Annotated in this window: 59 protein-coding genes and 1 pseudogene (2 of these 60 running past the window's edge); 35 read left to right on the top strand and 25 right to left on the bottom strand. The window is 72.3% G+C overall.

All coding sequences use genetic code 11. From position 1 onward, the window contains the following. Positions 1-764, bottom strand: partial view of a KamA family radical SAM protein gene (locus ACIBF8_RS19135; protein WP_396784492.1) — the 5' portion only. It extends 643 nt beyond the left edge of the window; 764 of the gene's 1,407 nt are visible here — the first part of the coding sequence; it begins with the start codon at positions 762-764; the stop codon falls past the left edge of the window. A 152-nt stretch (positions 765-916) separates the two neighbouring features. Here ACIBF8_RS19135 and ACIBF8_RS19130 point away from each other — a divergent pair, with 152 nt between their 5' ends. From ACIBF8_RS19130 to ACIBF8_RS19090, 9 genes are all read left to right on the top strand, one after another. After that, the gene (locus tag ACIBF8_RS19130) at positions 917-1,966 is read left to right on the top strand and encodes a zinc-binding alcohol dehydrogenase (RefSeq protein WP_396784887.1); all 1,050 of its coding nucleotides are present in this window, start codon (positions 917-919) and stop codon (positions 1,964-1,966) included. A gap of 4 nt (positions 1,967-1,970) precedes the next feature. After that, positions 1,971-3,536 (top strand): amidohydrolase, encoded by a 1,566-nt coding sequence (locus ACIBF8_RS19125; protein WP_396784491.1) that lies wholly within the window; start codon positions 1,971-1,973, stop codon positions 3,534-3,536. Next, complete coding sequence (locus ACIBF8_RS19120) at positions 3,533-5,092, top strand: lysine 5,6-aminomutase subunit alpha (protein ID WP_396784490.1); 1,560 nt, start codon at positions 3,533-3,535, stop codon at positions 5,090-5,092. Before ACIBF8_RS19125 ends, ACIBF8_RS19120 begins: the two co-directional genes overlap by 4 nt. Next, positions 5,089-5,850 carry an OAM dimerization domain-containing protein gene (locus ACIBF8_RS19115; protein ID WP_396784488.1) on the top strand — a complete coding sequence of 254 codons (762 nt, stop codon included), beginning with the start codon at positions 5,089-5,091 and terminating at the stop codon, positions 5,848-5,850. The genes ACIBF8_RS19120 and ACIBF8_RS19115 overlap by 4 nt, the downstream gene beginning before the upstream one ends. Continuing rightward, a complete protein-coding gene (locus tag ACIBF8_RS19110; RefSeq protein WP_396784486.1) occupies positions 5,847-6,254 on the top strand; it encodes a hotdog domain-containing protein in 408 nt (135 codons plus the stop codon). The genes ACIBF8_RS19115 and ACIBF8_RS19110 overlap by 4 nt, the downstream gene beginning before the upstream one ends. Positions 6,255-6,355: 101 nt before the next feature. Further along, the gene (locus ACIBF8_RS19105) at positions 6,356-7,693 is read left to right on the top strand and encodes a glutamate mutase L (protein ID WP_396784485.1); all 1,338 of its coding nucleotides are present in this window, start codon (positions 6,356-6,358) and stop codon (positions 7,691-7,693) included. A gap of 478 nt (positions 7,694-8,171) precedes the next feature. Continuing rightward, positions 8,172-9,851: an apolipoprotein N-acyltransferase gene (gene lnt / locus ACIBF8_RS19100; protein WP_396784484.1), complete on the top strand. Its 1,680-nt coding sequence runs from the start codon at positions 8,172-8,174 to the stop codon at positions 9,849-9,851. Positions 9,852-9,885: 34 nt separating this feature from the next. Beyond that, positions 9,886-10,695 (top strand): polyprenol monophosphomannose synthase, encoded by an 810-nt coding sequence (locus ACIBF8_RS19095; RefSeq protein WP_396784483.1) that lies wholly within the window; start codon positions 9,886-9,888, stop codon positions 10,693-10,695. A 68-nt stretch (positions 10,696-10,763) separates the two neighbouring features. After that, positions 10,764-11,282: an FxsA family protein gene (locus tag ACIBF8_RS19090; RefSeq protein WP_396784482.1), complete on the top strand. Its 519-nt coding sequence runs from the start codon at positions 10,764-10,766 to the stop codon at positions 11,280-11,282. 81 nt (positions 11,283-11,363) lie between these two features. Here the strand turns inward: ACIBF8_RS19090 and ACIBF8_RS19085 are convergent, their stop codons facing one another. Next, positions 11,364-11,705 carry an RNA polymerase-binding protein RbpA gene (locus ACIBF8_RS19085; RefSeq protein ID WP_030327608.1) on the bottom strand — a complete coding sequence of 114 codons (342 nt, stop codon included), beginning with the start codon at positions 11,703-11,705 and terminating at the stop codon, positions 11,364-11,366. 231 nt (positions 11,706-11,936) lie between these two features. Beyond that, positions 11,937-13,091, bottom strand: a complete 1,155-nt coding sequence (locus ACIBF8_RS19080) for a hypothetical protein (protein WP_396784481.1) — start codon at positions 13,089-13,091, stop codon at positions 11,937-11,939. Positions 13,092-13,158: 67 nt separating this feature from the next. Here ACIBF8_RS19080 and ACIBF8_RS19075 point away from each other — a divergent pair, with 67 nt between their 5' ends. Further along, a complete protein-coding gene (locus ACIBF8_RS19075) occupies positions 13,159-13,323 on the top strand; it encodes a hypothetical protein (RefSeq protein ID WP_396784480.1) in 165 nt (54 codons plus the stop codon). Positions 13,324-13,331: 8 nt separating this feature from the next. On the opposite strand, the gene ACIBF8_RS19070 is transcribed toward ACIBF8_RS19075, so the two are convergent. Then, positions 13,332-13,982, bottom strand: coding sequence for a LysE family translocator (locus ACIBF8_RS19070; RefSeq protein WP_396784478.1), 651 nt, complete (start codon positions 13,980-13,982; stop codon positions 13,332-13,334). A 229-nt stretch (positions 13,983-14,211) separates the two neighbouring features. Here ACIBF8_RS19070 and ACIBF8_RS19065 point away from each other — a divergent pair, with 229 nt between their 5' ends. Next, on the top strand, positions 14,212-14,700 hold the full coding sequence (locus tag ACIBF8_RS19065) for a DnaJ family domain-containing protein (RefSeq protein ID WP_396784477.1): 489 nt from the start codon (positions 14,212-14,214) through the stop codon (positions 14,698-14,700). Between the two features lie 63 nt (positions 14,701-14,763). After that, positions 14,764-15,309, top strand: a complete 546-nt coding sequence (locus ACIBF8_RS19060) for a GNAT family N-acetyltransferase (RefSeq protein WP_396784476.1) — start codon at positions 14,764-14,766, stop codon at positions 15,307-15,309. Positions 15,310-15,860: 551 nt separating this feature from the next. Here ACIBF8_RS19060 and ACIBF8_RS19055 read toward each other — a convergent pair. After that, positions 15,861-16,337 carry a hypothetical protein gene (locus ACIBF8_RS19055; RefSeq protein ID WP_396784475.1) on the bottom strand — a complete coding sequence of 159 codons (477 nt, stop codon included), beginning with the start codon at positions 16,335-16,337 and terminating at the stop codon, positions 15,861-15,863. A gap of 65 nt (positions 16,338-16,402) precedes the next feature. Then, positions 16,403-17,266: an NmrA family NAD(P)-binding protein gene (locus ACIBF8_RS19050; protein WP_396784473.1), complete on the bottom strand. Its 864-nt coding sequence runs from the start codon at positions 17,264-17,266 to the stop codon at positions 16,403-16,405. A gap of 86 nt (positions 17,267-17,352) precedes the next feature. On the opposite strand from ACIBF8_RS19050, the gene ACIBF8_RS19045 reads away from it, so the two are divergent. From ACIBF8_RS19045 to ACIBF8_RS19030, 4 genes and pseudogenes are all read left to right on the top strand, one after another. After that, on the top strand, positions 17,353-18,066 hold the full coding sequence (locus tag ACIBF8_RS19045; protein WP_396784471.1) for a TetR/AcrR family transcriptional regulator: 714 nt from the start codon (positions 17,353-17,355) through the stop codon (positions 18,064-18,066). A gap of 141 nt (positions 18,067-18,207) precedes the next feature. Beyond that, positions 18,208-18,564 (top strand): YciI family protein, encoded by a 357-nt coding sequence (locus ACIBF8_RS19040; RefSeq protein WP_396784470.1) that lies wholly within the window; start codon positions 18,208-18,210, stop codon positions 18,562-18,564. Continuing rightward, on the top strand, positions 18,561-19,838 hold the full coding sequence (locus ACIBF8_RS19035; protein WP_396784469.1) for an RNA polymerase sigma factor: 1,278 nt from the start codon (positions 18,561-18,563) through the stop codon (positions 19,836-19,838). Before ACIBF8_RS19040 ends, ACIBF8_RS19035 begins: the two co-directional genes overlap by 4 nt. Positions 19,839-20,335: 497 nt before the next feature. Continuing rightward, positions 20,336-20,547 (top strand): annotated as a pseudogene (locus tag ACIBF8_RS19030) (MFS transporter); the annotation flags it as partial. 57 nt (positions 20,548-20,604) lie between these two features. Here the strand turns inward: ACIBF8_RS19030 and ACIBF8_RS19025 are convergent. Next, positions 20,605-21,690, bottom strand: a complete 1,086-nt coding sequence (locus tag ACIBF8_RS19025; RefSeq protein WP_396784468.1) for a DUF5937 family protein — start codon at positions 21,688-21,690, stop codon at positions 20,605-20,607. Between the two features lie 100 nt (positions 21,691-21,790). Between ACIBF8_RS19025 and ACIBF8_RS19020 the strand changes: the two genes are divergently transcribed. Next, entirely contained in the window at positions 21,791-22,993 is a 1,203-nt protein-coding gene (locus ACIBF8_RS19020; protein ID WP_396784467.1) for an MFS transporter, read from the top strand. A gap of 132 nt (positions 22,994-23,125) precedes the next feature. Further along, positions 23,126-24,826 (top strand): cholesterol oxidase substrate-binding domain-containing protein, encoded by a 1,701-nt coding sequence (locus ACIBF8_RS19015; RefSeq protein ID WP_396784465.1) that lies wholly within the window; start codon positions 23,126-23,128, stop codon positions 24,824-24,826. 19 nt (positions 24,827-24,845) lie between these two features. Here the strand turns inward: ACIBF8_RS19015 and ACIBF8_RS19010 are convergent, their stop codons facing one another. Further along, a complete protein-coding gene (locus tag ACIBF8_RS19010) occupies positions 24,846-25,637 on the bottom strand; it encodes a DUF1295 domain-containing protein (protein WP_396784464.1) in 792 nt (263 codons plus the stop codon). A 1,162-nt stretch (positions 25,638-26,799) separates the two neighbouring features. Between ACIBF8_RS19010 and ACIBF8_RS19005 the strand changes: the two genes are divergently transcribed. After that, positions 26,800-27,123, top strand: a complete 324-nt coding sequence (locus ACIBF8_RS19005; protein ID WP_396784463.1) for a plasmid stabilization protein — start codon at positions 26,800-26,802, stop codon at positions 27,121-27,123. 104 nt (positions 27,124-27,227) lie between these two features. On the opposite strand, the gene ACIBF8_RS19000 is transcribed toward ACIBF8_RS19005, so the two are convergent. Next, complete coding sequence (locus ACIBF8_RS19000) at positions 27,228-27,689, bottom strand: HNH endonuclease (protein WP_396784462.1); 462 nt, start codon at positions 27,687-27,689, stop codon at positions 27,228-27,230. A gap of 44 nt (positions 27,690-27,733) precedes the next feature. Further along, a complete protein-coding gene (hemC, locus tag ACIBF8_RS18995) occupies positions 27,734-28,675 on the bottom strand; it encodes a hydroxymethylbilane synthase (protein ID WP_396784460.1) in 942 nt (313 codons plus the stop codon). Positions 28,676-28,797: 122 nt separating this feature from the next. Here hemC and ACIBF8_RS18990 point away from each other — a divergent pair, with 122 nt between their 5' ends. Both ACIBF8_RS18990 and ACIBF8_RS18985 read left to right on the top strand, forming a co-directional pair. Beyond that, positions 28,798-29,283: an NUDIX hydrolase gene (locus ACIBF8_RS18990; RefSeq protein ID WP_396784459.1), complete on the top strand. Its 486-nt coding sequence runs from the start codon at positions 28,798-28,800 to the stop codon at positions 29,281-29,283. A 49-nt stretch (positions 29,284-29,332) separates the two neighbouring features. After that, on the top strand, positions 29,333-29,899 hold the full coding sequence (locus tag ACIBF8_RS18985; RefSeq protein WP_396784458.1) for a GNAT family N-acetyltransferase: 567 nt from the start codon (positions 29,333-29,335) through the stop codon (positions 29,897-29,899). A 36-nt stretch (positions 29,900-29,935) separates the two neighbouring features. On the opposite strand, the gene ACIBF8_RS18980 is transcribed toward ACIBF8_RS18985, so the two are convergent. After that, positions 29,936-30,676, bottom strand: coding sequence for an SDR family oxidoreductase (locus ACIBF8_RS18980; protein WP_396784457.1), 741 nt, complete (start codon positions 30,674-30,676; stop codon positions 29,936-29,938). A 134-nt stretch (positions 30,677-30,810) separates the two neighbouring features. Between ACIBF8_RS18980 and ACIBF8_RS18975 the strand changes: the two genes are divergently transcribed. After that, positions 30,811-31,293: an RrF2 family transcriptional regulator gene (locus tag ACIBF8_RS18975; protein WP_396784456.1), complete on the top strand. Its 483-nt coding sequence runs from the start codon at positions 30,811-30,813 to the stop codon at positions 31,291-31,293. A gap of 60 nt (positions 31,294-31,353) precedes the next feature. Here ACIBF8_RS18975 and ACIBF8_RS18970 read toward each other — a convergent pair whose 3' ends face one another. Then, a complete protein-coding gene (locus ACIBF8_RS18970) occupies positions 31,354-32,907 on the bottom strand; it encodes an ArnT family glycosyltransferase (protein ID WP_396784455.1) in 1,554 nt (517 codons plus the stop codon). Positions 32,908-33,030: 123 nt separating this feature from the next. On the opposite strand from ACIBF8_RS18970, the gene ACIBF8_RS18965 reads away from it, so the two are divergent. From ACIBF8_RS18965 to ACIBF8_RS18955, 3 genes are read left to right on the top strand one after another with little or no spacing between them, the layout of a single operon-like run. Further along, positions 33,031-34,062, top strand: a complete 1,032-nt coding sequence (locus tag ACIBF8_RS18965) for an aldo/keto reductase (RefSeq protein WP_396784453.1) — start codon at positions 33,031-33,033, stop codon at positions 34,060-34,062. After that, positions 34,059-34,565 (top strand): DinB family protein, encoded by a 507-nt coding sequence (locus tag ACIBF8_RS18960; RefSeq protein WP_396784452.1) that lies wholly within the window; start codon positions 34,059-34,061, stop codon positions 34,563-34,565. Before ACIBF8_RS18965 ends, ACIBF8_RS18960 begins: the two co-directional genes overlap by 4 nt. 21 nt (positions 34,566-34,586) lie before the next feature. Then, positions 34,587-35,165 (top strand): GNAT family N-acetyltransferase, encoded by a 579-nt coding sequence (locus ACIBF8_RS18955; RefSeq protein ID WP_396784451.1) that lies wholly within the window; start codon positions 34,587-34,589, stop codon positions 35,163-35,165. Here the strand turns inward: ACIBF8_RS18955 and ACIBF8_RS18950 are convergent. The 4 genes from ACIBF8_RS18950 to ACIBF8_RS18935 all read right to left on the bottom strand — a co-directional run bounded on the left by ACIBF8_RS18950 (position 35,162) and on the right by ACIBF8_RS18935 (position 37,834). Further along, the gene (locus ACIBF8_RS18950) at positions 35,162-36,079 is read right to left on the bottom strand and encodes a hypothetical protein (protein ID WP_396784450.1); all 918 of its coding nucleotides are present in this window, start codon (positions 36,077-36,079) and stop codon (positions 35,162-35,164) included. The genes ACIBF8_RS18955 and ACIBF8_RS18950 overlap by 4 nt on opposite strands. Then, a complete protein-coding gene (locus ACIBF8_RS18945) occupies positions 36,066-37,322 on the bottom strand; it encodes a hypothetical protein (RefSeq protein ID WP_396784449.1) in 1,257 nt (418 codons plus the stop codon). The genes ACIBF8_RS18950 and ACIBF8_RS18945 overlap by 14 nt, the downstream gene beginning before the upstream one ends. 135 nt (positions 37,323-37,457) lie before the next feature. Further along, entirely contained in the window at positions 37,458-37,703 is a 246-nt protein-coding gene (locus ACIBF8_RS18940) for a flavin reductase (protein WP_396784448.1), read from the bottom strand. Continuing rightward, positions 37,703-37,834, bottom strand: coding sequence for a hypothetical protein (locus ACIBF8_RS18935; protein WP_396784447.1), 132 nt, complete (start codon positions 37,832-37,834; stop codon positions 37,703-37,705). Before ACIBF8_RS18935 ends, ACIBF8_RS18940 begins: the two co-directional genes overlap by 1 nt. 118 nt (positions 37,835-37,952) lie before the next feature. Between ACIBF8_RS18935 and ACIBF8_RS18930 the strand changes: the two genes are divergently transcribed. Together ACIBF8_RS18930 and ACIBF8_RS18925 are read left to right on the top strand one after the other, a co-directional pair. Then, complete coding sequence (locus ACIBF8_RS18930) at positions 37,953-38,720, top strand: DUF5753 domain-containing protein (protein WP_396784446.1); 768 nt, start codon at positions 37,953-37,955, stop codon at positions 38,718-38,720. Further along, positions 38,711-38,902 carry a DUF397 domain-containing protein gene (locus tag ACIBF8_RS18925; protein WP_396784444.1) on the top strand — a complete coding sequence of 64 codons (192 nt, stop codon included), beginning with the start codon at positions 38,711-38,713 and terminating at the stop codon, positions 38,900-38,902. Before ACIBF8_RS18930 ends, ACIBF8_RS18925 begins: the two co-directional genes overlap by 10 nt. 224 nt (positions 38,903-39,126) lie before the next feature. Here the strand turns inward: ACIBF8_RS18925 and ACIBF8_RS18920 are convergent, their stop codons facing one another. Further along, positions 39,127-40,359 carry an MFS transporter gene (locus ACIBF8_RS18920; protein ID WP_396784443.1) on the bottom strand — a complete coding sequence of 411 codons (1,233 nt, stop codon included), beginning with the start codon at positions 40,357-40,359 and terminating at the stop codon, positions 39,127-39,129. A 68-nt stretch (positions 40,360-40,427) separates the two neighbouring features. Here ACIBF8_RS18920 and ACIBF8_RS18915 point away from each other — a divergent pair, with 68 nt between their 5' ends. The 5 genes from ACIBF8_RS18915 (at position 40,428) to ACIBF8_RS18895 (ending at position 43,700) form a co-directional block, all read left to right on the top strand. Next, positions 40,428-40,943 carry a MarR family winged helix-turn-helix transcriptional regulator gene (locus ACIBF8_RS18915; RefSeq protein WP_396784442.1) on the top strand — a complete coding sequence of 172 codons (516 nt, stop codon included), beginning with the start codon at positions 40,428-40,430 and terminating at the stop codon, positions 40,941-40,943. 74 nt (positions 40,944-41,017) lie between these two features. Beyond that, positions 41,018-41,533: a DUF2087 domain-containing protein gene (locus ACIBF8_RS18910; protein ID WP_396784441.1), complete on the top strand. Its 516-nt coding sequence runs from the start codon at positions 41,018-41,020 to the stop codon at positions 41,531-41,533. Between the two features lie 87 nt (positions 41,534-41,620). Further along, a complete protein-coding gene (locus ACIBF8_RS18905) occupies positions 41,621-42,136 on the top strand; it encodes a GNAT family N-acetyltransferase (protein ID WP_396784440.1) in 516 nt (171 codons plus the stop codon). A 68-nt stretch (positions 42,137-42,204) separates the two neighbouring features. Further along, the gene (locus ACIBF8_RS18900) at positions 42,205-42,630 is read left to right on the top strand and encodes an Hsp20/alpha crystallin family protein (RefSeq protein WP_355425716.1); all 426 of its coding nucleotides are present in this window, start codon (positions 42,205-42,207) and stop codon (positions 42,628-42,630) included. Positions 42,631-42,701: 71 nt separating this feature from the next. Then, a complete protein-coding gene (locus ACIBF8_RS18895) occupies positions 42,702-43,700 on the top strand; it encodes a tyrosine-type recombinase/integrase (protein WP_396784438.1) in 999 nt (332 codons plus the stop codon). Between the two features lie 15 nt (positions 43,701-43,715). Here ACIBF8_RS18895 and ACIBF8_RS18890 read toward each other — a convergent pair whose 3' ends face one another. From ACIBF8_RS18890 to ACIBF8_RS18880, 3 genes are read right to left on the bottom strand one after another with little or no spacing between them, the layout of a single operon-like run. Next, positions 43,716-44,087, bottom strand: a complete 372-nt coding sequence (locus ACIBF8_RS18890) for a VOC family protein (protein ID WP_396784436.1) — start codon at positions 44,085-44,087, stop codon at positions 43,716-43,718. A 45-nt stretch (positions 44,088-44,132) separates the two neighbouring features. Continuing rightward, the gene (locus ACIBF8_RS18885) at positions 44,133-45,305 is read right to left on the bottom strand and encodes a PQQ-binding-like beta-propeller repeat protein (protein ID WP_396784435.1); all 1,173 of its coding nucleotides are present in this window, start codon (positions 45,303-45,305) and stop codon (positions 44,133-44,135) included. Positions 45,306-45,335: 30 nt separating this feature from the next. After that, positions 45,336-47,039 (bottom strand): acyl-CoA dehydrogenase family protein, encoded by a 1,704-nt coding sequence (locus ACIBF8_RS18880; RefSeq protein WP_396784434.1) that lies wholly within the window; start codon positions 47,037-47,039, stop codon positions 45,336-45,338. 184 nt (positions 47,040-47,223) lie between these two features. Here ACIBF8_RS18880 and ACIBF8_RS18875 point away from each other — a divergent pair, with 184 nt between their 5' ends. Beyond that, positions 47,224-47,634: a hypothetical protein gene (locus ACIBF8_RS18875; RefSeq protein WP_396784885.1), complete on the top strand. Its 411-nt coding sequence runs from the start codon at positions 47,224-47,226 to the stop codon at positions 47,632-47,634. 198 nt (positions 47,635-47,832) lie between these two features. Here the strand turns inward: ACIBF8_RS18875 and ACIBF8_RS18870 are convergent, their stop codons facing one another. From ACIBF8_RS18870 to ACIBF8_RS18855, 4 genes are all read right to left on the bottom strand, one after another. Next, a complete protein-coding gene (locus tag ACIBF8_RS18870) occupies positions 47,833-48,549 on the bottom strand; it encodes a thymidine kinase (protein WP_124821847.1) in 717 nt (238 codons plus the stop codon). A gap of 56 nt (positions 48,550-48,605) precedes the next feature. Continuing rightward, positions 48,606-50,000, bottom strand: a complete 1,395-nt coding sequence (locus ACIBF8_RS18865; RefSeq protein ID WP_396784432.1) for an MFS transporter — start codon at positions 49,998-50,000, stop codon at positions 48,606-48,608. 16 nt (positions 50,001-50,016) lie between these two features. Next, the gene (locus ACIBF8_RS18860) at positions 50,017-50,784 is read right to left on the bottom strand and encodes a glycerophosphodiester phosphodiesterase (protein ID WP_396784430.1); all 768 of its coding nucleotides are present in this window, start codon (positions 50,782-50,784) and stop codon (positions 50,017-50,019) included. 96 nt (positions 50,785-50,880) lie between these two features. Continuing rightward, a complete protein-coding gene (locus ACIBF8_RS18855) occupies positions 50,881-51,357 on the bottom strand; it encodes a MarR family winged helix-turn-helix transcriptional regulator (protein ID WP_396784429.1) in 477 nt (158 codons plus the stop codon). A gap of 56 nt (positions 51,358-51,413) precedes the next feature. Here ACIBF8_RS18855 and ACIBF8_RS18850 point away from each other — a divergent pair, with 56 nt between their 5' ends. Further along, positions 51,414-52,313: an alpha/beta hydrolase gene (locus tag ACIBF8_RS18850; RefSeq protein WP_396784427.1), complete on the top strand. Its 900-nt coding sequence runs from the start codon at positions 51,414-51,416 to the stop codon at positions 52,311-52,313. Between the two features lie 189 nt (positions 52,314-52,502). Here ACIBF8_RS18850 and ACIBF8_RS18845 read toward each other — a convergent pair whose 3' ends face one another. Continuing rightward, positions 52,503-53,270 (bottom strand): lysophospholipid acyltransferase family protein, encoded by a 768-nt coding sequence (locus ACIBF8_RS18845; RefSeq protein WP_396784426.1) that lies wholly within the window; start codon positions 53,268-53,270, stop codon positions 52,503-52,505. Positions 53,271-53,432: 162 nt separating this feature from the next. Here ACIBF8_RS18845 and ACIBF8_RS18840 point away from each other — a divergent pair, with 162 nt between their 5' ends. Beyond that, a protein-coding gene (locus ACIBF8_RS18840) for a cytochrome ubiquinol oxidase subunit I (protein ID WP_396784425.1) crosses the window boundary here: on the top strand, positions 53,433-54,823 show its 5' portion. 22 nt of this gene lie beyond the right edge of the window; only the first 1,391 of its 1,413 coding nucleotides appear in the window; its start codon is at positions 53,433-53,435; the stop codon falls past the right edge of the window.

Genomic DNA, 54,823 nt, shown 5'->3' with positions numbered 1-54,823 from the left:
CGGACCGTCTCCAGTTCCAGCAGCCGCATGAGGTACGACTCGAGGTTGCGCCAGGGCACGTTGGCCACGTCGCCGCCGGAGACGACGACGTCGCGGACGCCGGGGTGTGCCTTGAGGTAGGCGATGTGGGCGTCGTAGCGGTCGACGGGCTTGAGGGTGAGTTTGAGTTTGTCGACGGCGGGGGTGGAGTTGCCGACGAGGTCCATGCGGGTGCAGTGTCCGCAGTACTGCGGGCAGGTGGAGAGCAGCTCGGCGAGGACCTTGGTGGGGTAGCGGTGGGTGAGCCCTTCGGCGACCCACATGTCGTGCTCGTGGAGGCTGTCGCGGCTGGCGTAGGGGTGGGACGGCCAGTCGGTGCGCCGGTCGGAGGCGACGGGGATCATGTAGCGGCGGATGGGGTCGGCGAGCAGCGCCTCGGTGGTGAGGGGCGCGAACGGCACCATCGTGTTGATCATCTGCGGTGGCACCAGCATGGACATGGTGGCCATGGCCTTCTGGTCGGCCTCGAGGTCGGCGTAGAAGCTCTCGTCGATGAGGTCGCCGAGGACGGCGCGGAGCTGCTTGATGTTCTTGACGCAGTTGACGCGTTGCCACTGGGCGGATTCCCACTGGTCGCGGGTGACGTGGCGCCAGCCGGGGAAGCGGGTCCAGTCGGGTTCGACCAGGGGGCGGCGGTGGTATTCGTACGGTTGCCCGGCGGTCGGTGCGGCGACCGGGGCGTGACGGGGTTGAGGGATGGTCTCAACCGGTTGGGTCTGGGTCACGGCCCCTCCTCGGTGCTGCGGTTGATCAACGGGCCCGAAGGCTACTGGAAAATATTCGGTACAGAAACTAGTCTGCCGTAAGTTTTCCCGTTACGCGAGCCTTGACCGGGGCTTCGGACGGCTGGACAGGGGAGGTCGGCGTGACGTCACCGGTGGGACTGCACCGCGTCGTGCAACCGGCGGGGGTGCTGCCGCAGGCGGCCTGGCGGTTGGACGCGTCCGCCGCCATCGCGCCCAACGAGGTGCGGATCCGGGTGCAGCGGCTCAACCTGGACGCGGCGAGTTTCCGGCAGTTGTCGGAGAAGCACGGCGGCGACGGTGACGCGGTCCGTGCCGAGATGCTGGAGATCATCTCGACGCGGGGGAAGATGCAGAACCCGGTGACCGGCTCCGGCGGGATGCTGATCGGCACGGTCGAGGAGGCCGGCCGGCGGTCCCCGCTCGGGCTCAAGGCGGGGGAGCGGGTCGCCACTCTGGTGTCGTTGACGTTGACGCCGCTGGTGATCACCGACGGGTTGGCCCGCTGGGACGGCCGCAGCGAGCAGGTGCCCTGTGACGGGTGGGCGATCCTGTTCGCGCGGTCGATCGCCGCGGTGCTGCCCGACGACGAGGACCCTCAGTTGTCCCTCGCCGTGCTGGACGTGTGCGGGGCGCCCGCGCTGACCGCCCGGGTGGTGTCGCGGTACGTCGAGGATCGTCAGCGTGCCGGTGACCCGACTCCGGTACGGGTCGCGGTGATCGGTGGGGCGGGCAAGAGCGGGTCGCTGTCCCTGGCTGCGGCGCGGCGGGCGGGTGCCGCTCGTACCGTCGGGGTGGTGCCGGTGGCGGCGGAGCGCGACGCGCTGACGGCCGCCGGTCTGGCCTCGGTGGTGGCGTTGGCCGACGCGCGCGACCCGGTGGGATTGTCCACGGCGGTGACCACCGCACTGGGCGCCCCGGCGGACGTGACGGTGGTGTGCGTGGACGTGCCGGGCTGTGAGCACGGGGCGGTGTTGGCTACCGCGGACGGCGGCACAGTGATTTTCTTCTCCATGGCGACGAGCTTCTCCGCGGCCGCGTTGGGCGCGGAGGGGCTGGCGGCGGACGTGACGATGCTGGTGGGCAACGGGTACGTGCCGGGGCACGCGGAGCTGGCGCTGGGGTTGTTGCGTGCCGAGCCGGGGGTGCGTCAACTGTTCGCGGCGCGGATCGCGGCAGACTGAGGTCATGACGAACCCCTCGACGTTGTACCGCGGCGGCGTGCTGCACTGTCCCGCCGACCCGAGCGCCACGGCGCTGCTGGTGTCCGGTGGGCGGATCGCCTGGTTGGGGACCGACGGCGACGCGCCGCCGGCCGACCAGGTGGTGGACCTGGGCGGGGCGCTGGTGACGCCGGCGTTCGTGGACGCGCACGTGCACGCCACCGACACCGGGTTGGCGTTGTCCGGGCTGGATTTGTCCGGGGTGCGCTCGGCGGGGCAGTTGCTCGACGCGGTGGCGGGGTTCGCGGCGGGTCTGCCGGCCGACGCGGTGGTGTTGGGGCACGGCTGGGACGAGTCGGGCTGGTCGGATCCGACGTTGCCGGATGCGGCGGCGTTGGACCGGGCGGCCGGTGGCCGGCGGGTGTACCTGTCGCAGGCGTCTATCCACTCGGCGCTGGTGTCCTCGGCGATGCTGGCGGCGTGCCCACCGGCGGTGCAGGCTCCCGGGTACGACGCGTCGGGGTGGTTGCGGCGCGACGCGCACCATGTGGTGCGGGCGGCGGCGCAGGGGTCGGTGAGTCGGGCGCAGCGGGTGGCGGCGCAACGGGTGGCCCTCGCGCACGCGGCGTCGTTGGGGATCGCGGCGGTGCACGAGTGCGGTGGCCCGGAGATCTCCGACGAGGAGGACTTCACCGGCCTGCTGGGCATCTCCGGTGCCGGGTTGCCGGAGGTGTACGGGTACTGGGGTGAGTTGGGTGGCGCGGCGCGGGCCCGGGAGTTGGGTGCGGTGGGCGCCGGTGGGGACCTGTTCGCCGACGGGGCGTTGGGGTCGCGCACGGCGCACGTGTCGCAGCCGTACGGCGACGGTGACGGCTGCGGGCACGGGTACCTGTCGGTGGAGCAGGTGCGCGATCACCTGGTGGACTGCGCGGCGCACGGCCTGCAGGGCGGGTTCCACGCCATCGGTGACGCGGCCATCGGGACGGTCCTGGACGGGTTCGCGGCGGCGGCGCGGACGGTGGGTGTGGAGCGGTTGCGGGCGGCCCGGCACCGCATCGAGCACGCGGAGATCATGAACAAGCGGTTGATCGCGCGGTTCGTGGAGTACGGCGTGGTGGCGAGCATGCAGCCGGCGTTCGACCGGTTGTGGGGTGGCGCGGGGCGGATGTACGAGGCGCGGTTGGGGTTGGACCGGTCGTTGGAGTCGAACCCGATGGGTGCGATGCACTCGGTGGGGGTGGCGTTGGCGTTCGGGTCGGATTCGCCGGTGACGCCGCTGGACCCGTGGGGGTCGGTGCGGGCGGCGGCGGCGCATCACAACCCGGCGCAGCGGATGAGTGTGCGCTCGGCGTTCGCGGCGCACACCCGGGGTGGGTGGCGGGCGGTGCACCTGGACGTCGAGGGGGTCCTCGCGTTGGGTGCGCCGGCGACGTTCGCGGTGTGGTCGACGCCGGCGGGGGTGGAGCGGGGTTTGCCGGTGTTGCTGGCCGAGGACCCGGAGCAGCGGGGTCCGGACGACCCGACGCCGCTGCCGGTGTGTCGGCGCCTGGTGCTGCGCGGGGAGGTCATCTATGAGGAAGGGTCATCATGACCGGGAAGCTTGATCTTGATCCGGTGCTGGTGGCGCGGGCGCGGGAGTTGGCGCGTCGGGCCGGGCAGCCGGTGGTGGACCTGGCCCGTAGCCACACCACGGTGTCGGTGGAGCGGGCGGTGCTGCGGTTGGCCGGGGTGACCGGTGCCGACCCGGACGGCATTCCGTGGGTGAACCGGCTCGTCGACGCGGTCGCCGCGGACGTGGGGTTGGGTCACGGGGTGGCGGTGCCGGTGTTCGACGCCCTGGTCCGTGAGGGCAGCACCGATGTGACGTTGCTGGCGCAGAAGGCCGCCGCCGGGTCGGTGCGGTTCACCCAGCCCACCGGGCGGGCGGCGACGGCTGCCCGGTCGGCGGCGCGTAAGGCGGTCGGGGCGGGCATCCGGCGCATCGACCGGCGCCGCGCCGAGCGGGACCGGCTGATCAAGCGGCACGGTGACCCGAAGCAGCGGCCGTGGATCTACCTGATCGTGGCGACCGGCGACATCTACGAGGACATTCCGCAGGCGCAGGCGGCGGCGCGGGCCGGCGCGGACGTGATCGCGGTGATCCGTTCCACCGGGCAGTCGTTGCTGGACTACGTGCCCGAGGGTGCGACCCGGGAGGGGTTCGCCGGCACGTACGCCACGCAGGAGAACTTCCGGCTGATGCGGGCGGCGTTGGACGAGTCGTCGAAGGAGGTGGGCCGCTACGTGCGGTTGACCAACTATGCGTCCGGGCTGTGCATGCCGGAGATGGCGACCCTCGCTGGGTTGGAACGCCTCGACATGATGTTGAACGACTCGATGTACGGGATTCTGTTCCGTGACATCAACCCGGTCCGCACGTTCGTCGACCAGCGGTTCTCCCGGCAGGTGCACGCCCGCGCCGGGATCATCATCAACACCGGTGAGGACAACTACCTCACCACCGCCGACGCGGTCGACGAGGCGCACACGGTGACGGTGTCTCAGCTGCTCAACGAGTTCTTCGCGCACGAGGCGGGGTTGGCGGACTGGCAGCTGGGCCTGGGGCACGCGTTCGAGATCAACCCGGAGGTGCCGGAGTCGTTCCGGTTGGAGTTGGCGCACGCCCTGCTGGCCCGGGAGTTGTTTCCGGACGCGCCGCTGAAGTGGATGCCGCCGACGAAGCACATGACCGGTGACGTGTTCCGGGGCAACCTGCTCGACGGGTTCTTCAACCTGGCCGGTGCGCTGACCGGCCAGGGCATCCTGCTGGTGGGAATGATGACCGAGGCGGTGGTGACACCGTGGTTGTCCGACCGGGACATCGCCCTGCAGAACGTGCGCTACGTGCTGGGCGCGGCCGGTGGGCTGCACGAGGACTTCGTGCCCGCGCCGGGCGGGTTCATCCGCCGCCGCGCCAACCAGGTCCTCGGTGAGGCGCTGGACCTGCTGGAGCGCATCGGGGAACAGACCCTGCTGACGGCCATCGCCGAGGGCACCTTCGGGATCATGAAGCGGCCTGCGGACCGGGGCAAGGGCCTCGACGGGGTCGCCGCGCACGAGGCCGACTACTGCAACCCGGCCACCGACATCCTGGAGGCCGCCGCGTGAGTGCGCAGACCAACAAGCAGATCGTGCGGCCGTACGGGGACACCACCGGTGACGGGATGGTGCAGGTGTCGTTCACCCTGCCGGTGGCCCACGACAAGCGCGCCGAGGGCGCGGCGGTGCAGTTGGCCAACAAGATGGGCATCGACCCGGCGATGGTGGTGCACGCCAAGCCGATGGGCGACGGGTTCACGTTCTTCGTCGTCTACGGGCGGGTCAACCACCTGGTCGACGTCAACGCCGTGCAGGTGGTGGAGCGTGACTTCGCGCTGCTGTCGGCGAAGGACGTCAACACGGTGATCAAGCAGCGGTTGCGGCGCAAGCTGTCCGTGGTCGGGGCGTGCATCGGCACCGACGCGCACACCGTGGGCATCGACGCGATCCTCAACGTCAAGGGCATCGCGGGGGAGAAGGGCCTGGAGTACTACCGGGAGTTGAAGGTCACCAACATGGGCGCGCAGGTCAGCGTGCCGGAGTTGGTGGAGACCGCCCGGGCGGAGAAGGCCGACGCGGTGCTGGTGTCGCAGGTGGTCACCCAACGTGACGCGCACCTGCACAACACCCGGGAGATGTCCGCCGCGTTCCGGGAGGCGATGCCGGCGGGCCGGCGGCCGCTGCTGATCGTCGGTGGCCCCCGGTTCGACGAGACGATGACCGACGAGTTGGGCGTGGACCGGATCTTCGGTCGGGGCACCACACCCGGCGAGGTGGCCAGCTACCTCGTGCACGCCCTGATCACACAGCGGAAGGCGATGGCATGACCGACGCACGGCTCGGGTTGACGGTGACGCACCGGCGGTATGTGCCGTACGCGCACGCCCACTACGCCGGCAACCTCGTCGACGGGGCGTACGCCCTGGGGCTGTTCGGCGACGTCGCCACCGAGGTGTGCATCCGCACCGACGGCGACGAGGGCTTGTTCGCCGGGTACTCCGAGGTGCGGTTCCACGCGCCGATCCACGCCGGGGACGTGGTGGAGGTGACCGCGCAGGTGTCCCGGGTGGGCACCCGCAGCCGCACCCTGGAGCTGCACTGCGCGGTGGTGTGCCGGGGCCGACCGGACCGCTCCGCGTCCGCCGCCGAGGTTCTCGACCCGCCGATCGTGGCGGTCACCGCGACCGGCACCGTGGTCGTTCCCGCCGCCACAGTGAGTCGCGAGGAGTGAGCCGGGGTTGCGAGCCCCGCAGTCGCGAACACCAGAGGCACAGTGAGTCGCGAGGAGTGAGCCGGGGTTGCGAGCCCCGCAGTCGCGAACAGGGTAGGCCGGTGACCCTGGCGGTCTGCGCCGACGTCGGCTCCACGTACACGAAGGTGGCGGTGGTGGACCTGGCCGCCGGTGTCCTGGCCGGCGCGGCGTCGGTGCCCACCACGGTGGGCACCGACGTCCTGCACGGCCTGGACGCCGCGGTCGCGGCGGCCACCGCCGGGCTCGGGGTCCGCGACGTGCCGTGGTACGTGTGCTCGTCGGCCGGCGGTGGGTTGCGGCTGGCCGTGATCGGCTACGAGCCGCTGGTCACCGCCCAGGCCGGCCGGCGGGTCGGGTTGTCCGCCGGCGCGCACGTGGTGCACGTCGCGGCCGGTCGGCTCGGCGCGGCGGACCTGACCGCGGTGCGGGCGGCCCGATGCGACGTGGTGCTGCTCGTCGGCGGCACCGACGGCGGCGACGCCGACACCATCACCCACAACGCCACCCGCCTGGCCCGAGCGCGGTGGCGCACCCCCGTGGTGTACGCGGGCAACGCCGACGCCCGCGAGGAGGTGACCGGGCTGCTGCGCGACGCCGGGGTGCCGGTCACCGGCGCGGAGAACGTGTTGCCGCGCATCGGGGTGCTCGCCCCGGCGTCGGCGCGCGCGGCGATCCGCGCGGTGTTCCTGCGCCACGTCATCGGCGGTAAACGACTGTCGCGGGGCACCCGGTTCGCGCGGCTGGTGCGGGCGGCCACCCCCGACGCGGTGCTCACCGGTGTGGAGGTGCTCGCCGACACCCTCGGCGGTGACCTCGCCGTGGTCGACGTGGGTGGGGCCACCACCGACGTGTACTCGGTGCTCACCCCCGACGAGCGGGCCACCGGGCCGGGCCGGGAGGTCGCCGGCAGTCTGTGGCGGGCCCGCACCGTGGAGGGCGACCTGGGCATGCGGTGGAGCGCCCCCGGGGTGATCCGCGCCGCCGCCGAGGAGCGACTGCTCACCGCGGACGAGTCCGCGCAGCTGACGGCCGCCGCGGCGCGCCGCGCCGACGACCCGGCGTTCCTGGCCGTCGACGACGTCGAGCGGGCCACCGACGCGCGTATCGCCACCCTCGCCGCGACAGTCGCCCTGCGGCGGCACGCCCGGGGCGCCGCCACCGGTGAGCGGGCCGGGCGGGACCTGCGCGACGTACGGCTGATGGTGGGCTCCGGTGGGGTGCTGCGGCACGCGCCGACAGGCACCTCCGGGCAGGTCCTGGCGGCCGTCCTCGCCGACCACGCCGGCGGGTGGGCGGTGCCGCGCGCCGCCGCCGCCGTGGTCGACGCCGACTACGTGTTGGCCGCCGGGGGGCTGCTCGCCGAGGACCACCGGGGAGCCGCGCAGGCGCTGCTGCGTCACCATCTGCGTACGCATTGAGACTCGCCGACCCGACACGCCGTGTCGCAACACACGACAGGCCGGGTGCGGGTTGACAACCGACGGGGGTCGGCACGTACCGTCTTTGAGTCCTACCACGGGAAGCGGCTGTTGTTCGCTTCGTCCCTTCGTCCGCTGGCCGAGCGACATGTTTCAGCATCATCGTCGCGGCGGCCAGGTCCAGCGGGCGGGGGTCGGCGGGGCGGCGCGAACCGGCCGCGGTTACCGGTGTACGGGCAGGGTGAGGTGCACGGCCAGTAGACAACGGCCCGGCGGGGGCAGCCAGTCCACGTCCGGTCGGTCCGAAGGTCGTCGTGCCCCATCCTCGCCACACCGGCCGGGAAGGGCCTGGGAGCATCGGGGCGCGGCGCGAGCCGCGCCCCGATTTCATTCCCCCGGGCGGTTCGTGCCCGACAGCCCGACGCGGCCGGTCCGCCCACCAGCCAGGTAGCCTTCGCCCCGTGATCGAGGTGAAGCGGTGACGACCCTGGACCGGGATGAGACCCACACCCCGGCGGCGCCGCCCCCACCGGTCGTCGCCGGTCGGCCCCTGCCGCTGCGGGTCGCCGTGCCCCTGGCCGTGGCCGCCGGGCTGGCCCTGCTGGTGGCGTTCCCTCCGTACGGGGTGTGGCCGCTCGCGCCCGTCGGGGTGGCGTTGCTGGCCGCCGCCGCGCACCGGCGGCGGTTGCGCGCCGGCGCCGGCCTGGGCTTCCTCACCGGGGTGGCGTTCTTCGCCCCGCTGCTGGCCTGGACGAACCTGCACACCGGTTACCTGCCGTGGGTGCTGCTGTCGCTGCTGCAGGCCGGTTACCTGGCGCTGCTGGGCGCGGGCACCGCCTGGGTGTCGCCGCTGGCCGACCGCAGCCGCTGGGCGTGGCCGGCGCTGACCGGGCTGCTGTGGGTCGGGCAGGAGGCGCTGCGCGACCGCACCCCGTTCGGTGGGTTCCCGTGGGGCCGGTTGGCGTTCAGCCAGGACACCTCACCGCTGCTGCGCCTGGCCGCGCTGGGTGGCGCCCCGCTGGTGACCTTCGCCGTGGCCCTCGTCGGTGGGTTGCTGGTCACCGCCGCCTGGCGGGGCTGGGTCACCGCCCGGCACACCCCGGCGGGCCCAGGCGGCCCGCAGAACGCCGCACCGGGTCCGGACGGCCCGCAGGGCGCGGCGGCGTGGCGGTGGGTCCCGGTGGCCGTACCGGCGGTCGTGGCGCTCGCGCTGACCGGCGGAGGTCTGCTCGTGCCGGTCGCCGCCGCCGGGTCCGGCGCCACCGTCACCGTGGCGATCGTGCAGGGCAACGTGCCGCGGCTGGGCCTGGACTTCAACGCCCAACGGCAGGCGGTGCTCAACAACCACGTGGACGCCACCATCGAGCTGGCCGGTCGGGTCGCCGCCGGGCAGCAGCGCCGACCCGACCTGGTGGTGTGGCCGGAGAACTCCAGCGACATCGACCCGCTGCGCAACCCCGCCGCCGGGGCGCGGATCTCCCAGGCCGCCGACACCATCGGGGCGCCGATCCTGGTCGGCGCGGTGCTGCTGGGCCCCGGCGCCGGGCAGGTCCGCAACGCGGGCATCCTGTGGCGGCCCGGCACCGGCGCCGACATGGACCAGCTGTACACGAAACGCCACCCTGTCCCGTTCGCCGAGTACGTGCCGCTGCGCGACGTGGCCCGGATAGTCAGCAAGCAGGTCGACCTGATCCGCAGCGACTTCGTGCCCGGAAGCACCCCGGGCGTGGTACGCGCCGGCCCCGCCGTGCTCGGTGACGTGATCTGCTTCGAGGTCGCCTACGACGAGGTGGTCCGCGACACCGTCACCGGTGGCGCGCAGCTGCTGGTGGTGCAGACCAACAACGCCACCTTCAACGTGGCGGAGGCCCGCCAGCAGATGGCCATGGTGCGGCTGCGGGCGGTGGAGCACGGGCGACCGGCGTTGATGGCCTCCACGGTCGGGGTGTCCGGGTTCGTCGCACCCGACGGGCGGGTAAGCGATGCCACCGGGTTCAACACCCGGGAGGTCGTGGTGCGGCAGTTGCGCCTCGACGACGGACGCACCCTCGCCACCCGCCTCGGTTGGTGGCCGGAGGTGGCGCTCGCCGCGTTGGCCGCGGCGGCCCTGCTCGGCGCGGCGGTGCTGCGCCGGCGGCAGCGGGTCATGCCCGGATAGCAACAGCCGGTACGCCGGCGGGAGCGGAGGAACCGTGATCCAGGCGACCGATACGATTCGACGCCCGGACGAGGTGCCCGGGGTGGGCCGGGTGCTGGTGGTGATCCCCACCTACAACGAGGCCGACAACATCGCCGCGATCGTGGGCCGGGTCCGGCGCGCCGCCCCGGCGGTGCAGATCCTCATCGCCGACGACAACAGCCCCGACGGCACCGGCGCGATCGCCGACGCCCTCGCCGACGGCGACGCGCACGTGCAGGTGCTGCACCGCCAGGGCAAGCAGGGTCTCGGCGCGGCGTACCTGGCCGGGTTCGGGTGGGCGCGCGAGCGCGGCTACCAGGCGGTCGTGGAGATGGACGCCGACGGCTCGCACGCTCCGGAGGACCTGCCGGCGCTGCTGAACGCCGCCCGCGACGCCGACGTGGTGATCGGGTCGCGGTGGACCAGCGGCGCCCGGGTGCTCAACTGGCCGCTGCGGCGGCTGCTGTTGTCGCGCGGCGGCAACCTGTACGCGCGCCTCGCGCTGGGGATGCCCGTCTCGGACGCCACCGGCGGCTACCGGGTGTACCGGATCAGCGCGTTGGACGCCATCGACCTGGAGTCGGTCACCTCGCAGGGGTACTCGTTCCAGGTGGAGCTGTCCCGGCTGGCGCACCAGGCCGGCGTGCGGATCGTGGAGGTGCCGATCACCTTCGCCGAACGGGAACGTGGCGACAGCAAGATGAGCCCGAAGATCGTGGCCGAGGCGCTGTGGCGGATCACGGCCTGGGGGGTTCGGGACCGGCGTCAGGCGGTACGCCGCGGGCTGAACGGCACGGCCACCGGTCAGGCCCGGTGGCCGTGAGCGCGGCCGTGTCATGCTGGATGGGTGGGACGCGTCCGTGGTGTCCGCAGGGATGGCGATGAGGTGAGATGCGCCGAGGACTGAGGTTCGTACCGTTGGCCCTGTTGCTGGCGGTGGTGCTGGAGCTGGCGGTGTTCGTCGGTGTGGGACGGGCGCTGGGTTTCGGGGCGGCGGTGCTGCTGGTGTTCGCCGCGTCCCTGCTGGGGGTGGTGCTGCTGCGCCGCGAGGGGATGCGCGCCTGGCGTGGTTTCCGCTCCGCCGCGGCGACCGGGCAGCCACCGGGTGGGCAGGTGACCGACGGGCTCGTCGGGTTGGCCGGCGCGCTGTTGCTGGCGGTGCCCGGCCTGGTCAGCGGGCTGGTGGGGGTGCTGTTGCTGGTGCCGCCGGTGCGTCGACTGGCCCGCGCCGGGGTGCGCCGCGCCACCGAGCGGCGGGTGTCGTCGATGGTCGCCGGTGACCTGTTCGGGCCGCGCACGGTGCGGGTGCGCCAGGGTGCGCCACAACCGACCCCACGGCCGGAACAGCCGGTCGTGGTCGACGGCGGTCGGGCCATCGAGGGCGAGATCGTCGAGCCCCGTGGCCACTGAGGTCGTCCCGCCACAACCACGCGCAGACGCGACGGCGCCCCCGGGGATTTCCCCGGGGGCGCCGTCGTTGTGTCGTGCGGCTCAGGCGCGGCCGCGGCGGGTCCGAACCTCCTGCAGGCGCTCCTCCAGGATGTCCTCCAGCTCGGCGATCGAGCGCCGCTCCAGGAGCATGTCCCAGTGGGTACGCGGCGGCTTGGCCTTCTTCTGCTCCGGCTCGCTGCCGTCGACGAGTCGGGCGACGCTGCCGTCGAACTTGCACTCCCAGGTCGTCGGGACCTCGGCGTCGACGGCGAACGGCACCTCGAACTGGTGGCCCTTGGCGCAGAGGTACTCGCGGGTCTGACGCGGCGCGAGCTCCGTGTTGCGGTCGGATTCGTAGCTCACCGCGCCAAGGCGGCTTCCGCGCAGCATACGCTCGCCCATGATCGACTTCCCCTCGTTCGTGGTGCTGGTCTTCTGGGTGTAACGGTGCGTCCCCGTCGAGCCATTCCCGCCCGAGGGCGTGAGGCGTCCACGGGTGGGCCGGGACCAAGGGTAGCCGGCCGGGACGGTCACCCGGTGAGGTGATCCCCGGGCGGGTCGCGGCGACGGTGTGTGTCCGCGGCCACCGGGGAGGTTAACCGCCCGAGCCTAGCGAAGGTTGCGCCGCGATCATCAGGTGGCGTCGCCGGGGGTGACTGCGCCGAGGCGGGCCAGCGCCAAGGCCAGGTCGCTGACCTGGTCGCCGAGCTGCGCCACCCGCCGCTGGGCCAGGTCCCGGTCGGTCTCGGCGGCGTCGAGTCGTACCGTCAGGGCGGTGACCTGGCTCTGGGCGGCGGACACCGCCTGCCGGGCCGCGGTCAGTTCGGCGGTGAGCGTGTCGCGGTGGGCGATCGTGGCGGCCAGCTCCGCGCGCAGCCGCGCGGCCAGCTCCGCGGCCTCCTGCCGGGCCTCGTCGATCTGCCGGGCTTCGACCTGGGCGCGGTCGCGGGCCCGGTCGGCCTGCTCCCGGGCGCGGGCGGCGTCGGCGGCCTCGGCGCGGGCGCGCGCGGCATCGGTGCGGGCCTGCTCGACCTGACGCCGTACGTCCTGCACCTCGGCCTGCCACCGCCCGGCCCGCTCGGTAGCCTCGGCCGCGGCCCGGGTGGCCCGCTCGGCGTCGGCGCGCACCGCGTCGCGTTCCACGCTCAGGTCGGCCACCCGCTGCCGTTCGGCGTCGCGGTCGGCGCGCAGGTCCCGCACCTCGGCGCGGGCCTGGTCGCGGTCGCGTTCGGCCTGCGCGCGCAGCGCCTCGGCGGCGCTGGCGTCGTGGCGTGCCTGGTCGCGGGCGGCCTCGGCGTGCTGCGCCCGCTCGTCGGCGGCGGTGGCCTGCCGCACGGCCTGCTCGGCGCGCTGGCGGGCGTCGTCGGCCTCGGCGAGGGCGTTACGCGCCTGTTCGCGGGCGCGCGCCGCGTCGGCCGCCGCGCTCTCGGCGTCGTCGCGGGCCTCGTCGCGTTCGGTCTGCGCCGCCGCGATCTCGGTGGCGGCCTCCGCACGGGCCTGGGCGATCTGGCGCTGCACACCCACCGGGGACAGCTCGGCGTGCAACGACTCGGTCAACGTCTCGACGATCTGGTCGAGCCGGTCCACCGCCTCCCAGGTGCGGGCCACCTGACCGGGCAGGCCGGGGGCGTTGCGGTGCCGCATCCGGCTGTTGCGGGAGGCGCGCTGGCAGGCGCCGTCGTTGTCCCGGCAGTAGCGAAACGGTCGACCCGCGCCGACACGCTGCGGCACCGGCCGTCCACAGTGGGCGCACGGACGGGTTTCGGCGGGGGTGAGCTGGGCGTCCATCGAGGGCGAAGTCTAGTGCCGGGCGGCCTGCGGGTCAGCTGGCGGCCCGGGCCGTCGCGTCCAGGGTATGGCGACGCAGCGGGCGAGTTGTCTGGAGATGGCCGGCGGTCGGCATGCGCCCGCGCTGGCCGACCGGCGGTTACGCCGTATCCTCGCCGCCCGGCTCGCCGCCGGTGACCTGGACGCCGCGCCGCTGGCCGCCGGGATGGTCGGCCGGCACCGGGGGCGGTGACCGTCGGGTCAGGGCGTGGCGACCGCCGCGCGGGAACGGTCGGCGGCGATCCGCACGGCCAGCACGGCCAGGGCGGTGCCGGTCACCCAACGCTGCACCCGCAGCCAGGCCGGCCGGCGGGCGAAGAACCCCGCGAGGGTGCCGGCGGTGAGCACGATCAGCGCGTTCACGCTCAGCGCGACGGCGATCTGGGTCAGGCCGAGCAGCAGGCTCTGCGTCGCCAGGTGCCCCCGCGTCGGGTCGACGAACTGCGGTAGCAGCGACACGTAGAGGATCGCGATCTTCGGGTTCAGCAGGTTGGTGACCAGACCCATGGTGAACAACCGTCGGGGCGGGTCCGGTGGCAGCGGCGCGGGCGTGAACGGTGAGTGCCCACCCGGTCGCAGCGTCCGCCAGGCCAACCAGAGCAGGTAGCCGGCCCCGGCGAGCTTCACCACCGCGTACAACGTCGGCACCAGGACGAAGACGGTGGCCAGGCCGGCGACCGCCGCCGCCAGGTACACGCCGAACCCGGCGGCCACCCCGAGCAGTGAGACGAGCCCGGCCCGGCGGCCCTGCGCCACCGAACGGGACACCAGGTAGACCATGTTCGGGCCGGGCGTGAGCACCAGCCCCAACGCCACCAACGCGATGCCCAGCAGCGCACCCGCACCGACCATGACGCTTCCCCCGTTCGATAGTCCCCACACCGACCGTAATCGGCATGAACATCCCGGCACAGAGCCACCTGACCGGCCGTGGCCTGCGACCCCGCATCATTCTCCTCGGCGGCGGTGCGGCCCGGGCCACGCGGCGGGAATGGTCACCGTCGCGGGCGCGCTGACCCCTGCCAGGTACGTGTCGCCGGCCGATGGCGGCGCGCTACGGTGGCCAGGGAGGTGCCGCACGGTGACCGAGGCGTGGGAAGCGTCCGTCGAGGCGAAGATCCAGGATGCCGTGCAGCGCGGCGAGTTCGACGACCTGCCCGGCATGGGCAAACCGATCCCCGGGCGCGGTGCGCCGTACGACGAGGCGTGGTGGATCAAGAGTTTCCTGGAGCGTGAGGCGCTGCCCAGCGACCTGCTGCTGCCCACCTCCCTGCAGCTGCGCCGACGCGTCGAGCAGGTCCCCGACGAGGTCCGTGACCTGCCCACCGAGCAGGCCGTGCGCGACTTCGTGGGGCAGTTGAACACGCAGATCGTGGCGTGGCTGCGCTTCCCCGACGACGGCCCCCGGGTCGCGGTCCGCCCGGTGAACACCGAGGACGTGGTCCGCCGCTGGCGCGCCGAGCACACGCCGCCCCGCCTCGCGACGCCCACCACCGATCGGGTGGCAGCCACCGCCGGGCGCCGGTCCCGCCGCACCTGGTGGCTGCCGTGGCGGCGCCGGCCGCGCTGACCCGCCCGTGCGGCACCAGCGACCGGTCTGGCCGGCCACGCACGCCACCGGCAGACTGTGTGGATGGTGATCGAACTGCGGGCATCGGGCGTCTCCGCGACGCCGGACCTCGCCCTGCGACCCTGGCACGACGATGACCTGAGTGCGCTGCTGGACGCGTACCGGGACCCGGTGCTGCGCCGGTGGACCCAGGTGCCCGTGACCAGCCCCGCCGAGGGACGACGGTGGCTCAAACGTGCGCGGCAGGACTGGGACGACGGCCGGCGGTACACCTTCGCCGTGCTCGAAGAGCAGGCCGACGGCGCCCGGTTGGTGGCGAACGTGGTGCTCAAGGGGATCACGGACAAGCGCCCGGTCCCGGAGGTCGGTTACTGGACGGCGTCGTGGGCGCGTGGTCGCGGTGTCGCCCCGCGCGCGGTCACCGCGCTGAGCCGCTGGGCGTTCGACCGGTTCCCTGGGCTGACGCGTCTGGACCTGCTGCACCAGGTGGACAACCTGGCCTCCTGCCGGGTGGCGCAGAAGTCGGGGTTCCTGTTCCAGGAGGTGTTGCCGGCCCGGCCGCCCTTCCCGCTCGACGGTCATCGGCACTCGCTCGGCGTCGGCAGGTAGCCGTCATTCGGGCGCCGGTGACCTGGCCCGCGTACGCGAGAAGGTCGTGCGCGACGTGCGCGGCGGTGGTCCAACAGCTCCACGTCAGGGTGCCGGCGGGCACCGACCAGTCGCTCTCCCGGTGCGGCATCAGCGCCCGGGTCATCTCGTCGGCCGCCTCCAGCAGGTCGGCGCCGATCACTGCTGACACTCGCCGGCTCGGCGTGTTGATTCAGGACCGCACCGAGTCCACTCCCGAGGCCGCCCACCACATCTCGCTGCGAATCGCTGCACCGCCTGTTCGAAGGGGAGTTGACGACGGCTGCCGAACTCATCCGCGCCAAGCGGCTGGAGCGGTGCCGGCGTGATCTCGGCAACCCGCTGCTCCGGCAACCGGTCCACGTCATAGCCGCTCGTTGGGGATTTCGGACAAGGCCCACGTCAGCCGCGTCTTCCGTGCTCGCTACGGACGTTCGCCGCAGGCATACCGGATGGCCGTCACCGATTCGAGCTCCGTCTAGAAATTCTAGTGCTGGGCGCGCCCGGCCGACCGACCTCCGGCGGACGGCTTCCTACCGCCGCAGGTCGGTCGGGTCGTCCACCCTGAAGTCGCGCACGGCGGTGCGGATGGCCTCGCCGTACGGGTCGTCCGGCAGCTGCCCGAGGTGCTCGCGGACCCGGGACAGGTGCTCGGCGGCCAGGGCGGTGTTGCCCAGCCGCCGGTGGCAGTCGGCCAGGTTGAGGTGCAGCGACGGCAGGAACGCCTGGACCTGGAGCGAGGACAGGTAGCGCTGGGCTCGTTCGTCGGTCAGGTCGGACACGGCCGCCAGGGCACGCTCGTCCCAGCTCAACTCCGCTTCGGTGCTGTCCTGCAGATCGGCGAGGTAGTGGGCGAGGGCGCAGCGGTGGAAGGCGTCGCCGTCGGCGCCGATCTCGTCCCACAGCGCGGTGAGGGTGTCCCGGGCGAGGTCCTTCTGCCCCGATCGGCCGAGCTGCACCGCGGCACCGATACGGGTCATGGTCGGGTCGGATGTCGGCTCGCTGGTCATGCCGCAGATGCTCGGCCCTCAACCCGGTCGAGGGTCAACCTCGGGCTCCGCGCCGGCGAGACGCATCAGGCGGGGGCGACGATGGCCTCCAGCACCGAGCGGGCGGATGCCGGGCGGCGACCGATGAGGGTTTGCAGCGTCGGGTCCGTCACGGCGAATTCTCCTCGTCGGGCCGCGCGGTACATGCCGAGCAGGAAGTCGGCTGCCGCTGCGGGCATGCCACGGGCGACGGCAGCGGCCTTCCACTCCTCATCGTCGACGACCACTCGGGTGACGGCGCGTCCGGTGATCTCGGTGAGGATGCCGGCCACCGCGGCGAGGTCGAGCATCTCCGGCGCGGTCAGCGGAGCCGTGATCCCGTCGAGCGCGCCGTCCTCGGTGAGGGCGATGGCTGCGGCCTCGGCCAGGTCGGCGTGCGCGGTCCAGGAGACCGGGCCGTCCGCCGGTGCCACGAGCTGCCCGGTTTCGAGCGCTCCGCCGATGGAGTAGCTCAGAGCGGTGGCGTAGAACCCGTTGCGCAGGGCGGTGAAGGGCACGCCGAGTCCGGCCAGGTGCTCCTCGGTCGCGGCGTGCGTGGGCTGGGCGGGGAAGAGCGAGTCCCGGGAGGCGGCCTGGTGGCTGGTGTACAGGATCCGCTTGGCACCCGCGGCGTAGGCGGCGTCGATGGCGGCGCGGTTGGCGGCGACCGCAGCGCCGCCGCGGATGGCGGCGGACACGACGAGGACCTTTTCGGCCCCGTCGAAGGCGTGCTCCAGCGTGCCCGGGTCGGTGAAGTCGCCTGCGCGAACCCGCACGCCCCGTTCGGCGAGGCCGGCGGCCTTGTCGACGTCGCGCACGCTCACACCCACCGCGTCGGCGGGAACCCGCTCGAGTAGCCGGTCGACGATCTGGGACCCGAGGTGACCCGTGGCACCGGTGACGATGATCATGACGCGCTCCCTGCTGTTATCGGTGATACCCGCCCCACGTTAGCAGCGATAAATCAGGGATAACAAGTTGCTGTTAGCATTGGTTCATGGCTGCGACGCAGGACACGGCATCCCGGGACGACGTCCGATCCGGCATCATCGCGGCGGCCACCCGGCTGCTCCGGGAGAAGGGCGCGAACGCGGTGACCACGCGCGCCGTCGCCGAGGCGGCGGGCGTGCAGGCGCCGACCATCTACCGGTTGTTCGGCGACAAGGACGGCCTCGTCGACGCCGTCGCCGAGCACGTCATGGCCACCTACGTCGACAGCAAGTCGGCTGCGGCGGACGTCGCCGATGGTGACCCCGTCGCGGATCTGCGCTCCGGTTGGCGCACGCACCTGGAGTTCGGGTTGGCAAACCCCGAGCTGTACGCGCTCATCGCCACGCGAGGACGCGGCGCACCGTCGCCGGCGGTGGTCGCGGGCATCGAGGTGCTGCGCGCTCGCGTACGGCGACTCGCCACGGCCGGCCTGCTCCGCGTCGACGAGCAACGCGCGCTCATGATGATCCACGCCGCGGGCAACGGAACCATCCTCACCCTCCTGGGAACGCCCGCCGACCAGCGTGATCTCGGTCTCGGTGACGCCATGTTCGATGCCGTGCTCGGCAGCATCCTGGCGACCGTTCCGGCGACACCCGACACCACCACGAACGCGATCGCGGTGACGTTCGCGACGGTGGTGCCCGACCTGCCGGGGCTCAGTGACGCCGAACGTGCGCTGATGGGTGAGTGGCTCAGCCGATCGCTGACCCGCCTGTAGCGCAGTGCCTTGAGAAGACGTTCGCGGGATGGTGTCGTATCTGGGCGCGGCCGTTCGTGGACCTGGTGTGTGGCGGCCGGTCGCGCTGCCGCGTACGAGGAGTCGGCAAGGCCCTCGTCCGAGGACTGAGAGGAGACGACGGTGACCGAGTACCTGATCACTTTCAACGACGAGTGGGTGCCCCCGCACACGGCGGAGGAGCTCCGCGAGAAGGGCGTTGCCAGCCGGGCGTTGGTCGCGGAGATGCGAGCCGAAGGTGTGTTGATCTTCAGCAACGGCGCGCTCGACGAGTCGACCGCGGTCTGCAGTGTCGAGTCGGTGGACGGCAAGCCCGTCTTTACCGACGGCCCGTACGTCGAAACCAAGGAGCACCTCGGCGGCTTCGCCGTCGTGGACGTGCCCGACGACGCGACGGCACGGTACTGGGCCGGCAGGCTGGCGACCGTGCTCGACTGGCCGCAGGAGGTGCACCGGTTCCCCGGTCCCGGGCAGAAGTGAGCGCGGCGGCCGGCGTCCGAGCGGGCGACGTGATCGGCCCCACCGTCGAGCCGGCGATCAGCCGCGCCCACCGGGAGGAGTGGGCGCGGCTGGTCGCCGGCCTCGCGCGCCGCTTCGGTGACCTCGACGTCGCCGAGGAAGCGGCGGCCGAGGCGTTCGCGGCGGCCGCGCAGCGGTGGCCGGGGGAGGGCGTACCCCCCAATCCTGGCGGTTGGCTCGCCACCACCGCGATCCGCAAGGCGCTCGATCGGCTCCGCCGCGAGTCGCAGCGCGACGCCAAGCACCAGGCGGCCCAGATCCTGTACGACGACAGCCCTCCCGAGTCGACCGGTCCGGTCGAGGATGACCGGCTCCGGCTGGTCTTCACCTGCTGCCACCCCGCGCTCGCGCTGGAGGCTCGGGTGGCGCTCACCCTGCGTCTGCTCGGCGGTCTCACCGTTGCCGAGATCGCCCGCGCCTTCCTGGTGCAGGAGACGACGATGGCGCGACGGATCACCCGCGCCAAGGCGAAGATCAAGGCGGCGCGCATTCCCTACCGGGTGCCCCGGGCCGACGACATCCACGAGCGACTCGTCGGCGTGCTCGCGGTCGTCTACCTCGTCTTCAACGAGGGCTATCTCGCCAGTGACGGCGGCGAGGCGGTGCGTGTCAATCTGACCGACGAGGCGATCCGGCTCGGCCGCCTGCTCCGGGCTCTCCTCCCGGGCGACGGCGAGGTGACCGGCCTGCTCGCCCTGATGCTTCTCACCGACGCCCGGCGGCCGGCGCGGGTGTCCCGTACCGGGGAGCTGGTGACCCTCGACGAACAGGACCGCGGCGCATGGGACCAAGCCCTCATCGCCGAGGGCAGAGCGCTGATCCGCGAGCGGGTCGAGGTGGTGGCGGCCGGCGGAGACCCGCCCGGGCGCTACCAGCTGCAGGCCGCCATCAACACGGTCCACCTGGATGTTCCGTCCGCCCGGGACACCGACTGGTCCACGATCGTCGCGCTCTACGGCCGTTTGGTGCGCCTCGACCCCTCGCCGATCGTGCGGCTCAACCGGGCGGTGGCGGTCGCCGAGGTCGACGGCCCCGGCGTCGGGCTCGCCGAGATCGACCGGCTCGCCGAGGCCCTCGACGGCTACCACGCCTTCCACGCCGCGCGCGCCGACCTGCTGCGGCGACTCGGGCGCAGCGCTGACGCGCGGGCGGCGTACGACCGGGCCATCAACCTGGCCGGCAACCCCGCCGAGCGGGCCTACCTCACCCGCCGCCGCGACCAACTCGCCGGCTGACCTCCCCACCCAGGCGATCGGCGTACGCGGTGATCCACCTGGCGTCACGTTGGTAGAGCTCGACGTGACCGCGAATCTGCTCCTGTCCCTGATCGGCCCGCGCCCCGGTGAAGGCGGCGAGGTCATACAGCCGATCAACTGTGACCCGGAGGATATGCGCGGGTTCCGTCCCCGAGCCGTAGGCGGCGCAGAGCAGGCGTAGCCGACGCGCCCGCTCAGCGAGGCCACCGTGGAGCGCGCATGGTGCCCCCGGGTAGCACTTCCTCCTGCGCGTCTGCCGCGCTCGCGCGGTGATCGTTCATGCCCGACATTCTGCGGGGAGCCGGGGTCAGGCGCGTGAGCGTCATTTGTCGAATTGCCGGTAACAATAATCCAATAAGTCATGCCTACGAAAGGGACGTAACGGGCATGCACCATAATGACAGTTCTTGTGCGTAAGGAATTAGGATGGTGTAACCGTCCCGCGAACGGGCTACCGAAGGTGTTGAGCGCCCCCCGATGACCTCCTGCCGCGTACGCACCAGCCGCCGCTTCGGCCACGCGCCCTGCTCCGGAGCAGGTGGATCAGCCCGCGCGAGCATCCCGACTTCGCCTGGGCCTGGGCACCCGCTTCCTGGTCCAGGTCGGCAACGCCCTCGGCACGCTCTACCTGCTCTACTTCCTCACCGACGGGGTGAAGTACGCCGACCCCGAGGGCGGCCTGCTCGTCACCGCGAACCCTGGCCGAGGCGCTGCCGGCGACTCCAGCTGACGGTCAAGGGCTCGATCAGCGCAGGATCGCCTCGACGAAGTCGGCGCCGAGGCGGGCGCAGACCGTCAGGTCGAGCTGGTGGTGCACGTACCGCCCGCGCCTGCTCACCGTGGTGAGCCCGGCCTGCTTGAGCACGGTGAGGTGGCGGGAGACCTCGGGCGCGCTGAGCCGCCACGCCTCGGCGATCTCCCCGGTCGTGTGCGGGCCCCGGGCGAGCGTGCGGGCGATCCGCCGCCGCACCGGGTGGGCGAGCGCGTCGATCCGCCGCTGGATCAGGTCGAGCGGCACGGGGTGCGGCAGCCCGGCCTCGGCCGTCGGATACTGCACGACCGGCCGCCAGCCCGGCGCGTGCACGACGAGCAGGTGCGGTCGGCCGAACGCGGTCGGGGTGAAGGTGACCCCCTGCCCCTGCGCGGTAGTCGCGTTGTCCTGCAGCTTGTCGACGAGGATCCGCCGTCCGTCGGGGGAGCGGGTCGTCGCGGGGGAGACCGCCGCGAGCAACGTGTCGAGGCCGTGCCGGGTCAGCAGGTCCGCCTTGTGCCGGGAGTCTGCGGCGAGCTGAGGCTGCACCCGGGCCCACGACTCGGCGAAGAAGGCCTGCTCACAGTCCTCCAGGAGGCGGCGCACCCAGGCGCGTACACCCGGAGGGTCGGCGAGGAGTTGGTCGGCGAAGTCGGCCTGGCGTGGCCCGCGAGCCAGCGCCAGCTCCCGGGCCCGGTGCCGAGCGTCGGCGTCGACCAGCGGTGAGCGCAGGCGGCGCTGGGGCGTGGAGCCGCAGCTCGTGGTGATCAGAGCAGCCGCGACATAGGTCTCGTCGTCGAGCCGGTCCACGTCGTCGAGCTCGGCGGCGAGGGTGTCGCGGGGCTGGCCCGGCACGAAGAAGTCGGCCCGAGCCGACCGCCACAGGAAATCGGCCTCCAACAGCCGGTCGCTCAGCTCCGGCTTGAGCGACGCGGCGGTCGCGGTGATCCAGCCGTGCAGCGCCGGGTGGTGCGCGGGCTCCGCCAGCGCGTGCAGCATCGCGGCCAGCTCACCCAGCGGTGAGGGAGAAAAGATAAACCGCTCATCCGGTACGCCGGTAATGTCGATCGTCAGTCCCACGCCGCCCATCGTGACACCACCCGCCGGGGCGGGTCGCGACCCTTGACGAGGATCGTCAACCGGCGTGGCCCGGGACCAGCCGGCGGCGACCGTGGTCGGCGTGACGAAGCAGAGGGATGAACGGCTGGGCTGGGCGGCGCTGCTGCACGCAGGCGGCGGTCCGCGATACACGCTGGCTCTGGTGATCGACTCGGTGGGCGGCGGCCTGCTCCGCCCGTTCCTGCTGCTCTACGGCATCGTCGTGCTCCACCTGAGCGCCGGTGTGGCAGGGCTGGCGCTCTCGGGCGGGCTGCTCGCGGGCCTGGTCGTGCTGCCGCTCGCAGGACGGTGGATCGACCGGGGTGCGAGGTCGGCCGTCGTCGCGGCGACGCTGCTCGTCCGGGTGGCCGGGGTCGGCGTGCTGCTCGCCGGGGACGGCGAGGCGGACTTCCTCGCCGCGTCGGTGCTGCTGGGGCTGGGCAGCCAGGCCTGGCCGGCCGCGCACGCGGCCCTTGTCGCCGCGCTCACCACCGGCCGCCGCCGGGATGCGGCGCTCGCCGCCGGGCGTTCGGTGCGCAACGCGGGCCTCGGCGCCGGAGCGCTGATCGCCACTGTCGCGGTGACGGGCGGGGACGGTGTCCTGCGGACGCTCGCCGCCCTGACCGGGCTGGGGTTCCTCGTCTCCGGGCTGCTCGTCGCCTCGATGCGGCTGCGGATGCCCGACCGCCCGGCGGTGGTGAGCGAGCGGGGCGGGATGGGGTACCTGACCGGACTGCTCTGGGCCAACCTGCCATTCGCGCTCTGCTTCAGCGTGCTCGAGGTAGCGCTGCCCGCGGTGATGGTGACGCGGCTCGACGTGTCGCCGGTCTGGTCGGCGGGGATGTTCGTGGGCAACACCGTGCTCGTCATCGCGGTGCAGGTGCCGCTCGTCGTCTGGCTGGGCCGGTGGCACCGCAGATCGGTCCTGGCCGCCTCAGGGGTGGTGCTCGCGGGCTCCTATCTGGGGTTCTGGGCAGCGGCTGGGGTGGGTGGCGACGTCGGTGCGGCGCTCGTCGCGGTGGTCTGCGTGTTCTACACCGCAGGGGAGATCCTCTACACGGGCAGCGGGACGGCGCTCGTCATCGCGAGCACGCCGCAGCGACTGGCGGGGCGCGCGCTGGTGCGCTGGCAGCTCTCCACCGGGCTGGGAATGGCCGTCGCGCCCGCGATCCTGACGGGCCTGCTCGCGGTCGGCCCGTCGGCGCTGTGGCTGATGCTGGCACTCACCACACTGGCCGGTGCGGCCGTGGTGCTGCGCACGCCGACGGGAGCGGGGGCCGGGTAGAGGTTGGTCGGGTTGACGCCGGTGTGCCGTCGTTGTCGGTTTGATCAGGGAGGCTGGTTGGCCGCAGGATCGAGTTCCGTCATTGATATTGACGGGTAAGGCGTCGATCTCTTCCGAGCAGAGAGGATCGCAATGGCTCTCACCCGACGCGGCTTCCTGGAGGCCTCGGCCGTCACGGCGGCCGGTGCACTGTGGATGCCGGGACTTGACCGATCCGCGCCACCGGACTTCCCGACCGATATACCCGTCTACCGCGAGACGTACCGCAACTGGGCCGGCGAGATTCAGGTCGATGGCATGTGGACCTGCGCACCCCGCACCCCGGCCGAGGTGGTCACCGTGACCAACTGGGCGTACGGGCACGGCTACGCGGTGCGTCCGCGTGGATACCGGCACACCTGGTCACCACTCACGGTGCCGGACGGCGACGGCTCCGCCGACCGCACGATCCTGGTCGACACCACGAAGCACCTGACCGCGATGACCGTCCTGTCGACCGGACCGGCGGCGGTACGCGTCCAGACCGGCGCCTCGATGGAGGACTTCCTCGGCTTCCTGGAACAGCACGGGCTCGGCGTCACCAACACCCCCGCACCCGGTGACCTCAGCGTCGGCGGCGTGCTGGCGATCAACGGCCACGGCACCTCCGTACCGGCCGACGGCGAGACCCGGACGCCCGGCCACACCTACGGCTCGCTCAGCAACCTCATCCTCTCGGTCACCGCGGTGGTCTGGGACGCGACGGCCGGCGGGTACGTGCTGCGTACCTTCGACCGGTCGCATCCGGACTGCAAGGCGCTGCTCACCCACGTCGGCCGGGCGTTCGTCACCGAGGTGACGATGCGGGTCGGGGCGAACCAGAACCTCCGCTGCGTGAGCACGGTGGACATTCCCGCCTCGGAGCTGTTCGCCCCGCCCGGCAGCGGGGCCCGGCGTACCCTGGCCAGCTACGTGGCGGCGGCCGGGCGGGTGGAGGCGATCTGGTTCGCCTTCACCGACAAACCCTGGCTGAAGGTCTGGAGCGTCGCGCCGACCCGGCCGCTGACCTCCCGACCGGTCGTCGCGCCGTACAACTACGTCTTCTCCGACAACGTTCCCGAACCCGTCTCCGAGCTGGCCGAGTTGATGCTGAACGGCGCCTGGGCGCTCGCGCCGACGTTCGGCCAGGTGCAGTACACCACCGCCGCCACCGGGCTGACCGCCACCCTCACCACCGACCTGTGGGGACCGTCGAAGAACCTGCTGCTCTACGTCAAGCCGACCACCCTGCGGGAGACGGCGAACGGCTATGCGGTGCACACCAACCGGAGTTCGATCCAGCGGGTGGTCAGCGAGTTCGCCCAGTTCTACCAGCGACAGCTCGCCGCCTACCAGGGCCGGGGCGAGTTTCCGGTCACCGGCCAGGTGGAGATCCGGGTCGCCGGGCTGGACCGGGCCGCCGACGTCGGCGTACCCGGGGCGGAGCCGCCGGCCCTGTCCGCCGTCCGGCCCCGGGCGGACCACCCCGAATGGGACACCGTGGTCTGGTTCGACGTCCTCACCTTCCCGACCGCTCCCCGGGCACACGACTTCTACCGGGAGATGGAGATCTTCTTCTTCACCAACTACAGCGGCGCGTACGCCGGCTGCCGGGTGGAGTGGTCGAAGGGCTGGGGGTACACCGACGGGGCCGCCTGGGCCGACCCGACCATGCTGACCCAGGTCGTCCCCGACTCGTACCGGCAGGGACCCGACCCGACCTGGAACTGGGCGGTGGCGACGCTCAACCGGTACGACCCGCACCGACTCTTCAGCAACCCGTTCCTCGACGTCCTGCTGCCCGGCACGTCCTGACCTGACCGGGCCCGGCGGCTCAGTCGGGGATGCGTCGCCGGATCGGCGGCCGGGGGAGCAGCATCGGCACCTCGCGCCGGTGCGCGGCGTACCCCGGTCGCCGGTCCAGCGACCGCCGTTCCATCAACGGAATCGTCGCCCCGACGAACAGCGTGAGTACGGTGAGCGGGCCGACCAGCGTCCACCACCAGCTCGGGTCGGCGGCCAGGCCGAACAGCCACAGCCCGCACCAGAACGCGATCTCACCGAGGTAGTTGGGATGCCGGGAGTACCGCCAGAGGCCCCGGTCGCAGATCCGGCCCCGGTTCGCCGGGTCGGCGGTGAACCGGCGCAGCTGGTCGTCGGCGACCGCCTCCAGCCCGATCGCCCCGGCAGTGACCAGCACGGCGAGCACGTCCAGCGGGCCGACCGCGCGGTCACCGGCCACGGCGGGCCAGCCCGGCAGCAGGCCGGCGAAGACGACGAGGGTCGGCATCAACTGGATGCCGGTGAAGTTCACCAGCCACCACGGCAGCCGGCCCCGGGTCTGTGCCCGGAGTTGGCGGTAGCGCCAGTCCTCGTGCCGCAATCCCGACCAGCCGCGCGCCCAGTTCGCGGTCAGCCGGAACGCCCACACCGTGACCAGCGCGGTGACCAGGACTTGGCGGAGCACCACACCGTCCTCCGCCGCCGCCGCGATCCAACCGACGACGATCAGCGGTGGCGCCACACTCCAGTACGGGTCGTAGACGCTGGCGTTGCGCAGCAGCATCGAGGCGGCGAAGACGAGCAGGGTCGCGACGAGATCGGGTCCGACCGTCAACCTCGACATGGAGTTCCGCCGCGCCCTGGTCACCGAGAAGGGCGGCGACCGCGCCTACGTGCACTGGGAAACCCCGACCGCCCGGCTGCTGGCCGGCCGCGCTGCCGGACCGGTCTTCCTCGCCGACCGGCGCGCACCCGCCGCCGGCCGCCGTGCACCGGCGACATCTGCCCGGACACCGGCCACGGCCGGCTGTCCTACCCGCGCGCCGAGTACCTGTTCAAGCACGCATCCAAGCTCCACGACCCGCACGGCGCCGGATACACCCTCCACCAACTGCGCCACTCCGGGCTGACCCACCTGGCAGCCAAGGGCCGCAGCGCCGCCGAATTCCAGGCCAAGTCCCGCCACCGGCACCTCGCCACCCTCGGCATCTACGTCCGGCTCGGCGAGGAAACCTCCGCCCGCATCACCGCCGAGAACGACGAGCACCACCGCCGGCACCGCCGCTGACCTCGCATCCCACGTACCGGGACCACGGAAAACGGGCCAACCGGCGCCCCGGCACCCCCACCATCTTGAGGCAGTCACCCAGGTACGGGCCTAGATCAACTGCTTAGCGTTGTTTTTGGTCTGGAAACTACGGACGGGCCAACATGCGACATCGCCTGGGCCGCCCTCGGGCAGGCCGCCTACGGTGTCCGCGACGAGGAACTGCTCGCGGTGGTGCGACACTGCGAGGGAGAAACAGCGACCCAGCTCACGTGGTTGCTTACCCGGATGAAGGCCGCCGCGGCGCAGGCGCTCGTCGTCGCCGACTGACAGCCCGGAGCGTCTCGGCGGGCTGCGCGAAACGGCTACTCCTCCGGGATGCGCGGTCCCACCTCGCCCCGCCTCAGGTGCTCCGCGTTGCGGTCGGCCTCGCTGTCGGCGTGCGCTGCCCCCTGGCCTGGATCGGTCGTTCGACGCCCCTCGGCGTCCTGATACACCGCGCCGGTTTCGAGGGCTCTCTCCTGCTGACTCTGCTCAGGCGTCGTCATGAGTTCCCACCTACCCTCCGCCCGCACCAGCAAACGGTGTCGCGGGCTGCTCGGTTGGCATCCGCTCGCCGAGGCCGCCAGCAGCGATCGGGGCGCATCCCGGCCTGTTTGGCTGGTTCAGCAACTGGGCAACGTCCCCTGCGCGAGACCCGACTGTTGTCCGCCCGTCCCCCTGTCGAAGGAGGAATCCGATGCCCACGGGATCGAGCCCGAAGCGGGAAAGGCAGTACGAGCACATCAAGGACAGCGCGAAGAAGCGCGGCGCGTCCACCGGACGGGCGAAGGAGATCGCCGCCCGCACCGTCAACAAGGAGCGGGCCCGCTCCGGCGAAGCGCGTACCGCGAGCCGTTCTTCGCTAAACGATGTCTCCTCGGGCCACCGAGGCGGGAAGCGCTCGCACACCGGCGCCCAGGGCCGCACCAAGGAACAGCTGTACAACGAGGCGAAGAAACGCGGGATCAGGGGCCGCTCGTCGATGTCGAAGGCCGAGCTGGAGAAGGCGCTGTCGCGCTGATACGGCGCATCGGGGCAGCCACCAACGCGCCATCCTCACCATTCACGTCCCCGCCGAGGCCGCTCCGCGTTGACGGCCGGCCCGGTGCCGGGACCGGCACCGGGCTACGAGCGGCCGTACGCAGCGCGGGCCCTGGCTACCTCGGCGGCCTCGCGTTCCCGCCACCGGCGCTGGGCCTCCCGGTTGCACGCGCGGCAGACCCGGCGCAAGCGGCCGGTCGCCGGGTCGAGTTCACGGTCGTGGCCGTTGCGGCAGCGCGCCGGCTGGGATCGGCTGCGGCTGGCCTCGGCGCGGCTGACCTGGCGCAGATGGGCGGGCTCGATGCAGTCGGCGGCGCCGCAGGTCTGGTCGACGTCGAGGGCGGGGTCGTACCCGCCGACGAAAACGACGTACGCGGCGATGTGCGCCCAGGCGCGACCGGCGACCTTTTGGTGGGTCCCGCGCCGGGCGCCGTAGCCGTGGATGACCAGGCAGCCGTCCTCGGTGCGGTGCGAGCGCTCCAGCAGGTACGCCCGTAGCGACTCCTCGGTGTGGTACCGGGACAGCCCCTTCACGGCCGAGAGCACGATGTCACCGTACCCGGGGGGCGCTGCTGGTGATCCCTGGCCGGTCAGGCCGAGCCGTGGGCAGGCAGGTCGAGGAGGTCACGGGCACCTTGCCGGAGCAGGGCCGCGGCGACGGAGGTCCCCAGGGTGATCGGGTCGGTTGCCCACTCGTGCACGTCGAGGACGGTCTTGCCGTCGAGGCTGATCACCCGTGCCCGCAGGCCGAGACGCCCATCGGGTTCGGTGCGCGCGAGCGCGGCGATGGGGGAGTGACAGTTGCCCTGCAGGATGTGCAGCATGGTCCGCTCGGCCGTGGTCTCCTGCCAGGTTCGCGGGTCGTTGAGGCTCGCGGCCAGGTCGCGGGTGCGGGTGTCGTCGTCTCGGCACTGCAGGACCAGGGTGCCGGAGCCGACGGCGGGGACCATCGTGTCGACGTCGATCGGGTGGGTGATCCAGTCGGGCTGCCCGATCCGGTGCAGGCCGGAGACCGCGAGCAGCAGCGCGTCGTACGTGTCGCCAGCGTCGAGTTTGGCCAGTCGACTGTTCGCGTTGCCACGGATGGCCACCGGCACCAGGTGCGGCCAGTGCAGGGCGAGCTGGGCGACCCGCCGCACGGCAGAGGTGCCGATCCGGGTGCCGGCGGGCAGTTGCTCGATCGGCACGCCGCCCGGGTGCACGAGGCAGTCCCGCACGTCGTCGCGCGCCAGGTACGCGGCCATCACCGTCCCGGCCGGTGCCGGTCGGTCCCCGGGGATGTCCTTGACACAGTGCACGGCCAGGTCGACCTGCCCGGCGAGCAGGGCGGCGTCCACCTCCTTCGTGAACGCTCCCTTGCCGCCCAGCGTGGCCAGGTCACCGAGCCAACGGTCCCCGCTGGTCGACATCGACAGCACGTCCACGGTGACCTCGGGGTGCCGGGCGGCGAGCAGCGCGCGAACCCGCTCGACCTGGGCCAGCGCCATCGGAGAGTTGCGGGTACCGATGCGCAGCACGCGTGAGTCCGGCATACCGGCGAGGGTAGTCCTCGGGGGTGCCGACGATCAGACCGGATGCCCTGTCCAGATGGCGACAGGGTCAGTGGGAGGGAATGTCGTAGGCAGGTTCGCGAAACCGCGGGATCCTGGTCCTTATGATCGCGCAACGGCTTCGTGTTGCCGCGTACGCGGTGTGTTGGCGCGACGAGCATCTGCTGCTCGCCCGTTGGGTTTCGCCGGACAGGGTTCGGCGGCACTGGACACTGCCCGGCGGAGGGGTCGAGCACGCCGAGGATCCGTTCGACGCCGTCGTGCGCGAGGTCGCCGAGGAGACAGGGTACGAGGCGCAGGTCGAGCAGTTGCTCGGTGTGAACTCGCGGACGAGGCACGTGGAGGGGCGCCACGACCCGGACGGTGTCGAGTTGCACATGTTGGCGGTCTTCTACCGGGCCGGGATCGTCGGCGGTGAGCTGCGATCCGAGACGGGCGGCACGACCGACCTGGCGCGGTGGGTTCCGCTGGCGCAGGTCGTGACGTTGGAGCGCTCCGTCGTCGTCGACATCGGTCTGGAGCTGCACCGCAGCACGCCACCTACCGGGCACTTGGCGCCGATCCGCACGACCGGCCTGCTGCGGCACTGACGCCGCCCGAGGCGGTCGGTGATCTGCGCGCGGCCCCTAGGATCGGCGGGTGTTGCAGCCCACCTACCCGATCCGCACCGCGCGGCTCAGCCTGCGTCCGGTCACCATCGACGACCTCGACGACGTGTACGCGTACCAGCGTCGACCGGACGTGGTGCGTTGGATGCTCGGCGCCGAGCCGCGTACCCGTGCTCAGTCGCGGGCGTCGGTGCTCGCCATGGCGGGTGAGGACGCGTGGCGCGCGGAGGGTGACTGCCTGACGTTGGCGGTGGTCACCGACGCCGGGGTGATCGGAATTGTGGAGCTGGTGTGGCGCGACGAGCGTGCCTGCAGCGCCGAACTCGGATATGTGTTCCATCCCGATCACGGCGGTCGCGGCCTGGCCACCGAGGCCGCCACGGAGCTTGTGGACTGGGGGTTCAACGAGGCCGGGCTGCACCGGATCTACGCTCGCTGTCATGCCCGCAACGAGGCGTCCGCTCGGTTGATGGCCCGGCTCGGGATGCGCCAGGAGGCTCACCACGTGGAGAGCTACCTCTTCGACGGGACGTGGGCCGACCAACTCGTCTTCGCGATCCTCGCCCGCGAGTGGCGCTCCCGCACGCCGCTGTCCTGAACGACTGCCACAGCGGCGTGCGGGTGGGTCGACTCCTCAGGCCCGACGGCCGAGCCACTCCCGGTAGGCGGTGGGTGCGATGACGGCGTCGTCGGCGCCGGTGAGGACATCACCGGACACGGCGGCGAACATGCCGGCGGTGTCGTCGGTGGTGACGGTGCGCTGGTCACCGCGCGCGGCGAGGGTGATCCGTCCCAACTCGTCGAGGGCGAAGACCTCAGGCCCTGCGACGTTGCGGATGCCCTGCAGTGGCGCGCCCATGCTGACCTCCGCGACGGCCTGCGCCACGTCGGCGGCGGCCATCGGCTGCACCGGCGTGCGGGGCAGGCGCACGGTGGTGTCGTCGGCCGTCCAGGACAGGATCGCGTCGACGAACTCGAAGAACTGGGTGGCGCGGACGATCGAGTACGGAACGGGACCGGCCTTGAGGATGTCCTCCTGGAGGACCTTGGCGCGGTAGTAGTCCAGGTCGGGCACCTGGTCGACGCCGACGATGGAGAGGATCACCGCGTGGCCGACGCCCGCGCGAGCGGCTGCGGCCAGCAGGTTGTCCATGGTCGTCTGGAAGAAGGCGGGCGAGGCCTCGTCGAAGGTCGGCGAGTTGGTCAGGTTGACGACGACCTCGGCGCCGGCGAGCCCGTCGGACAGGCCCTGCCCGGTGAGCAGGTCCACCCCGGTGGACGGCGAGAGCGGCACCGCCTCGTGCCCCGCGGCCTGCAAGATCGTGACGACCTGTGACCCGATGAGGCCGGTCCCGCCCAGTACGGCGATCTTCATGCCCATGCACCTTCCCGTGACTATGTGGTCGTTTGTCCGACTGCGGAAACGCCCGCCGATACTCGGACTTCTTATGTCCGAGAACTATACTCGGACACAATGAGTCCGAGTAACGGGGTGGCTAGGGTGACGTCATGAAGATGTCCGGCGGGGTCGAGTGGGCGCTGCACTGCTGTGTCGTGCTCACCGCCAGCAGCACGCCCGTTCCGGCGGCCAAGCTGGCGGAACTGCACGACGTCTCCAGCAGCTACCTCGCCAAGCAGCTTCAGGCCCTGGCCCGCGCCGACCTGATCCACTCCGTGCAGGGCAAGTCGGGTGGCTACGTGCTGACCCGCGCACCGGAGAGCATCACCCTGCTCGACGTGGTCCGGGCCGTCGACGGCCCCGGCCCGACCTTCGTCTGCACCGAGATCCGCCAGCGCGGCCCCTTCGCGACCCCCGCCGACGCCTGCGGCACGCCCTGCCCGGTCGCCCGCGCCATGTGGGCGGCCGAGGATGCCTGGCGTCAGGCGCTCGCCGCGGTCACGATCGCCGACCTCGCCCGCGACGTCGACACGAACTCCGGCCCGGAAGCCCTGGCCGGCATCCAGGGCTGGCTGACCAGCGGCGCCGGCTGACCCGGCGGAGCCCGCTGATCCCGCGCAACCGGCTGGTCTGGGCGACCGGCGGGGCAACGGTCAGCCGGTGCGGCGTACCTCGGTGTCCCAGATCTGCGCCCACGGACGCCGCAGCTCCCGGCACAGGTAGATCGGGCCGCCGTTCTCGTCGTTCTCCACCTCGACCCGCTGGTCCACCACCCCAGCCAGCGCGCACTGCTCGAACCAGGTGGTGAGCCGGTCGGGGCGCTCCCAGCCGACGGCGATGACCACGTCCGCGTCGGCGGGTGGTCGGCCGAAGTCGACCATGCTGTTGTGCCCGGAGTAGGCGCGCGGCAGATCATGGGTCGGTCCGTAGCGGGCCAGCGCGCCTGCCTCCCCGTAGTTGGCGGTGAGGATGACCGCCCGCGCGCGCTCCTGCGGTGGCAGGCCACGATGGACGGCGGCGATCGAGTCGGCGAACGCCGGCCAGCCGATGGTCTCGCCCGCGTCGTAGTTGACGTCGACCACGAAACCGGGCAACCGATCGGCCGGCAGCACCGGCAGCAGCAACACGATGCTGGGCAGCAGGAACGGCACCGCGCCGAGCACCAGCAGCCCGCGCCGCAACCGCACCGACCCGCGCGAGGCCCAGGCGGCGGTGACGATTGCGCCGGCGGCGGTCAGGACCAGTAACAGCGGCGCGTCGTAGTAGCCCTTGCCGCCGGCGATCAGCACGATGCCGACGACGACCAGCCAGGCCCACCCCACCGCCCGGTACGCCCGCCACTGTGGCCGACGCAGCAGCGCGACGAGGCCGGCGATCCAGATGGGTACGGCGTACGGGCTGATGATGACGAACTGGAGGGTGAGCGCGTTGAGCCGACCACTGTAGGAGCTGTCCCCGTCGGCGATGGAGGCCGCCACGCCGAGCTGCGGAAAACCGTTGGCCGCCTGCCAGATCAGGTTCGGTGCGGCCAGCAGCACGGTGATCCCGGTGGCGGCGAGCACCCACCGGTCGCGCAGCAGCCGACGCGGCCCGGCAATGAGCACCCCGGCGACCAGACCCACGGCCAGCAGCGCGGGCAGCAGCTTGCTGAGCATGCCCACCCCGAGCGCCAGCCCGATGCCCAACGCCCAGCGGCTGTCACCGGTGCGCAGCAGCCGCACCGCGCACCACGCCGCCACCAACCAGACCAGCAGGTCCATGGTGGTGGTGCTGAGCAGGTGACCGTTGGCGAGCACGATGCCGGAGATCGCGGCGAGGACCGCCGCGAAGAGTTGCGCGCCTCGGCCGGCGCCCAGCTCGCGGGCGATCGCGGCGACCAGCAGCACCGCGCCGCCGGCCAGCACCGCCGACGGGGTCCGCAGCACCACCAGGTTGCCCGGGGCGATCGTGTCGAGCAGCCGGGCCAGCGCCGGGACCAGCGGACCCTGATCGACGTAGCCCCAGTCGAGATGCCGACCGGCCAGCAGGAAGTACAGCTCGTCACGGTGGTAGCCGTAACGGTTGGCGAGTAGCAGCAGCGCCACGGTGGTGGCGGCGGCCACCAGCCACGGGCCGCGAGTGCGCTCGCCGGGCTCGGGCGGCGCCGCCGACGGTGGCGACTGATCCGGCTGGTGCGGTCGGTCGATATCGATCGCGGGCTCGCTCACCCGCTCATGATGACCGGCGGCGGCGGCGCGTGGGTGCCCGCACCGGCGTTCGGCACTGTCCCGTATGCGGGTGGCCGGGACGAGTGCGAAGATCAGCTTTGTCACTCGGACCGAAAGGACGATATGCGCTATCGCAATCTGGGCGCCACCGGCACCGTGGTGTCGACCCTCTGTCTGGGCACGATGACCTTCGGCGCGGAGACCGACGAGGCCGGCAGCTTCGCCCAACTGGACCGGTTCGTCGAGGCCGGCGGCACCTTCATCGACACCGCCGACGTCTACTCCACCGGCGTCTCGGAGAACATCATCGGGCGCTGGCTGCGCAGCCGCCCGGACCTGCGTGACCGCCTGGTGATCGCCACCAAGGGGCGGTTCCCGATGGGCCCGGGGGCGAACGACGCCGGCCTGTCCCGGGTGCACCTCACCCGCGCCCTGGACGCCAGCCTGCGCCGGCTCGGTGTCGAGGCCATCGACCTGTACCAGGCGCACGCCTGGGACCCGCTGACCCCGCTGCCGGAGACGCTGCGGTTCTTCGACGACGCGGTCAGCGCCGGCAAGATCCGCTACGCGGGCGTCAGCAACTTCACCGGCTGGCAGTTGCAGAAGGCGGCCCTGCTCACCCAGCACCTCAACCTCACCCCGATCGTGACCCTGCAACCGCAGTACAACCTGCTGGCCCGGGAGATCGAGTTCGAGCTGGTGCCGGTCTGCGAGAACGAGGGCATCGGCATCCTGCCGTGGTCGCCGCTGGGTGGCGGCTGGCTGACCGGCAAGTACCAGCGCGACAGCACGCCCACCGGCGCGACGCGGCTCGGCGAGAACCCGCAGCGCGGCGTCGAGGCGTACGCGGGTCGCAACGCCGAGGAGCGCACCTGGCGGGTGCTCGACGCGGTTCGCCAGATCGCCGGGGACCGCGGCGTGTCCATGTCGGCGGTGGCGCTGGCCTGGCTGGCGGCCCGACCGGCGGTCACCTCGGTGATCCTCGGCGCGCGGACCACCGAGCAGCTCGACGACAACCTGACCGCCGCCGACCTGGTCCTCGACGCCGAGCAGATGCGGCTGCTGGACGAGGCCAGTGCCCCGCCGGTGGGCGACTACCCGTACGGCGGCGCGGGAGTGCGCCAGCGCGCCCGCGACCTGCCGGCCGGGTCATGACGTCGTTCCCCGAGCCCACCGCCCCGGCCGGGAGCCGAACCGAGGTCTTCCTGCGCTACCTGGACTACTTCCGGGAATCGGTGGTGGCCAAGGTGTCGGCACTGGACGAGTCGGAGTTGCGGCGCAGCCGGTTGCCGTCCGGGTGGACCCCACTGGAGCTGCTCACCCATCTGCGCCACGTCGAGCTGCGCTGGATCGAGTGGGGTTTCCAGGGGCGACAGGTCGCCGAGCCGTGGGGTGACCGGCGCGAGGACCGCTGGTACGTCGCCCCCGACGAGACCCGCGCGGATCTGGTGGCGGCGCTGCGGGCGCAGGGCGCGCACACCACGGCCGTGGTGACGGCGCACGACCTGGCCGAGATCGGTGCGCCAGGCCCGCGCTGGAGTGGCGCGGACCCGGCGTCGCTGGAGCGGGTGCTGTTCCACCTGGTGCAGGAGTACGCCCGCCACCTCGGCCACCTCGACGTGGTCGCCGAACTCGCGGGCGGTCCGACCGGAGAGTGAGGCAGCCCCGATAATTGGCGCATGCCGCTGCTCGTCGCGCCCGCCCTGGCCACCGGAAGTCTCGCCGCCCACCAGCAACCCCACCTTCCGGTACGCCCCGGGCTGGCGCTGCGGCCCTGGCGTGACGACGACGCCCCGGCCGTGCGGGCGGCCTTCGACTGTCCGGCGATCCAGCGATGGCACGTCCGCCGTCTGGACAGTGACGACGAGGCACGGTCGTGGACGGCGCAGTGGGCCGGTCGGTGGCGCGACGAGACGGCCGCCAGTTGGGCGATCGTCGACGCCGACGACCGGCCCGTCGGCCAGGTCGGGTTGCGCGACGTGCTGCTGACCGAGGCGTCGGCGCAGGTGTCGTACTGGGTGGTGCCCGCGGCACGCGGTCGGGGAATCGCCACCGAGGCGCTGCTCGCCCTGACCCGGTGGAGCCTCACGCAGGCCGGGCTGCACCGGCTGGCCCTGGAGCACTCGACCGCGAACGCCGCGTCCTGCCGGGTGGCCGCGCGGGCCGGCTTCACCGAGGAGGGCGTGGCCCGAGGGTCGGTTCGGCACGCCGACGGCTGGCACGACATGCACCGGCACGCCCGGCTGGCGACCGGCTAGTAGGGACAGGTGCGCTTGTCGCGCAGCATCTGCGCGTACTCGGCCCCGGTGACGCGCAGCCGGTCGGTCTTGCTGCCGTCCTTGGCCCGACAGTCGTAGATCGGGCTCAGGTAGAACCAGGAGTAGGCCGAGTCGTCCGCGCGTCCGGTCACCTCGAACGGCTTGCCGCCGGGTGCCGAGATCACCATCGTCTGGCGTCGCCCGTCGGCGAGGTAATCCAACTCCAGTCGCCATCGGCAGTGCTGCTTCGCGCTGAGCGCGCGTACCTGAATGACGTTCTTCTCACCCCTGGGCAGGGTGATCTTGTGAGTGGCGAAGAACGGGGCACCGCCATCCTGGCCACCCGGCTCCTCGACGAGCATGCGGGGATTCGGTCGATCCACGTGTGTCACGAGGACGATCTTCTTGGAATCGCCCTGGGATTTGTTGGGCTCCAGGATCCCGGTGAGCGGGGCCCGGCAGGGCTCGACCAGGACGGGCCGTAGATCGACGGCCTCGACGGCCTCGTCCCGGGTGCCGACGAGGGTGATCTCCCAGGTGCTCCGTTCGATGTCGACCGCGCCGGCCTCGACGGTCGGATCGTCCGGGCGCGCGGCGTCCAAACGGGCCAGGTCGGCGTCGGCGGGGTAGAGGTAGTCGAGCGCGCCCTCCTGTGGGTAGGGGACGTGCTTCAGGTCGAGGACGACGAGTGGCCCCCGGCCGGCCAACTCCTCGGCCAGCTCGTTCGCCGGCTTCCACTGGTTGATCATGCCGAGAACGACGGCGCCGATCCAGGTGGCGACCGCACCGACCACGATCGTCAGCAGCCAGGTGACGGGGCGTTTCCACCAGGCGACGGGCGCCGGCGCGGGCGGCGCCACCGGGGCCGGGGTTCGGGCCTTGCGGCGGCGCGGGCGTCTGTCACGTGGGCTCATGAACCGGCGTCTCCTGCGTAGCGATGGACGTGTCGGTGGGGCGACTGCCGTCTGGAGGGCGATCTCCAGGCGGGGCGAGGATTCGGCGGGCCAGCAGCACGGGCAGGCCGACGAGCCAACCCCAGGCCGCGCCGAAGCGCATCGCGGAGGTCAATTGGGCGCTCAGGGACTCCCAGGGGGCGCATCCGGCGGGGGAGTCGGTGAGGACCGCGCAGTCGACAAGGACGTCGGACGTCGCGGTCAGCGCGGACGCCGCGATCGTGATCCCCCAACAGACGACGACGAGCCCGAGGCGGTGCCCGGAACTCGGCAGGTGGGCGAGCAGCACCCAGAGCAGGAGCCACAGCACCAGCAGCAGGGCGAGGGCGAGCACTGACCGGTGCACCCACACGTCCATCGACAGGGGGTTCGACTCGGTCTCGTGAGTCAGGCGGTACTCCACGTCGTCGCGGGTGCGTGGCGGCGGGGACAGGGCGGGGCGGTACAGGAATTCCCTGAGCAGTCCCAGGAAACCTCTCCCCGAATAGCTGTCCCACACGGCGTGGGTGCCGTTGATCAGCAGGAGCACCAACACCGGAAGGACGCCGGCCAGGGCAAGGTTCGCGCCACGTCCCCGGACGTCGCCGATCAGCGGTACGGGGGCCGCCGGCGCCGTTTCGTCAATCGGCTCCTGGTCCTCGTCTTCGTCCTCGTCGGTGTCTTCGTCCAGCCGGTCCATCAGCATCATCGCCAACCTGGCGCCACCGACCAGGCTCGCGTTCACCCCTGCCACGATCCAACCGAGAAAGAGGGCGTCGGAGGTCCAGCCCGACAGCGTCAGGTGCGCGCTGGCGAGGAGCGTGGAGTGATCCAGTGCCTCGTTGGCGTACCAGCCGGCGGGGGCGGTGTGGACACGGACCACGAGGGTGGCCCACCAGAGCAGGTCCGCGACCGCCGTGGCGGTGAGAGCGGCGGCCGCCCCGGTCACCGCCGCGGTGAACGGGTGCGTCTGCCGGGTGACCAGACCGCAGGCCAGATAGGTCGACACCGCGACCAGCAGGATCACGGCCCAACGGAGCGGCTGGATCGCCGCGTCCATCACGGGGGCGGTCATCGAGTCGAGGGGGGCGAAGAAGAGCAGCCCCTTCGCGGTGAGTGTCGGTAGGTCGACGACGGTCCGGGTGACGGTGATCGGCTCCGTCATGGCGCGCAGCTTGGCGGTGACCACCACGTACAGCCCAATGGGGAGCGCCGTCGAGAGCACGGCGACGAATATCCTGAGTGGCCGGGTCATCCGGCCGGCCGGAACTCGAGGCGGTGCGTCACGCCGTCAGTCTCTCGCACTGTGCCCCGTCGGATGAGCCCGCCGAGGCGCCCTCGGGTGGTCGCCGACGCTGTCTCAGCGGGTTTCCGCCCAGCCGACGAAGCGTGGGGTCAGGTCGGGCAGCGCAGTGCCCGGGTTGAGCTTGGTGAGATCGGCGGTGGCCTCCTCCTGGACCGTCGCCAGGTGCGCCAACAGGCCCGGTCGATCCTCGCGGTACTGGCCGAGGAGACGCAGTTTCGCGGCCGAGCACGGCCACAGGATGCCGCAGACCGGGCAGCGCCACGACGGCCGCAGGGGAGTGTGGTTCGGACGCTCGGGCATCAGCGGACCCCCACGGATGCGCGCCGTCGGACCGGTGTGGACTGGCGGGTCTTGACCTGCACGCCGTCGCGCAGCACGAACAACTCGCGCCGTGCGACCGCCCGTAGTGCGCCCCGTACCTCGTTCTGCACAGCTTCTCCTCCTCGTTGCAGCGCCAGCTACACCGCACTTTGCCGGGGGTTGCTGGACAAACACACAGCGTTAACTAATCTCTTCAGGGCACCTGATTTGTGCCAGGGGAGGGATGAGATGAACCACGCCTTTGTCGCGGCGCTGGCTGCGGCGGGTCACACCGCCGAGAGCCTCGCAGGTCAGCTCGGCGTGCATCCGAAGACCGTCGCCAGGTGGGCAAACCCGGGGCACATTCCACAGAGCCGCCACCGTGCGACCGTGGCGGGGCTGCTGGCAAAGGACGCCGACGCGCTGTGGCCGGACGTGGTCCGTCGTCGCGAGCCGGTGTGGTTCCGGCCGTGGGTCGACCTGGAACGTGAGGCCGTGACACTGCGGTCATTCGAGCTGACCTGGGTGCCCGGGTTGCTGCAGACCGAGGCGTACGCGCGGGCGACTCTGGCCGGTGGGGTGCTGACACCGGAGGCGGTCGCCGAGTTCGCCGAGGCGCGGATCAACCGGCAGGCGATCCTCGGCCGCAGCGGCGGACCGCTGCTGATCGCCGTGCTCGACGAGGGGGTGCTGAGGCGGCGGGTCGGTGACGACCGCGCGTTGATGGCGGCACAGCTCGCGCGCCTGGTCGGCTATGCCGAGACGGGCACCATCCAGCTCCACATCGTCCCGGCGGACGCGCCCAGCTACCCCGGGCTCGACGGCCCGTTCACCATCGCCGACATGCCGGACGGGTCGCGGGTCGCACACGTCGACAGCGCGGCGCGGGCGCAGATCCTCGACCAAACGTCGGATCTTGTTAGCCTGGAACGGCGGTGGGAACGTATTCGCGGCGAGGCCCTGCCCCGAGGGCGTTCGTTGGAACTCCTCAGAGAAGCGGCAGCATCATGGACATGACCGGTGCGCGGTGGCGAAAGAGCACGAAGAGCGGCGGCAACGGTGGCAACTGCGTCGAGGTCGCCGACAACGTTCCGGGCGTGGTCCTCGTTCGTGACTCGAAGGACCGCGACGGCGGCACCCTGATGTTCAGCCCGCAGTCGTGGCGTGGCTTCGTCGCGATGGCCCGCGACGTCGGCTGACCGGCCACATCGCACAAGGGCTCCGACGCCTCGCAGCCGTTGCCGGACGAGGTGGCCCTCGACGGTGTCGACGAGTTCGTGACCACCTGCGTCGCGACGACGATCGCGTGGCCGCACAAGCCCACTGTCATCGACTACCACGCCACCGAGGGCCGTTCCTGGCGGCTCTGGTTCTCCGCCGACGGCGCACGGCTCGCGGTCGCCAGGCACGACGAACGATCCGGTCAGCGGCGAGCAGCGGGTTCGGCCGGTTGCGGTTGCGGGGTCGCCGGCCAGGTGAGGCGGCGTACGCCGGGAACGAGCGCGGTGCCCGCGCAGGAGGCGAGGACCAGCAGGCCCGCGACGGCCAGCGGGGCGGGTGCGCCGAACGCGTCGGCGGCCAACGGCGCCAGCGCGTAGCCCAGCGGCATGGCGCCCAGCGACACCAGCCAGTCGTACGAGGTGACCCGGGCCAGGACCTCGGGCGGGAAGTGGTGCTGCACGACGGTCTCCCACACCGGGTTGAGGTAACCGAGGGCGGTCAGCGCCACGGCGTACGCGGCGATGACCGCGGGGGCGGGCGCGGCGACGGCGAGCAGGAACAGCGGCGCGGCGTAGCAGGCCAGGCCGAGGTTGGCCAGCAGCACCGGTCGGTGTAGCCGGACCCGCCCGGCCAGCAGCGAACCGGTGAGCATCCCGATCGCGCCGGCCTGCAACAGCAGCACCCAGGTGGTCTCGCCGCCGAGGCGGTCGATGGCGACGGCCGGTCCGAGGGTCATCAGTACTGCGGCGGCGCCGTTCCACACGCCGTGCCCGAGCAGGCTGGTCCAGAACCAGTCGCGGGCGCGTACCTCGCCGAAGCCGTGTCGCAGGTCGGCGAGGACGGAACGGCGGGGCACCGGCACGTGGCGGACCCGCACCAGCGCGAGCAGCGCGGCGCTGAGCGCGAACGACGCGCCGTCCAGGATGAACGCCCAGCCGGGACCGGCGGCCCAGATCAGCGCGCCGGCCAGCGCCGGTCCGGCCAGGCGGCTGGTGTTGGCGGTGATCCCCATCAGGGCGTTGGCGCGTTGCCGGTCGGCCGGCTCGACGGTGCCGGCGACCAGCGGAGACGCGGTCGGGATGGCGAACGCCGAGGCGGTGCCGCCGAGCGCCGACGCCACGACCACGGTGGTCAGGGACGGGTCGCCGCCGAGCAGTTCCACACCAACCGCGAGCTGGGTCGCGCAGCGGATCAGGTCGGCCAGCAGGGCGACCCGGCGGGCGTCGAACCGGTCGGCCACGACACCGCCGAGCGGCAGCAGGAGCAGCCGGGGGACGACCGCCGCGGCGAGGACGACGGCCAGCGCGCCGGTGGAGCCGGTGGCCCGCAGCACGGCCAGCGCCAACGCGGCGGGCACGACCGCGTCGCCGAGGGCGGAGACGGTGCGACCCAGAAACAGCAGCCGGAAGGAGTGGTTGCGCAGTGGGTGAGCCATAGCCACAACATACTTCGACGTCGAATATTTCGACAATGAATATTTCGGTACTGAGGTAAGGTGGCGTCGTGACCCCCACCCCGGACGCCGTCGACCAGCACATCGAGCGGTGGCTGCCCGTGGTGCCCGACCTCGACGCGGACGTCGAGGGGGCGGTGACCAGGATGATCCGACTGACCCGGCACCTGCGAGCGGTCAAGGAGCGGGTCCTGGTCGACCTCGACCTGCCGGCGCACGAGTACGACACCCTGCACGCTCTGGCCGGTCGCCGTGGCCGAGCCGCGCCCTCGGACCTCGCCGCGGATCTCGCGATGGCCCCCGCCTCGATCACGGCGCGGGTGGACGCGCTGCTGCGGCGGGGTTTCGTGCGCCGGATTCCGTCGACAGTCGACCGTCGGCGGGTGGATGTGGAGCTCACCGAGGCGGGTCAGGCCGCGTGGCGAGGGGCGATGGAGGTCCAGGGCGCGGAGGAGCACCGCCTGTTCGGCGCGCTCACCGCGACCGAGCGGCGACACCTCTCCAACCTGCTGCGCCGGGTGCTGCTCGTCGCCGAGCAGCCCCAGAGCGCGCCGAAGTCCGACTGAGCGGGCCGGGAACCGACTGAGCGGGCCGGGAAAACGCCTGGCGGCCGCGTACCGCCGATGCGAGGGTGACCGGCGTGACTGCGCATGCCTTGGCCGGAGCCCTGGCCGACGACGGACGGCGACGGATCTTCGCGGCGATCGTGCTGGGCGCGACCAGCGCGACCGACGTCGCCCAGCGGACCGGCCTGCCGGCGCGGGTGGTGCTCACCGGGGTTCGCCGACTCGCCGACGCGGGCCTCGTCACGGGCGCGGACGGCGCGCTCGCGGTCGACGACGCGTCGCTGCGGGCGATCGCCCGCGACAGCCGCCCGGCCGACTCGACCGACCCCGACGCCGACCCGGTGCTGCGGACCTTCCTGCGGGGAGACGTCCTGGTGGGTCTGCCGGCACAGCGGGGTCGGCGACGGGTCCTCCTGGCGCACATCGCCGAGCGATCCTTCGAGCCGGGCACCCGCTACCCGGAACGGGCCGTCGACGACGCCCTCAAGCCGTGGTGCGTCGCGGGAGGGTCGGATCACGCGACGCTGCGCCGGTATCTGGTCGACGAGCGGTTGCTCACCCGCGAGCACGGCATCTACCAGCGGCTCTGATCGTCCGTTGCGCGATCGCCCTGCTGCCGGCCCGCCGCCGCCGACGCTGACGGGTAAAGCCGTTGACCGGGCGGTGATGATCGACAGGTGATCACCACCGTCCGACCAGCCTGGGTGACCAGCCCCGTTCGGCCCGACCAGCCCGACGCGGCGCTCCTGCTGCGCGAGTACATGACCGAGATGGTCGACCGCTACCACCGCCGCCCGGCGCTGCCCGGTGAGGTCGACGCGGCGCTGGCCGAGCTGCCCAGCGACGACCTGACCGAGCCGGACGGGCTGCTCCTGCTCGCCCACCACGACGGCGACCTGGCCGGCTGCGCCGGGCTGCGCTGGCGAACGGGCTGGGCCGAGCTGACCCGGGTGTTCGTCCGCCCTGCGCAGCGCGGCGCCGGTGGGGGCGCCGCGCTGCTCGCCGCCGTCGAGGAGCGGGCCCGGGCTGCCGGGGCGGACCGGATCCGCCTCGACACCCGCGCCGACCTGATCGAGGCCCGCGCCCTGTACGCCCGGCACGGTTACCGGGAGATCCCGGCGTACACGCGGGGCCCCTACGCCGAGCACTGGTTCGAGAAGCAGTTGACGTCAGCTCCCGAACGCGCTAAATAAGAGAAGGAAGTTGAGTCACCCCGACTCAACCCATCACCTTCGGCCAGGAGAACCGAGGAGGCATGACCATGTTGATGCGTACCGACCCGTTCCGCGAGATCGACCGGCTCGCCGAGCAGTTCTTCGGTACGGCGGCCCGTCCCGCGACGATGCACCTGGACGCCTACCGCGACGGCGACCACTTCTACGCGGCGTTCGACCTGCCCGGCGTCGACCCGGACAGCATCGACTGCACCGTCGAGCGCAACGTGCTCACCGTCCGCGCCGAGCGCCGCCGGCCCGCCGGCGACGGCGTCGAACTGGTCGCCGCCGAACGCCCGATGGGCACCTTCACCCGGCGGCTGTTCCTCGGCGACACGCTGGACACCGACAAGCTGGAGGCCGGCTACGAGAACGGGGTGCTGACGCTGCGCATCCCGGTCGCCGAACGCGCCAAGCCCCGCCGGGTAACCATCCAGGCCAACGGCGCCGCTCGCCGAGAGATCAACGCCTGATCCGCCACCGCGTCGGGTGGGACCGGCGCGCCTGCACGCCGATCCCACCCGAGGCTGAGAGCCTTTTTCACATGGTGCCCTCCGACGCTCCGGTGCTCGCCCGTCCGACCGCGCCACCGGCGCTGCCGAGCGGGCCGGTCGAGGTCACCGAGGCGTGGCTGCGCAACCGGCGGCTGTCCGAGCACACCCGCGACGCGTACCGACGTGACGTCACCGGTTGGCTGCGCTGGTGCGCCGGCCGCGACCTGGACCCGCTGCGGGCCACGTTCCTGCACGTCAACGAGTACGCCCGCGCTTTGGAGAGCAGCGTCGGCGCCCGCAGTGGCCGCCCACTGACCCCGGCGACCGTCGCACGTCGACTCTCCGCACTGTCCAGCTGGTACGACTTCCTCGTCAAACTGGGCGGTGTGCCGGCCAACCCGGTCTCCGGTGCCGACCGCCCCCGCGTCGACCGGGACCACTCCGCCACCATCGGGCTCACGCCCGAGGAGGTGGACGCCCTGCTCAGCGCCGCCGACGCGGACACCGGCGCGACCGCTGTGCGCAACCGGGCGGCGATCGCGCTCCTCGCCGACCTGGGGCTGCGGGTCGGTGAACTGATCTCGCTGGACCTGACCGACCTCGGCACCGAACGCGGCCACCGCAGCGTGCGCTTCGTCGGCAAGGGCGGCAAGCAACGCCGCCGCGCCCTCACCCCCGGCACCGGGTACGCCGTGGACGCCTACCTGGCCCAGCGGGCCGCCGCCACCGGTGTGCCGGTGCCCGAGCTGACCGGCCCGCTGCTGGTCACCGCCAGCGGTGCCCGGCTGGATCGGCACTCGGTGTTCCGGATGGTCCGGCGGCTCGCCCGAGCCGCCGGCATCCCGGCCTGGGCGAAGCTGTCCCCACACTCGCTGCGGCACGCCTTCGCCACCACGGCCCGCTCCGAGGGCGTGCCGTTGGAGGACGTGCAGGACGCGATGGGGCACGCCGACCCGCGCACCACCCGCCGCTACGACCGGGACCGGCACAACCTCGACCGTGACCCGGCCTACGCGGTGTGGGCCGCCCGGTCGCGCCGCCGCGGCTGAGCAACGCCTGCCGCGTCAGCCCTGTGGCCGGGGGCAGATGCAGAACGGCTGCCCGATCGGGTCGAGCAGCACCACCCACCGCTCCCCGCCGGGCTGGAAATCCGGCTTCGACGCGCCCGCCGCGACGAAGCGCTCCTCTGCCGCCGCCAGGTCGTCGACGTACAGATCCAGGTGGTAGCGCTGGTCGCCGGTGGGGTCCGGCCAGGAGGGCGGTCGGTAGCCCTCGACCAGGCCGAAGCCGATCGAGACGCCGCCGGAGCTGATCATCGCGTACTCCGGCTGGCTGTGGGTGACCTCCCAACCGAGCACCTGGTGGTAGAACGCGGCGTGGCCGGCGGGGTCGGACGTGTCGAGGTTGACCATTGCGAGGTCGGCAGCAGCTGTCACGCCGGCAGTATGCCGAGGAGGCCCGACAACCTCGGCCCGAGACACTTACCGGGCGTCGAGGGGCCAGAGCACCACACGGGCGGTGCCGTCGCGGCAGATGAGCCCGGTGCCGACCCGCCGGCAGTCGGTCAGCCCCACCGGCAGCACGGCGGTCACCCGGTGACCGTCGCGTCCGACCGTCGCGACCAGGACCCGCCTGCCGTCCGCCGCCAGCCCCAGCACCACCAGGGGTTCCGTGGCGACCCGTGGCCCGGCCACCGGGTGCCAGCGCGCGCCGGCCGGCCAGGTCCACACCCGTGACCCGGTGCCCGCGTCGATCGCCCAGCGCCCCTGCTCGTCCTGCCCGCAGATCAGGCCATCGCAGGGCCGCAGGGTCAGCTCACCCGCCTGCACCGGCAGCCGCCAGCGCGGCACCAGCCCGGGTAGGTCGTACCCGCTCAACGTCACCGCGCCACCGCTCGGGTGGCGCAGCACCAGGTGTTCGCCCGCGACCTGGGGGTTGTCCGGGCCGTAGTCGGCCGGCGGGAGCCGTCCCCGCCCACGTTCGGTGCCGTCGCGGGCGTCGAGCAGCCGGGCCAGCCCGTCGTCCTGCACCAGCAGCAACCGCCCCGGAGTGCCGGGCAACACCCGCAGCGCGGCGGTGGAGGGCACCGGGACCGACCATCGGGTCGCGCCGGTGGCCGGGTCGACGCCGTGCACCGTGCCCTCGACCCGCCGGCCCGGTTCGGAGGCGCTGCGCACCTCGCTCACCGCTACCGCCGTGTCCCCGACCGCGTACACCCGCTCGGGTCGCCGCCACACCGGCTGGCCGGTCCGCATCGACCGCGCGGTGGTCACCCGCGCCCCACGCGTCTGGTCACGCTCGACGAGCAGCAGCAGGTCACCGGCGGCTTCGGCGGACCACCCGGCGGCGGGCGGCACGGTGACCCGCCAGCGTGGCGGGCCGTCCGGCGCGGTCGAGTCGTAGGCGCTCAGCGTCGGCGGATTGGTGCCGGCGTCGACGACCAGCAGCAGCGGCCCCGCCCCGAGCACGGTCGCCCGGGCGGGCACCGCCGGCCCGACCTGGGGCGACAGTCGCGCGGTCGAAGCGGCGCCGCCGAGCAGGGCACAGGCCGCCACCACCAACGCCACCCGCCAACGGCGGGACACCTCCGGCGGTGGCACCCGGTCGTCCAGCGGAGCGCCCCGCTCGTCGCCCAGCTCGATCAGCACCGACATGGCGCCCACCCGTCCGCTCGTCTCGATCGGTCAGCAGAGCAGATCCAGGTGGTGGTGGGCGTCCTCGGCGATCTCCTCGTGCCGCAGCCAGCGGCGCGCCCACAACCGGGCGGCCAGCTCCGCCTGCTCGTCACCCCACGCGGCGTGCTCGACCAGCAACGCGGTGGTCAGCGCGTACGCCAGTCGCAACGCCAGGCCACGGGCGCCCGCGAGCACCGTCGGCGTGCCCGGGTCGGCGGTCACCGCGGTGATGGTCTGCGCCAGCTGCGTTGCGGTGGTGGCCAGGGTGTCGGCCAGCACCGGCGACAGCGGCCGGGCCAGGTCGACGGCGGCGGCGAGCCGGGTCAGCAGCGGCGCGCCGGCGTCCTCCCGGGTCAGCGCGCGCAGCACGTCCAGGGCCAACACGTTGGTGGTGCCCTCCCAGATCGGCAGCACCTGCGCGTCACGCAGCAGCCGGGGCACACCGGTGTCCTCCACGTAGCCGGCCCCACCGAAGCTCTCCACGTACTCGCTGGCGGAGCTGACGGCGAGCCGGCCGGTGGCCAGCTTCGCCAGCGGCGCCACGATGCGCAGCTCCGCCGCGGCCGCCGGGTCGGTGCCGACCTCCACCCGACCGAGCAGGGCGAACGCGTGCCCGGCGAGGGCGAACGCCCCCGCCGCGTCGACCGCGAGGGTGCCCAGGGTGGCCCGGTGCAGGGGCGAGGATGCCAGCGGACCACCGGCGACGTGCCGCACGTCGGCGTACGCGCGGGCGTAGGCGAGGCCCCGTCGCATCCCGCCGGCCGCCGCCGCGGCGTTGTGCACCCGGGTCACCACGACCAGGGTCATCGCCCGGACCAGGCCGGCCACCGCCGGGTCGCCCAGCGGGACGGCGTACGCGTCGCGCAGGCCGATCTCGGCGGTGGGCAGCGCCCGGGTGCCGAGCTTGTCCTTGAGTCGGTGCACCGTGACACCCGGCGCGGGTGCGCCCGGCGCCGGGCCGTCGGCCAGCGGTGAGTCGGCCGCGTACCGGGGAACGAGGAACGGCGCGAGCACCCGGCTGCCCCGCCCGGCGCCCTCCGGTCGGGCCAGCGCCACCGCCATCGCCGCGTCGGCGGCGGAGCAGAACCACTTCTCCCCGGTCAGCCGCCACGAACCATCCGCCGCCGGTCGGCCGAGCGTGCTGGAGCGGCCCAGGTCGGAGCCGCCCTGCGACTCGGTCATCCACTGCCCGCTGGTGATCGCCGTGTCCGGGTCCGTGGAGATCAGCCGGGGCAGCCAGGCGGCACGGACCGTGGCGTCGACGTCGGGCAGGCTGAGCAGCGCCGCCGCGCCGTCGGCCATCGCCACCGGGCAGGAGAACGTCGCCGACTCCGGCCCGTACAGGTGCAGCAGGGCGTGTTGCACGACCCGGGCGGCGGCACCCCAGGTGCCCCGGGCGTCCGGGAGGTAGGGCAGCGCGACCACGGCGTGTCGGGCGGCGGCGGCGCGCTGCGCCTGCCAGCCGGCGGAGGTGTCGATGCGGTCGATCCGGGCGCCCCACGGGTCGTAGCGGACCAGCGTCGGCGGGTGCGCCTCCGCGTCGGCGTGCGCCGCGCGCAGCGGCCCGGTGACGTCGGCGGCCAGGTCCGCGAGACGACCCTTCGCGGCCGCGTGCCCGCCCGGGCCGAGGTGACGCTCCAGCCAGGACCGCAGCAGGCCATCACCGGCGTACGGGTCGACGGGGGGTGGTACCGGCTGCACGAAGCGGCTCATCGATCGGCTCCTGGCACTGCTCGGGGGTGTGCGCCGACGGTAGACGATGCGTGGCCGGTCCGAACAGGGTGAGTCGCCGGACCCGATTTCCCACTTGTCGTGATTCGGTGCGACGGGTTATCTACGGTCGGTAGTCGTGGGTGCCGGCCAGTCATGGAGCCGACCGGCCCGGCGTCGCCGCCCGATGCGTACCGGGTTGGCGTTCGCCGGGATCGGTGTGGCGCTGTGCTGCGTCGGGGTGGCCGGGTTGGGCGCCTGGAACCTGCAGACCGTCCGCCAGGCCGCCGGCCCGATCCGGGAGACCGCCGACGGTTTCCTCAACGAGGTGGCGCTCGGTGACAGCGAACGGGCGTACGAGCGGCTCTGCGAAGACGCGCGCAGCCGGTGGAGCGCGATCGGCTTCACCAGTTGGGTGCGGACGCCGCCGATGGTCACCGACTACGAGATCACCGACGTGTCGGTCGCCACCCGCAGCGGGCGACCACACGGCACGGTGACCGTGAAACTGACCCGCGACGGCGGGCTCAGCGAGGAACGTCGCCTGCCGGTGATCCGCGAGGACGGGGACTGGCGGGTGTGCGGTGACCCCTTCTGAACCCCCGGTCGTGCGGCCACAGCGGCCCTGGCTGCTACGCGAACGTCGGGGGGTGGAGCCGCCCTGATCCTGACCGACCGGTTCCGGCCCCCGGCGGTGGTGCGATGACCGGCGGGCCACGCATCCGAGGTTGGCCGCCGGGGCGGCGCTGCTGATCACGGTCGGGGTGATCGTGGCCGACCGTGCGCCGCGGGCGCCTCAGTCGCGGGGGCCCAGGTCGCCGCTGCGGTAGTGCCGGCGGCAGAGCACCTGGTAGCGCACCTCGGCGGTGTCCACGGTGTCGCCGATGACGACTTGGGCGCCCTCGCGGACGACCCGCCCGTCCACGACGCGGGCGTTGAGCAGCCCCTCGCGACCGCACCAGCAGAGCACCTCGACCTGGATGCGGGCCACCTCGTCGGCCAGCTCGAACAGGCGCTGCGCGGCGGGGAACATGCGCGACCGGAAGTCGGTGGCCAGGCCGAACGCGAACACGTCGACGTCGTAGCTGTCGACCAGCTCGGCCATCTGCTCGACGTGCTCGACGGTGTAGAAACACGCCTCGTCGCAGATCAGGTAGTCGACGCGTACCCCGTCGGCCCACCGGCCGCGCACCAGGGCCCGCAGGTCCAGGTCGTCGGTGACCTCGATGGCCTCGTGGGCCAGGCCGATACGGGTGGTGACCTGCGGCCCCAGCGACCGGTCGATGCGGGTGGTGACCAACCCGCGCCGGCCCTGCCGGGCGTGGTTGTAGTTCATCTGCAACGCCATCGTGGACTTGCCGCAGTCCATCGGCCCCCAGAAGAACTTCAACGCCGCGGCGTGCACCGGACGCCCGTCGAGCCCGCGCGCGGCCGCGCACCCGGCCGGGGCGTGTGGCTGGCCGGGGAACGGATGGGCCAGGCAGGTCGGGGCGGTGGCGGCGTCGTCGGTCACGGTCGGGCAGCCTAGCCCATCGACCGGCCCGAATAGGTCGGGCGCGGGATCGGTGCTCAGAGCACCCGGGGTGGCGTGTTGCCCGCGGCGACGATGGCGCGGCGGATCGGCACGGCGGCGAGGAGCAGGAACCCGATCACGAAGAAGATCAGCAGTGAGACCAGGCCCACCCGGTACGAGGCGGTGAGTTGGAACACCAGGCCGAAGGCGAGCGGGCCGAGCCAGCTGGTGCCCTTGTCGCTGATCTCGTAGAAGCCGTAGTACTCGCCTTCCTTGCCGGCCGGGATGAGCTGGCTGAACAGCGACCGGCTCAGCGCCTGGCTGCCGCCGAGGACCAGGCCGATGGCCGCGCCGAGGACCATGAACGGCACCGGCGCCTCGGCCGGCAGCCGGAACGCGCCGATGATCACACCGGTCCAGAGCACCAGGCTGAGCAGCACGGTCTTCCAGGCGCCGATGCGCCGGGCCAACGCGCCGAGGCCCAACGCGCCCCCGAAGGCGAGGAACTGCACCAGCAGGATGGTGACGATCAGGGTGCTCTGCTCCAGGCGCAGTTCCTCGGTGCCGTACTGGCTGGCCAGGGTGATGACGGTCTGGATGCCGTCGTTGTAGACCAGGAACGCCAGCAGGAAGAACAGCGTCAACGGGTACGCCTTGATCTCGCGCAGGGTGCGGCCCAGTTGCCGGAACCCGTCGGTGAGCACGTTGCCCTGCCGGGTCAGCGCCGCCGCCGTGCTGGGCCGTTCCCGCAGCCAACGCAGCGGCACCAGAGTGAACACCGCCCACCACACACCGGCGGAGACGATCGACCAGCGGGCCAGGTCCAGGGTGCGCTGCGGGTTGTCGTCCTCGCTGAACAGGGTGACCGCGACCAGGTTGAACGCCAGCAGCAGGCCGCCGCCCAGGTAGCCCAGCGCCCAGCCGCGGCTGGAGATGCCGTCGCGTTCGTCCGGGCCACCGAGCTGCGGCAGGAACGAGTTGTAGACCACGAGGGCCGCGCCGAAGGAGATGTTGGCGATCAGGAAGAGCGCCCCGCCGAGCAGGTAGCGGTCGCCGGTGACGAAGGCCATCGCGACGGTCGCGGCGGCACCGGTGAACGCGGCCCCGCCGAGCAGCCGCTTCTTGTGCGCCGACCGGTCGGCGATCGCCCCGATCACCGGTAGCACGAAGACGGTGAGAAACACCGACAACGAGATCAGGTACGGGTAGTAGGACCCGGCCGCCACCCGGATGCCCAGCGGGTGCACGTACCCGTCGCAGGTGTCCGCGCCCAACTCGCACCCGGCGGCCAACTCCGCGACGGTGGTGAGGAACGGGCCCAGGAACACCGTGATGACGGTGGTCTGGAACGCCGAGTTGGCCCAGTCGTAGATGTACCAGCCGCGCCGCTCCCGACGAGTGCTCGCCGGGGGCGGGGTGTCGTCCACCGTGGGGGTCACGGTCTCGGCCATCGGGGTCCTTCGACGCTCAGGCGGCCCAGTGGCCGCGGCTGCGGTAGACGTCGCGCAGCACGCCGACGTGATCGGTCATGATGCCATCCACGCCACGATCCAGTAACTCGTGCATCTGGGCTGGTTCGTCGATCGTCCAGACGTGCACCTGCAGCCCGATGCGGTGGCAGTAGTCGAGGAACCGGCGGTCCACCACCGGCATCCGCCCGTAACGCGGTGGCACCTGCGCGGCGACCACCGACGGCGGCAGCCGCAGCGGACGCCCATGCAGGGAGGCGAGCCGCAGCCGGGCGACGCCGCGCATGCCCAGGCTGGTGGCGACCCGTCCCTCGGTGAGCGCGCGCAGCCGGATCAGCCGGGCGTCGCTGAACGAGGCGAGCAGCACCCGGTCGCCGGCGCCGGCCCGGGCCACGGTCGCGACCGTCGGCTCGACGCCGCCGTCGGCCTTGACGTCGATGTTGAAGCGGACCTGCGGCCAGGCGCCCAACACCTCGTCGAGCCGGGGTACGACGGCAGCGCCACCGACGCGTACCGAGGCGAGGTCGGCCCAGCTCATCTCGGCGATGCGCCCCGGCTCACCGGTGACCCGCCGCAGCGTCGGGTCGTGGAAGATCACCGCTACGCCGTCCGCGGTGGCGTGCACGTCGGTCTCCACGTACCGGTAGCCCAGCCCGATGGCCCGGGCGAACGCCTCGGCGGTGTTCTCGTCGCCCTCGGCGGCGCCGCCACGGTGGGCGAACGCCAGCGGCGCGGGCGCGTCGAGGTAGCCGAATCGGGTCAACACGCGACGCAGTATGCCCTCGGTTGGTGGCCGGCGGGTGACCGGCCGGCGTCTGTCGCCCTCCCGCGCGGGACTGGGCGGCGGTGCGGCATCAAACGTTTAGCCGACCGGCGTGCCGACACCGCCGTGCTCCAAGATGGCGCGCAGCCGTGCCAGCGTCTGACCGAGTTCCGCGATCCGGGCCGGGGCGATCGACGGACCGAGGTGCGTGGCCAGGTGTTCCTGGAAGGTGCCTTCAGCGTCACCGACGAGCTCCGCGCCCTGCGGAGTCAACTCCAGGAGTAGTGACCGGCCGTCGGCGGGGTTCGGCACGCGCCGAACCCAGGCCCGGGCCTCGAGCCGGCCCACGCCCTTGCTGGTCGCCCCGACCCCGATCGCGAAAAACTCGGCGAGATCGGCGACCCGCGAACCAGGATGGTCACGTAGGTAGATCAGGAACTCGAACTGCGAAGCCACGATGCCGTGTTTTCGACGCAACGTCTCGTTCAAGGCGTTGTAGAGCCGCGTCTCACAGCGGACCAGGTCACTGAAGACCTGAGCGAGTGTGACGGACTCGACGCCGGAAAAAGATGCCACGGCAGGTATATTAGCTTCCACGGCATCTACTTTATCGCCCATGGGAGGCGTCGGACATGAGCAGGGAACAGCGCGCGGCAATCGGCGCCATGCTGGGTGACGGGCCCAAGGGCTTCGCGCCGGAGTCGGTCGAGACGATGCGGGAGAACTTCGCCGCGCTCATGGCGCTGTTCCCGGTTCCTCCGGTGCGGACCTCGGAGCTGACCCTGGGCGGTCGTCCAGCGGTGCTGGTCGAACCGGAGGGCGAGACCCGGCCGGGCACGATCCTGTACTTTCACGGCGGCTCGTTTGCGCTCGGTTCTCCGCAGACCGCGATGGGCCTGACCGCGAGTCTGGTCAGGCGGACAGGAATGCGGGCCTTCTCCCTCGACTACCGGCTGGCCCCGGAGAACCCGTTCCCGGCCGCGATCGAGGACTGCCTCGCGGCGTACCGGTCCCTGCTCGACAGCGGCGTCGCCGCCGAGTCGATCGCGTTCGCGGGCGATTCCGCCGGCGGTGGCCTCACGGTGACCACCACCCTCGCCGCCCGAAACGCCGGGCTGCCGCTGCCGGGCGCGCTTGTCGCGTTCTCGCCCGGTCTGGATCACACCCGCACGGGTGAGTCGATGGACACCAAGGAGGGCATCGACCCGTTCTTCACCCGGCAGGGCATGGCCCACACGGCGGGGTTCTATCTCGGCGGCCAGGACCCGAGCCAGGAGCTCGCCGCGCCCGCCGTGCTCGCCGACCTGACCGGCTTCCCGCCGATCCTGCTGCAGGTCGGCACGAACGAACTGCTGCTCGACGACTCGGTCCGGCTGGCGAAACGCGCCCGCGACGCCGAGGTCGACGTCATCCTCGACATCACCGCCGGCGTTCCGCATGTCTTCCAGTCCTTCATCGGCCAGCTCGACGAGGCCGACCAGGCCCTGGACCGCGCCGCCCTGTTCATCACGCAGCGACTACAGACCCCCTGAGCGCCGAAGGCTAATTTCCTCGTCGCAAGCGGGACGCCGGCGTCGCAATCCAGCAGGGCGTGCCGACGCTCGCGCACGAACGGTCATTCCTCGATCATCATCGGATCCTGAACGCCAGGGTTCCCCTGACCGCGGACGTACCTCCCGACCGCGGGGGAGAACGCTGCAGCCCGATCTCGGTGCCGGGGCTTACCGCGAGTGGCGGCGGTGGGCGCGGCTGGGGTCGACGGGGCGGCCGGGGTCGACGTGTCGGGGCAGGTCGGGCTCGTCGGGGCGCAGCGGGGCCAGGGTGTCGGTGAGGGCGTCGATGATCCGGTCGGTGGCCCGGCGGGGCGCGCCGGGGCTTGCCGCCGTTGTCTCACCCAGGTCGACGGGGGTGCCGAAGTGCACCCGGATCACCGGTCGGCGCCACAGTGAGCGGGCGATGCCGCGCAGCATTCCCCGGGGCGCCTGGTAGGGCAGCACCTCGTGTGAGCCCCACTGGGCGACCGGGATGACCGGGGCGCCGCAGGCCAGGGCCAGTCGGGCGGCGCCGGTCTTGCCGCGTTCGGGCCACAGGCCGGGGTCCAGGCCGATGCGTCCCTCGGGGTAGATGAGGATCACCGAGCCGCGGGCGACGGCCGCGGCGGCGTCGTCGAGCGCCCGGTGCACGGCGCTGGTGCCCCGGTCGACCCGGATGTGCCCGGCGTGGCGCATGGCGGCGCCGAACACGGGGGCCCGGAACAGCCCGGCGGTCGCCATGATCCGCGGAGCGACCCCGCGGGTCTGGCAGGCGGCGGCCATCACCACCGGGTCGAACGGGCTGATGTGGTTGGCGGCCAGCACCAGCGGGCCACGTCGCAGGTGCGCCGGGACGTCACCGGTGACCTCGAGGCGGGCGAGCGGGCCGACCAGGCCCCGGGCCAGCAGGAGGGCGGCGCGCCAGATCAGTGGCGGCTGCCAGGTGGAGGTGTTCATCAGCGCGCCATCGTCGCACGCGGCGGCGGGGGCGCGAGGGCGGGTCGGGTGATCAGGGTCATTGGTCCCGGGTCGTTTCGGGCCGCCCGGCCCTGCTCTTTTCTCTACGACGAGCAGTAGTATTTACTACGTCTTGTAGTACGGATGGTTGGGGGTTTTCAGGTGGACGCGTTGGACGTTGCCCGCTGGCAGTTCGGTGTCACCACCGTCTACCACTTTCTCTTCGTGCCGCTGACCATCGGCCTGTCCGTGCTGGTGGCCATCCTGCAGACGATGTGGCACCGCACCGGCAACGAGCGCTACCTCAAGCTCACCAAGTTCTACGGCAAGCTTTTCCTGATCAACTTTGCCATGGGTGTGGTCACCGGCATCGTGCAGGAGTTCCAGTTCGGTATGAACTGGAGCGACTACTCCCGCTTCGTGGGTGACATCTTCGGCGCACCGCTGGCCATCGAGGCACTGGTCGCGTTCTTCCTCGAATCCACCTTCATCGGCCTGTGGATCTTCGGCTGGGACCGGCTGCCCAAGCGGGCACACCTGGCCAGCATCTGGGCCGCCGCGATCGGCACCAACCTGTCCGCCTACTTCATCCTCGCGGCGAACTCGTTCATGCAGAACCCGGTCGGCTACCGGATCAACCCGGACAGCGGACGCGCCGAACTGACCGATTTCCCGGCCGTGCTGACCAACAAGGTCGCCCTGATCACCTTCCCGCACACGCTGGCCGGCTCGTTCCTGGTCGCCGGGTCGCTGATCGTCGCGGTCGGCCTCTGGCACGTCATCCGCAACCGCGACTCCGCCGACACCGGCGCGTACCGCTTCGCCACCAAGTTCGGCTCCTGGGTGGTCCTGGTCGCCTCCGCCGCCGTCCTGTTCACCGGCGACATCCAAGGCAAGATCATGACGGACGTGCAGCCGATGAAGATGGCCGCCGCCGAGGGCCTCTACTCCACCGAGAGCCCCGCCTCGTTCTCCGTGCTCACCATCGGCAGCCTCGACGGCAGCCGCGAGGTGTTCGCCCTCAAGATCCCGTACCTGCTGTCGTACCTGGGCACCGGCGACCCGCACGGCACCGTGCACGGCATCAACGACCTGCAGGCCCAGTACGCCACCCAGTACGGCGCGGGCAGCTACACCCCGATCATCCCGGTCACCTACTGGAGCTTCCGCTTCATGATCGCCTTCGGGATGGCCGCCGGGGCGATCGCCCTGCTGGTGCTCTGGAGCCAGCGCAAGGGCCGCACCCCGAGCAGCAAGTGGCTGCTGCGCGCCGGGCTGGCCATGCCGGTACTGCCGTTGCTGGCCAACTCGTTCGGCTGGATCTTCACCGAGATGGGCCGTCAGCCGTGGATCGTCTTCGGCGAGATGCTCACCCGCAACGGCGTGTCCCGCAGCGTCTCGCTGACCGAGGTGCTCACCTCCTTCACCGCCTTCACGCTGATCTACGCCACCCTCGCCGTGATCGAGGTCAAGCTGCTGCTGCGCTACGCCAAGGCCGGCGTGCCGGACGTCAGCGAACAACCCCTCACCGACGACACCGACGACGCCGAGCG

It is taken from the genome of Micromonospora sp. NPDC050276 (assembly GCF_044459545.1).
In the GTDB taxonomy this organism is placed as follows: domain Bacteria; phylum Actinomycetota; class Actinomycetes; order Mycobacteriales; family Micromonosporaceae; genus Micromonospora.
The sequence above is the reverse complement of the archived record's forward strand: the minus strand, read 5'-3'. Positions and strand labels throughout refer to the sequence as shown.

What these genes read in the sequence shown, in the direction of transcription:
- ACIBF8_RS18885 (WP_396784435.1), bottom strand. Translation starts at nt 45,305, where the DNA reads ATGTCGGTGCTGATCGAGCTGGGCGACGAGCGGGGCGCTCCGCTGGAC.
- ACIBF8_RS18925 (WP_396784444.1), top strand. Translation starts at nt 38,711, where the DNA reads ATGGACATGACCGGTGCGCGGTGGCGAAAGAGCACGAAGAGCGGCGGC.
- ACIBF8_RS18980 (WP_396784457.1), bottom strand. Translation starts at nt 30,676, where the DNA reads ATGAAGATCGCCGTACTGGGCGGGACCGGCCTCATCGGGTCACAGGTC.
- hemC (WP_396784460.1), bottom strand. Translation starts at nt 28,675, where the DNA reads ATGCCGGACTCACGCGTGCTGCGCATCGGTACCCGCAACTCTCCGATG.
- ACIBF8_RS19085 (WP_030327608.1), bottom strand. Translation starts at nt 11,705, where the DNA reads ATGGGCGAGCGTATGCTGCGCGGAAGCCGCCTTGGCGCGGTGAGCTAC.
- ACIBF8_RS19120 (WP_396784490.1), top strand. Translation starts at nt 3,533, where the DNA reads ATGACCGGGAAGCTTGATCTTGATCCGGTGCTGGTGGCGCGGGCGCGG.
- ACIBF8_RS19125 (WP_396784491.1), top strand. Translation starts at nt 1,971, where the DNA reads ATGACGAACCCCTCGACGTTGTACCGCGGCGGCGTGCTGCACTGTCCC.
- ACIBF8_RS19010 (WP_396784464.1), bottom strand. Translation starts at nt 25,637, where the DNA reads ATGTCGAGGTTGACGGTCGGACCCGATCTCGTCGCGACCCTGCTCGTC.
- ACIBF8_RS19110 (WP_396784486.1), top strand. Translation starts at nt 5,847, where the DNA reads ATGACCGACGCACGGCTCGGGTTGACGGTGACGCACCGGCGGTATGTG.
- ACIBF8_RS18880 (WP_396784434.1), bottom strand. Translation starts at nt 47,039, where the DNA reads ATGAGCCGCTTCGTGCAGCCGGTACCACCCCCCGTCGACCCGTACGCC.
- ACIBF8_RS18875 (WP_396784885.1), top strand. Translation starts at nt 47,224, where the DNA reads ATGCGTACCGGGTTGGCGTTCGCCGGGATCGGTGTGGCGCTGTGCTGC.
- ACIBF8_RS18900 (WP_355425716.1), top strand. Translation starts at nt 42,205, where the DNA reads ATGTTGATGCGTACCGACCCGTTCCGCGAGATCGACCGGCTCGCCGAG.
- ACIBF8_RS19060 (WP_396784476.1), top strand. Translation starts at nt 14,764, where the DNA reads ATGGTGATCGAACTGCGGGCATCGGGCGTCTCCGCGACGCCGGACCTC.
- ACIBF8_RS18955 (WP_396784451.1), top strand. Translation starts at nt 34,587, where the DNA reads ATGCCGCTGCTCGTCGCGCCCGCCCTGGCCACCGGAAGTCTCGCCGCC.
- ACIBF8_RS18850 (WP_396784427.1), top strand. Translation starts at nt 51,414, where the DNA reads ATGAGCAGGGAACAGCGCGCGGCAATCGGCGCCATGCTGGGTGACGGG.
- ACIBF8_RS18895 (WP_396784438.1), top strand. Translation starts at nt 42,702, where the DNA reads ATGGTGCCCTCCGACGCTCCGGTGCTCGCCCGTCCGACCGCGCCACCG.
- ACIBF8_RS18920 (WP_396784443.1), bottom strand. Translation starts at nt 40,359, where the DNA reads ATGGCTCACCCACTGCGCAACCACTCCTTCCGGCTGCTGTTTCTGGGT.
- ACIBF8_RS19075 (WP_396784480.1), top strand. Translation starts at nt 13,159, where the DNA reads ATGGCGACGCAGCGGGCGAGTTGTCTGGAGATGGCCGGCGGTCGGCAT.
- ACIBF8_RS19050 (WP_396784473.1), bottom strand. Translation starts at nt 17,266, where the DNA reads ATGATCATCGTCACCGGTGCCACGGGTCACCTCGGGTCCCAGATCGTC.
- ACIBF8_RS19015 (WP_396784465.1), top strand. Translation starts at nt 23,126, where the DNA reads ATGGCTCTCACCCGACGCGGCTTCCTGGAGGCCTCGGCCGTCACGGCG.
- ACIBF8_RS19005 (WP_396784463.1), top strand. Translation starts at nt 26,800, where the DNA reads ATGCCCACGGGATCGAGCCCGAAGCGGGAAAGGCAGTACGAGCACATC.
- ACIBF8_RS18940 (WP_396784448.1), bottom strand. Translation starts at nt 37,703, where the DNA reads ATGCCCGAGCGTCCGAACCACACTCCCCTGCGGCCGTCGTGGCGCTGC.
- ACIBF8_RS18960 (WP_396784452.1), top strand. Translation starts at nt 34,059, where the DNA reads ATGACGTCGTTCCCCGAGCCCACCGCCCCGGCCGGGAGCCGAACCGAG.
- ACIBF8_RS18950 (WP_396784450.1), bottom strand. Translation starts at nt 36,079, where the DNA reads ATGAGCCCACGTGACAGACGCCCGCGCCGCCGCAAGGCCCGAACCCCG.
- ACIBF8_RS19055 (WP_396784475.1), bottom strand. Translation starts at nt 16,337, where the DNA reads ATGACCAGCGAGCCGACATCCGACCCGACCATGACCCGTATCGGTGCC.
- ACIBF8_RS18865 (WP_396784432.1), bottom strand. Translation starts at nt 50,000, where the DNA reads ATGGCCGAGACCGTGACCCCCACGGTGGACGACACCCCGCCCCCGGCG.
- ACIBF8_RS18930 (WP_396784446.1), top strand. Translation starts at nt 37,953, where the DNA reads ATGAACCACGCCTTTGTCGCGGCGCTGGCTGCGGCGGGTCACACCGCC.
- ACIBF8_RS19080 (WP_396784481.1), bottom strand. Translation starts at nt 13,091, where the DNA reads ATGGACGCCCAGCTCACCCCCGCCGAAACCCGTCCGTGCGCCCACTGT.
- ACIBF8_RS18845 (WP_396784426.1), bottom strand. Translation starts at nt 53,270, where the DNA reads ATGAACACCTCCACCTGGCAGCCGCCACTGATCTGGCGCGCCGCCCTC.
- ACIBF8_RS19070 (WP_396784478.1), bottom strand. Translation starts at nt 13,982, where the DNA reads ATGGTCGGTGCGGGTGCGCTGCTGGGCATCGCGTTGGTGGCGTTGGGG.
- ACIBF8_RS18965 (WP_396784453.1), top strand. Translation starts at nt 33,031, where the DNA reads ATGCGCTATCGCAATCTGGGCGCCACCGGCACCGTGGTGTCGACCCTC.
- ACIBF8_RS18990 (WP_396784459.1), top strand. Translation starts at nt 28,798, where the DNA reads ATGATCGCGCAACGGCTTCGTGTTGCCGCGTACGCGGTGTGTTGGCGC.
- ACIBF8_RS18975 (WP_396784456.1), top strand. Translation starts at nt 30,811, where the DNA reads ATGAAGATGTCCGGCGGGGTCGAGTGGGCGCTGCACTGCTGTGTCGTG.
- ACIBF8_RS19045 (WP_396784471.1), top strand. Translation starts at nt 17,353, where the DNA reads ATGGCTGCGACGCAGGACACGGCATCCCGGGACGACGTCCGATCCGGC.
- ACIBF8_RS19090 (WP_396784482.1), top strand. Translation starts at nt 10,764, where the DNA reads ATGCGCCGAGGACTGAGGTTCGTACCGTTGGCCCTGTTGCTGGCGGTG.